This is a genomic window from Nostoc sp. DSM 114167 (assembly GCF_052692655.1).
The window spans coordinates 922,745-970,000 of sequence record NZ_CP195116.1 but is presented as its reverse complement, the minus strand read 5'-3'; the positions used below and the strand labels follow the sequence as shown (position 1 = coordinate 970,000).

Here is a 47,256-nt window from a genome sequence, read left to right as displayed (position 1 = left end):
CATAAGCTTTGCCACTGATTGCAGAAATCATCCACATCCCAGAAGATTTGCGTGATATCAAGGCGAGATACAATGGTGGACATAGCCGAGACCCTTATTTTTCTTAGATATTTTTAGTCTCGGCATTTTTTTGTGATTTTTTGGCTAATCCTCAATTAATCTTAGCGATCGCTGCCGTGAATAACCTTGTTTTGCAAATCTATACATCGCAAGCTTTTTACCTTTTTATAACCGTCGAACTCACGTTAATTTAACGCAAGTTCGATGGATGAAAAACAGCAAAAAGCTTGCTAGATATAAAACATGAGAAATTGAGCAGGTGCATTCGTGAGAGGTCAAGGTCAAATATCATTTGTCAATAGAGAATAGTACTTAAAATATTGCTAAAAATCGGGTCGGAAAGATAATTTTTGAGCAGTTGATCGCCTCATCTTAATACCTGGGTTTAGACTAGTTCGACGATAAAGCCGGTGCAAAAGTAAATTTCCAAAAAAAAATAAGCATACGAATTTAAGATGTTTCTAGGAACTAAAACCAAGGCTTTTAGGCTTTATAGAATGAGCCTTCTGAGTTTCGCACCGAGAACTAGACTAAACTCTAGCGATACACATGATTCATTCTTGCCCACTAAGTCCAGTACGATAGTTAATTTAGTTACTTCGTTTCGTCTCCATTTCCAGCATAATTTCTAATTGACAAATAGTAAGTTTAGTTTGGATTCTCACCGATGAGGCAAGTGTAGTAATGTTGCTTTCTGGTTTGAAAGCTTATAAATACAAAATTATGGAGTCTATCTATTAACAATTGCTACAACTATAAATTAGGTTAGCGATCGCCCGAAGTAATTTAGCTGGCTCCACTGGTTTGGTGATATGCTGCCCAAATCCGGCGGCAATTGCCTGTTGATAATCAACCTCACCAGCATAAGCTGTAAGGGCGATCGCAGGAATTTGTCCTCCAAGTTCTGGTGACATAGCTCTAATTTGACGAATTAGCATATAGCCGTCTACTTCTGGCATTCCAATGTCGCTTAACAGCAAATTTGGCTGGAACTGAGGCATAATTTGTAGTGCTTCCATCGCAGATGCCGCCTGGATTACTACCGCGCCAGATTGCTCCAAAATGAAAGCAATTAACTCTCGTGTATCCCGCTCATCATCCACAAGCAGAACTTTCAACCCCTTAAAACCGGGCAAATCATCAGCTTGAGAAGCAATCTGATGGCTATTTAGATCGACCTCGATTAACGGTAGCATGACTGTAAAGATCGATCCCTGTTCTTCACCCAAACTTTCTGCCTTAACTGTGCCGCCGTGTAGCTCGACAATGTGACGAACAATAGCTAATCCTAAGCCCAGTCCGCCAAATTTTCTAGTGGTTGCACCATCAGCTTGTCGAAAGTAGTCAAAGACGAATGGTAAAAAATCAGGGCTAATTCCCTTACCTGTATCGCTGACTCGCAATTTAACCTGAGAACCAACAGACTCTAAACTGATTTCTATCTCTCCACCTTGGGGTGTAAACTTAATAGCATTGGAAACTAGATTCCAGATAACTTGCTGCAAGCGACTGGAATCACCTCTGACTAAAAATTTAGAATTTGAAGTTTGGCATTTTAAATTGTTAAGTTGCTGATTAAAATCGATAGAGTCTAAATTTATTTGAGAATTGTCTAATTCAGAACCGTTCGATGGTTCGTGTGCCTTGTCGTTCGCGTAGCGTCCCACAGGGAAAGACTGAGTATCCGCGTTGAAGTCTAAAATCGTAAATCGTAAATCGATCGATTTGGCTTCAGCAGCTAGACGTACAGTTTCTATTGCTGCGGCGATCGCAGTTTCTAAATTTACAGAAGCAATATTCAAACTCAGCTTACCTTGGAGAATGCGAGAGACATCCAGTAAATCTTCGATTAATTGGGTTTGCAGCTTGGCATTGCGCTCAATGGTTTCGAGAGCGCGAGTAGTGGTTGCTTCATCATACTTTTTCGTTTGTAGTAATTTCGACCATCCCAAAATCGGGTTTAGCGGCGTGCGAAGTTCGTGGGAAAGCACCGCCAAAAACTCATCTTTGATTCGATTAGCTTGGATTAATTCTTCTTTGCGTCGCTGTAACGAAGCCATTAACTGAGCGCGTTCCAGAGCAACCGCCACCTGATCGGAGGTTGCTTGTAATAGAGTTATTTCTCCAGAAGTGAAATTGGTACGGGTGCGACTGGCAAAGCAGAGGACACCAAGCAGCTTTCCTTGAGCAATTAACGGTTGACCTGCATAGGCTGTAATTCCTAAAGCATTCAGGATGTTGGCATGAGGATGGGTAGAGCGCGGCACATTATTGACGACGATTTGACGGCGTTCTTGCACCACTAGTCCGCATATCCCTTGATTAAATTCCATATATTCAATTGCTTGAAATACTTCATCAGTAATGCCGTTCCAAGCTACTAACCGGAGTTTCTGCTTATTTTCGTGTGTCTCGATTAAATAGTGAAAGTAACAATGCAAATCCATTTGCGCCGAGAGTTTGCTAAACAAGCTGTTCATTAGATCCAAGGGGCGCTCGGTTGAAAGCAAATCACTGGTCGTTTCCGAAAGCAGTTTCAGTCTTTCACTGCGCTCTTGTAAGGCTTGTTCTGCAAGCTGACGTTCGCGAAGGGCGCGTTCGCGTTCGGTAATGTCAATTGCAACCCCTCCTACCAGGCGTTGGTTAGAGGCATCGGGAATGGGAAACTTATAAACAAAAAATTCGCCAAAGGTGCCATCTGTGCGTGGGACAGACTCAATTGTTTGAACAACCTGATTCCTTTCGGCAACTATTCTAATGTTATCGAGGAGGGATTGAGCAATTTGGACTGGGTATAAATCAAAAATGTTTTTATTAATCGCCTTATTTGTTGGCACATTGAATGTGCTGAAATAAGTTGGACTGAGGTAAACTACGCGTCCGTCTGCATTTGTAATCCATGCGGCGGCGGGAATATTGTCCATAAAAGCTTGAAATTGCTCTTGGCTCTGACTCAGTGCTTTTTTAACTTGTTTGAGATCGCTAATATCTAGAATGAATGCGACTGATTTATGCCGAGATTCTCCTAAAAGGGAGTAGCCAACTACAACTGGGACGCTGGAACCATCTTTGCGAATAAATTCCTTTTCATAAGGAGTACAGGTTCCCTTCGCTATTGCTTCGGCAATAGCTAGTTCGTCTAAATATTGATACTCAGATGGCGTGATATCAGCCCAGCTTAGTCTACCTGCTTGGATATCCTCTTGGGTATAGCCGACAATTCGCAAAAACTCGTCGTTGGCTTCAGTGATGCTACCATTCACATCACCAAAGAGAATGCCAACTATATTCGCTTTCACAAAACTCCTGAGCCGTTCCTCACTTGCTTGGATTGCTGCTTCTGCCTGTTTGCGTTTGCTGATATCTGTAGCGCTACCAACTAAACGTACTGGCTTTCCATCAGCATCCCGTTGCACCACTATCCCTCGATCTGATACATAGATATACTGATTGTTTTTGTTGCGAATTCGGTATTCGGCAGCATAGCGATCGCTATTTACCAATGCAAGTATCGCCTCTTGTACGCTTGGCAAATCTTCTGGATGGATAAGCTCACACCACCAATTACCAGTTGCTTGAGCTTCTGCGAGGGAATAGCCCAAAATTCGGGTTAACCCCTCGGTTCTTTCTACGCTATCTTGTTCTATATTCCAGTCATAAATCAGACAGTTGACCGCAGATGCTGCTAACTCAAACCGTTCGTTAGCTAACTTCAGACGCTCCTCTTTTTCGCGCAAAGTTCGTTCTACTTGTTTGCGTTTAGTGATGTCGCAAAAGAAAATGTCAAGACCATCTTCACTGGGATAGGCGTGAATTTCCACCCACAAGTCATACTTGGGTGGTAAGTAGTAGTGATACTCGAAATGGACGGGAATTTGCTCTGCCATCGCCCGTCGGTATTGACGCTCTAAATTCGTGCCCAATAATATAGGCCATTCCTCCCAGTGCGACTTACCAATGACCTCTGTCCGGGGTTTACCGTTAATTCGCTCTGCTTCGGCATTTTGGTAGATGATGCGCCAGTCCCGGTCTAGAGTAATAAATGCATCACTCATGTTTTCTAGAGTGCGTGTGTTCCGCTGATTGGCTTGCTGCAATGCTGCTTCTGCTTGTTTGCGTTCGCGTAGCGCAGCTTGCTGTTCCCTCAAATCAATAACAAAGGCAATGACCGTTTCTTGATTATCTCCCAGCATTACAGAACCGAGCAGAACCGGAATGCGATCGCCATCTTTACGAATGTATTCTTTCTCAAAAGGCTTACATATTCCTGTAGTTTTCACTTCTTCCACTAAACGTTCGCTCAAAAGAAGATACTCCGGTGGGGTAATCTCGCGCCAGTTTATTTGGTTAGCCGAGAAATCTTCTCGCGTATAGCCGATCATCTTCAGAAAAGCATCATTGGCTTCGATGATGAAGCCGTTGTTGATATCTGTTACGATTACCCCAATGATGTTGGATTTTGCCAGTCGGCTAAACCGCATTTCGCTATTTTGCAACAACTTGAGGCTTGTCTCTGCTTTGCGTCTAGCAGTTCGCAACTCTGAAGAAAGCGCAGTAATTAAGAAGGATACTAGTGAGAATGTGGTTAATCGTACCAGAACTTTGAAGCTGAGGAAATCGAAGGAGTAGACTGGATCGATCGAGAAATAGAGCGCAGTTGTCACAGATAAAGCGATCGCTAGTACTCCCAGTTTCATACCACCATACCAGGCGCTGACTGCCACAGCAGCATAAAATAATGTCAACACGCTCGGATCGAAAACTGGCAGTAATACTTTTGTCAACAGCAGTGCCGTTATGACTGCCAAAATCATCACACTAAATGCTATGAAGCGATAACGCATTATCCAAATTTTTTCAGGTACTTTCACCGCCATCCTAAAAGTCCTCCCGTTGCTCCGATTTTGGGAGATACTCATTCACTAATCTTTTATCTGCTTTGTCTATCCTTTCTAACATTTCTTCAATCAGCTTTAGTGCCATCTGTGAAGGCACTGTAGATCCGTTCTCCCAACGATTGATTGTTCGTAAGGAAACTCCTAACTTGGCTGCAAACTTTTCTTGAGAAAGATGGAGTTGCTGCCGAAGTTCGCGGATCAAATCTGAAATTTTGATTGGTTTTCTTAGTTCCATAGTAGGAAGAGTAGGACAGATGTCTCGCCATTCGTCTCCAGCTTGAGGATGAGTTTTAATAATCATCAGTCGTTATCAATCTCATCTTTTGGCGGAACATCAATATTCAGTTATTAGTATTCGTGGCTTACTGTTGGCTGTAGAAGGTATATCTAAAATAAACATTAAATTTTGCTTGATATAAGATTCGCAATAGTATTATTTAAGGCGGTTTAATTAAATTCCGATCCGCGATCGCGCACAGCTAAAAAAATGGTGGCGCGTGATATTTTCATGAATTGTATTGAGATTAATTTTTCATATTTTTTATATAACAAGTATCTATATACAAGCTCATTTTGGATTTGATAAAAGCTTTTATCTCGCTAGTTTAGCAACTACGGCAGATTGCCAAATGGTGAGTTACAGATAATCGTATGGGCACAATATGTTATGCCTTTATCCGTGTACTTCTCTGGTAAGATGGCAGTTACAAAACTAAGAAGCTATAATGCACTTCTAATAAAATTATTTTGCCTAATCCTAATTTTTAACTGTTTTGATTAATCAACGCTCGGAAAACTTATTAAACAGTCAACAGGAAAATGTACCAGGTGAAGGCTATATATTTAACTGGTTTGATTGGTTTTGTCTTTGGTATCCTCCAGGGTGGCTAATTTTATTCAATCGCCATTGGCAGCACTACCACCCAGATCCAGATGGTTGGAATTGGCTAGAATATGGATTATTTTTAATTCCTGGTGGATTTTATCTAGCGTTGCTGAGTCGTTGGTTGCGTCTGGGTTTTCGTTCACCTCGAAAAGAAGTTGGTGAATTCGATCCTAAATATCAACAAGCTTTTGGCAAAGAAATTCTGGCCCCTATCGTTAAATACTATTTTCGGGGAGAGTTACAACAAGTTGAAAACTTGCCGCCAACAGGGCCATTGATTGTGGCAATGAATCATGCCGGGATGTGTTTTCCTTGGGACTTTTTAACCTTGGCTTATTTATTAAGTGAAGCCAAAGGATGGGTAGTCCAACCGATAGCAAATCCAGTATTATTCGAGCATCCTTGGGTGATTTGGTGGCTACCACCTCAATGGTCGCAGGTTTTAGGTGGAGTGCGAGCCGAATTAGATGATTTTGAGTCTGCTATTGCCCAAGGTAAAATTCTTTTATATGCACCCGAAGGTACTCGCGGGCCTGGTAAAGGTTGGAGAAGACGCTATCAACTAGAAAAGTTTCATGTGAGTTTTATTCAGTTGAGCGATCGCTATCATATTCCCATTCTGCCAGTCGTTTGCATCGGCAGTGAATCTCTGCATCCTTGGGCTGTTAATTTCACCAAGTTACAACGATTAGTCAAACTACCATTCTTACCTTTGTCGCCTTTGATGTTTGCCTTACTTCTGTTTCCCTCAATGGGAGTTTGGGCAATGAGAACTCGTTTGCGTTACTTTATTCAACCTTTGCAACCAGTAGAATTGGACAACTACTCAAAGAAAGGGCGTGCAGTAGCTTATCAACAGGCGCAACAATTACAAGAAAAACTGCAACTCCAAATTAATCATTTTTTGGGTAAATATTAAGCTCGACTATATCCATATTTTCCGGTTTCCCCCCTTTACAAGGGGGGATTAAGGGGGGTGAAAATGTGATTAAAATCACAGCCAAACACTTTTAAAACAACCTCTAATACTACAAGCTAAATTTTGTTAATTACAACAAGTTTACGATGTGGTTAAATTAAATGAAAGCTGCTGTAAGTTTGTAGTGCATTTATGCAACCTGGGACGCTGATGGCTGTTGTGAGTGCGATCGCCACTATACTATTGACAAGCCAATAATAGAGAAAATCGTTGAAAACATTGGTAATGCTGTCTGGAGGTGTTGTTAAGAATAAAGTTATTGTTCCTACCACAGCTTGTCCGTTTGTTAGCAACACAACTTATTTTGTTACCAATGCTTATCCGTTAGTAACGACACTTATGCGTTCATTACCAATACAACCTATTTTGTTACCAATGCTTATCCGTTAGTAACGACACTTATCCGTTTGTTAGCAACACAACCTGTTTTGTTACCAATGCTTATCTATTTGTGGCAAATGCTAATGCCATCGTTTGCCGTCAACCCTTATGGAAAATTCCGAGATTTTTCTTGGATTTAGTAAAGAAGATATGGGTGCGAATAATCAGCTTCGTCTCTGAAAGGGAATTTCACAAATTATGATGCCTGTGGATTTATCCCTCGACTACAAACTTCGACAGGAATTAAAGCCGCAAAGACTGAGAAATATCAGTGATTCTCCTAAACAATTAACCAAATCTTTGAGAGTCGAAACAGACCGCTAAACCGACTCCACTGAGGAAGCGCCGAAACGATAGCCTTTGCCGTAGACTGTGTGAATCAGCGTAGTTTCTTTACCTACCTCAATCTTACGCCGCAGCAAGCGAATTAATGCCGCTATCACATTGCTACTGGGTTGTTCTGACTCTTGCCACAAATTTTGCATAATCTGGGCATGAGTCAGAAGTTGTCCAGTGTGTTCCATAAAATATTGCAACAACTGACTTTCTTTTTGCGATAGCTCAATTATTCGTCCTTGGCGATAGGCTACTTGATTTTCACAATCGAGTTCTAAATCAGCAACGGTTAAACGTCCGGTGGTGGTTTCATAAATTTGAGTACCAGAACGACGCAATAAAGCACGGACTCTTGCTAATAACTCTCGTAGTTCAAAAGGTTTAACCAAGTAATCGTCCGCACCAGCATCTAAACCTTGTACGCGGTCATCAAGAGTATCTTTAGCTGTAAGAAACAATACGGGAGTGGTTTTGCTTTGGCGGCGCAATTCCTGACAAATCTCTAACCCCGTTTTTCCTGGCAGCATCCAATCTAAAATAAGTAGGTCATAACTGCCAGTCTGTGCAAGTTCGCTGCCAGATGTCCCATCATAAACGGCATCTACGGCATAACCCTCACGAGTTAACAAGCGGCTCAAAGGTTGAGTTAGTTCAACTTCATCATCAACTAATAAAATTCTCATGCTGCTTGTGGTAAGCATATAGAGATATTCTCAATATTATTCAACTGCCAAGACGCTAAGGATACCAATCAAAAAAATGCTGACTGTTGCATTGCCAAAAGGGGAACTACTTAAAAATAGCATCCGCTTGCTACAAGCTGTCGGATTAGATTTTAGTGCTTTTTTAGATTCAGGAACTCGCCAACTTCAAATTCCTGACACTAAGGGAGTTGCAAAAGCTTTACTGGTGCGGGCGCAGGATGTACCTGTTTATGTGGAATACGGTCAAGCACAACTAGGGGTTGTTGGTTACGATGTGCTGCGAGAGAAGCAGCCGCAAGTTGCCCACTTGGTAGATTTGCAGTTTGGTCATTGTCGGATGTCAGTGGCGGTAAAAGAATCAAGTTCTTACCGATCGCCTTTAGATTTACCACCGCATGGTAGAGTTGCTTCAAAATATGTAAATTGCGCTCGTGAATATTTCCATAGCCTGGATTTACCTGTAGAAATAGTGCCATTGTATGGTTCAGTAGAGTTAGGGCCAATTACTGGTATGTCAGAAGCGATCGTAGATTTGGTTTCTACAGGGCGGACTTTGCGCGAAAATGGTTTGATTGAAATTGCTAGTCTGTATGAAAGCACGGCGCGATTGATTGCTCATCCTCTGAGTTACCGCTTGAATACGGGTAATCTGAGTGATGTGATTGGCAAGCTGCGGGAGGCCGTTTTGGTAAAGGTTTAATAAATTCATGTAATTCGTAATAACGCTTTTTTAGATGCTCGTTCCTAACTAACGCTGTACTATTTTTTGTACAGCGTCTCGTATTCAAGTGACTTGCAACATAAAAAATACTCAACTGTTATACCAATTCAATTAATGATTGCAACATATCCTTGGATAAAGACGCGATGAATCGCGTCTCTACAAATGGTCTATTTGTTGCATTCTTTTTTCAAATTGGTATAACTAACTTCTGCTGAAAAACTAGTTAATAAAAATTGTCGGTTGGGTTAAGCAAAGCGCAACCCAACACTTCCTTGACTTTGTTGGGTAACACTAAAGTTCTACCCAACCGACGATTTTCTTAACTGAACGGTATTGAGTGATATCTATAATTATTTTTGCAGACAAAGTAAGATGTTTTTGAGCTTTAAAATTTGATGCGATCGCAAAAAATAAAACTAGTATTGTTTTGAGCAAAGTTGTTAATAATAAAAAGCACTTTCCAATTATTCTTAACACGAAGTAGGTGAAAAGATGTTTCAAGCTACTCGCCGCCGTCTTGCAATTTGGTACACTGCGGTCACTGCTGTATTACTACTGCTGTTTGCCAGTGGCGTTTATTTATACGTTCGTACTACACTGATTGAGCGGATTGATGACACCCTTAACCATGTAGTGGAAATAGTGGAGCGTTGTCTCACAACCAGCGGTTGTGCATCTACACTAATATTTGAACCAATTAATACTGATGCAGATAAATTTCGCATTAACGTAGAAGCTAGTTTTGGTAATAATACCGACACTGGAGAAGATGACCACATTGATTTAGAATGGTTTAGTCCAACAGGTAAATTACTTTGGTCAACGCTATCTGAACCCCTAAATATTCCCATTCGTGTCAATCGCACTGGTGAAACTGTACGCGTAGTCAAAGCAGAAAGTGAAAATTCAAAATTCAAAATTTCTAACTCCCCACTCTTATTACGCCAAGTCACCCAACGCGTAGAAGTGAAACGACAAGTATTAGGATATCTGCGCGTTAGTCATCCCTGGTTTGAAGTTACTAAACCTAGTCGCCAGTTAATTTTTGATTTGGCATTAGGTATTGGGTTAATGGTGCTTTCTGTAGGCGCAAGTGGTTGGTTTCTTTCCGGTAAAGCGATGGAACCGGTGGGTGAATCTTATCAACGTCTTAAACAATTCACTGCTGATGCTTCCCACGAACTGAGAAGTCCGATCACTTTGATTCAAACTAACGTGCAAGTTGCGCTTGCTGACTTGGATTTAGCAGAAACAGAAACGACTACTTCTTTACAATATCGACAACAGTTAAAGGTGGTGGAACGGTTAACGCAGCGTTTAGGTAAGTTAGTCAATGACTTACTCTTTTTAGCAAGACAAGATAGCGGTATTAGCAAAGATACTTTTTCACCTTGTCCGTTGGACGCTTTGCTAATAGAGGTGGTTGAAGAACAACAATTGTTAATCCCTGAAAAAGAAATTGCCCTTTCTCTAGACTTAGTTGATTCTCCTATCTCTGAAACTAGCCCCGAATTACTGGAGAATTGGTTCACTCTTGTAGGTAATTGGGATCAATTGGTGCGGCTGTTCACAAATTTAATTGCTAACGCTTTGCATTACACTCCAGCAGGTGGACGAGTGAAAGTGGAATTGGCGCGGATAGAAGGAATAAATCGTGTTTCTGGACTACGTAACACCAATGCCCAGTTACAAGTTAAAGTAAGCGATACCGGAGTTGGAATTCCAGCCGAAGCACTACCACGTTTGTTTGACCGCTTTTATCGAGTAGACCCAGCACGTACTCATAGAACAGGCAATACAGCCACAGCTAGCGCTACAGGTTCAGGATTGGGATTAGCGATCGCTCAAGCTATTGTCGAACATCATCACGGTCATATTCAAGTTGAAAGTGCCCAAGGCATTGGTACTACCTTTACTATCACTTTGCCAATAACTCTTGAGTATTAATTTATTAATAAATTTTTATTTCTTGTGATAGATGTAAAATTTTATTCGATTCAATTTGACTTTAATTACGATCGAGAAAATAAATCCTCTCGTAGTACGCTGAATTTGACTGCGATCGAAATGTATTTAATGACAATGATTAACATTTCAAATCTTGAGAATGAAATATTTCAAAATTTTTGAGATGATTTTCGTATCTTTAGCTAGATGCGATAAATCAAGTGGTTGGTTGAATATTTAGATGTACTCAAAGACCGATTAAAACCTAATTTAATTTTCGGCTAGAGAAATTTTTTTAACAAACAAATCGAAGTTTTCTAGGAGTCAAGAATGAATATGAAGTCTCAAAATTTTCGCCAGTCTAGCAAGTTATTTGGCGCTCTTTGTGGGGGATTGCTAATTAGTCTGCCAGCAATTCCTCAAGTATTAGCACAAAATTCTCCTGTCAAGGTTAACCCAAGTCCCAGCATTTTTAGCGAACCACCCTACAACCGCTCTCAGGCTCCCGGTTCGCCAGAATCAGGTGTCACACCACCACGCCCAGTTCCTCCAACTGAGGGGCAAGTATCTCCCGTACCACCACGCCCAGTTCCTCCGGCTGAGGGGCAAGTGTCTCCTGTGCCACCACAACCAGGTGCTAGACCATCACGCCCAATTCCTGGCGATCGAACTCAACAGCCTTCACCACCTACCGTTTCCAATGACCAACAACCACAGGTAGAACCACGGCAAGCCCCCAATGCGACGATCGCACTCACTAACGGGATGGTGAATATCAAGTTAGTGAATAATACTGCGGCTAGGATAACTTTCCAAGTGATTGGCGATACCGCACCGCGATCGCTAGAAGGTAAGTCAGATGTAACGCTGCAAGCTTTAAAAGCACCAGTAACAGTAACATTTGAACGACAAGATGGCGGACAGTTAATAGTGACTCCGCAAGGTTCTTCAGAACCAGGAAGTTTGGAAGTCACATTTAAGGAAGCCACTAATGCAACACAGGGCAGAAGTGCGATGAGAATTGAACGAAACGGTTCAGTGTTCTTGAATTAGTCGGGCTAAGGCGTGAATTAACTTATACAAAATAGGGGCAATTCATGAATTGCCCCTACTTTCAATAATGCAAAAGATTTTCGGTGTCTTATTGCTACTTTCGCTGAAGCATTTGAGTTAATTGATCCCGCAATTGCACTTCTTGTCTGCTATCTTGCAATGTCCGCGCCAGTATAATTGCCCTTTCGTAAAAATTGCGGGCAGTTAGGTAATTACCTTGTTGCTTATATAACTGGGCATAAGATTCAAAAGATTTTAATTCTTCGCGTAAATTTTGCAATTCTTTAGCGAGTGCTAAACGCTCCTCTAGTAAGTCAAAAGCGCGTTCGTAACGTCCTACAGCAGTGTGAGCCGTAACTAAACCGTCAATTGCCCGTAATTGATTAGTGCGATCGCGATTGGTTTTAGCTGTCCGCATTGCTTCACCATAAGTAGCAATGGTATCTTGATAATTTCCAGATGCTAAATAAGCATCTCCTAAGTTATTCAAGGTATTTGCTTCACCGATGGCATCGCCAGTCTGACGGCGGAAAATTAAAGCATTTTCATACAGTTTAATCGCCTTGTTATAATCTCCCAACCTGGCACTTACCAAACCCAAATTACTCAAAGACAATCCTTCACCTTCAATATTTTTCACCCCGTGAGCAATTGCGAGTGCATCTTCAATTGTTTCACCAGCAGCAGCAGATTCGCCTTTTTGCAGCAGAAATGTACCGATATTATTCAGCACAAAAATCTGAGATTGAAAGTCTTTAATATCACGAGCGATCGCTAATCCTCTTCTGAAAGCATCTTCTGCCTCTTTTGAACTACCAAGCTGCACATAAGCCTTAGCAAGCAAATTGTATGTCAAACCTTGTGCTTTTAGGTCGCCAATGGAATGATATAGTTCTAATGCTCGCAAACAAGACGCAATTGTTTTGTCGGCATGTCCTGAAGCGTATTCTTGTTGACCAATACGCAGCAAACCGTCTGCTTCATCTCTTGATTGTCGCCCAACGGAATTATTTAAAGGGCGATGGAGTTGTTCGGAAATATCAACCGCACCCGCGACAGGACTCAGCAAAAAAGCAAACAGTAAAAAGCTGTGTAAAAGTACCTGGGGACAAGAAATCGCACCTACACAAATTAAGCCTACCTTTTGGCAGGGAAATACAAGCCGTTGTTTCATAAAAATTACCCGTAAAGTTGCGGGTTTAAGTAGAAGGTCTAAGAAAAAGTTTTAAGTTTTAAAATTGAAGACAAGTAATATACGCATTTCTACTTAAGTTCTGATTGAGCCAAATCTTCTCCAAAGTATATAGCGCGGATATCTGTGGGCAATTTATCCTCTAGCATACGATAGCCTTCCTGGAGAAAATTGGCTACTTCGTTAGAAGCGATCGCTTCTCCTTCAGCTTGTAGATAAGCAGCGATTCTAGTTTCACTCCAGTGGAAAGTTTGAGCCATTAACACAATTAATCGTAAAACTGGCGGTAGTTGGTCTAATGCCTGTTGTACGTAGCACCATAGCGGCGGTGAAGTCGTTTGCAGAGAATAATGAATTGCTTCTGTGGGTGGTAGTTTAATCTCATTTATACAGAAAGCTGTCATATTAATTAACCAATTCTGCATAGTCAAGGCTTCCTCACCTGATTCAGAGTCAGTTAACTTGAGTCCACCGAGTTCGTAATAAATATGTCGCCACGTAAGGGCAAACAGATAATCTGCCTGCACAGGCGATCGCGCCGAATGCCGAATTAAGGTGTAGACTATGGGGCTATAACGGCAAAAAATCACCGTAAAGTACTTTCCGGCATCTGGATAGCGCTGAAACAGAGTCAGTAGTTCATGGTCGCTGTGATGGAACAGCGACTTCACCAGTGGGTGATTAGCTTCGGGAAAATGAGGAATTTGCACAAGTCTTGGAGTTGATAATTGTTAAAATAGTTTTGGGAATTGCACTCCCCTAGTTAATCGCATAATATCTTGGTGTTGCTCAGTTTGTAGACAAGACTCAGACTAGTTGAGTATTGATAAACTAAAAACAAGGACTTAATTTTAGTCTTAATCGACAATCATAAAATCAACTCTCTTAAAGAATCCTTATTTGTTCATGGTTATAGTAGTTAGTGCGATCTCGTTCCTGCTCAGTCCCCTTACTTTAGGCTCCTTTCTGCCTTCCCTGCCCTTAGATAGCCTATTCTCCACCCAAGGCATTATGGTAATGCTGCTAGCAGCTTACGCTGGTGCTATGTGGATGTTTCTCACCAGTGCCCCAAAAGTACACACTGTAATGGTGTCAGATTTGGAGATTGCCCGACAGTTGTATGAAGGACTGCTAGATTTGCCAGCAGCTGAGGTGCCATTGCACTACTACTACAACTACGAACAAACTATAGGCGCAACTGGCATCGATCCGTTATATATGTCTACTGGGCCGAGCTTGTCTAGCAAAATGATGAATAATGCCAACGATGGGCTGTGGTATCAATTGAAGAAAAACACCCAGTTACACGTGATTACTGGTGCAAGTTTAGGTAGCAAAAATCAGCAGCGCCACGTTTGTTTTGACCACGACTGCTTGGAAATGATTTTAATGCGAGTCGAAATGCGCGGTTTGAAATTGAAAATTCGTAACCACAAACCCCTGAACTTTTTAGTCAAAGACTATGAAGGGCGAGTTATCGAAGTGGCTGAAGTAGCGAATTAGTTCTGAGATTTTAGATTATTTGAGGTTGGGTTTGGCAGAGCTTGCTACCGTAGGCATCGCTAAACCCAATATTTATTTTTAGATTTTGGATTTTAGATACTTCGACTTACCTCGACTTCGCTCGGCACAAGTAGCTCAGTACAAGTTTTGGATTTTGGTGCAAGCGTTACCGCAGGGGTAGGTAAGTAAATAGGTGTAAATAAAGTGGAAAAAATGTACACATCTCACCTATATGAAACAGATTTCTATGATTGGACGCAAAAGCAGGTTAGCTTGCTCAAAACTCAACAGTGGGAACAATTAGATACAGTTAACCTGATTGAAGAAATTGAAACTTTGGGCAGAAGAGAACGGCAAGAATTGCGAAATCGGCTAGGAATATTGCTAGGACATTTGCTGAAATGGCAATTTCAACCTGAAAAACGTAGTAATAGCTGGTTGGGTACAATTCGAGAGCAACGTGTTCAAATTAAGCTGCTTCTGCAAGATAGCCCTAGCTTAAAACCCTATCTCGATGAAGTTTTCTTCAGTGTTTATGAACTAGGTTTGGCTTTAGCGATTCGAGAAACTGAGTTGGGTGAAAATGTTTTTCTAGAAATCTGTCCCTACGCTTTAGACCAAACTTTGAATCCTAAATTCTTACCAAATTTTAATCAGGTTGATGAACAAGGCGAGTAATTGCCCCAATACTATTATTTTGTTACCGTAAACCGTGACAAATAAAAGCAGCCCAGTAATGAGGATCTGAAAAGGGAAATTGCTGAGTAGAATTTTCTATTTATTGAATTCGTCTATTCAATTTGGCATACATATTATATTCATCCTTCCATTGTTCATATTCGATAGAACCTGAAGGATATTTTTTTCTATTTCCTATCAGTTGTTTTTCCTTTGCTTCTATTTCCTGGAATATTTTATTTAGGTCTACTTTTTTCAATTCTCGTAGCTTAATTTGGGCTTGCTGTAATGCTTCAGGACGGTTTTTTCCTTCTTGTCGCTGCTGGTAGTAAAAAATGCTAAATAATGCTGTAGCTAAATCATTGACTGACCATAGAGTACTAACTACACTTCTAGCACCAGCACACAAAAAGCCTGTGGAGAGAGTAAGAATATCATCAGTTAGAGATGGAGTACCCAAATTAGTTTCACAGCAAGAGAGAAACACTTCTACAAGTTGAGGTAAACGCCAGCTTGGTGTCATTAATTGCCCCAACGTGATGCTGCTGTCGTGCGCTAATTTTAACTGTGATTCTAAAGGATTATCGAGACGAGATTGGGCATGGTGACATGAATGGAGTACTTGAACTTGTTGTGCTAAGTGTCGATAGTTTTCATAAGTGGCTTGACTGCTGCCAATTAATCTATTTTCTGGTGGAATATTGTACATTAGGGCAAGTTTTTCGCCTTCAAATCTGGCACAGGGAAGGTTATCTTCAGCATCTTCCACAGATCCATATTGTAGAGATATTTCATTAAATTTCCCTACATTGTCGCGTTGTTGACAAAATTCTAAAATTTGGCAACTTGGGGTATAACGAATAAGAAATTTATCTCCTAAATATTCCTGATATTCTCCTGTAGGCAAAGCAGCGAAGGGAATCTGATGTAGTAACAGATGAGGTACTAAGATTAACTCTTCTATTCTTTGAAGATGTTGGTAAATGAGTTCAGATATTTGCAGGCGTTCAGCTAATTCGCGGAGAATACTATTAATTTGAGTTTCCCATTTTTGGGAATCATTCATATAAGGCAATAACCAATTCTGGTTAATCCAGCCTTGTAACGTATATAACCCTTGTCCTGTGCAGGTGTGGGAAGTAATTTGGTTTTGCTGGACGATAAAAATATGGGTGTCACTGTTGGTAGTGTAGAAACTGAGGATAGCTGTATGGGGTTGGTCAATTAGCTTTTGAATTTCTGACAAGCTGAGAGGGTTAACTTGAATTTCGCCAGCTAATACGGGATCTTCGCGTCTGAGATTTTCCCAAACTTGTTGTTTTTGGGTTTCTAAAGATGCGATCGCTTCATTGTAAGCTTTCCAAACAGCGCGTGTATCGCTACGATTATTTTCAGATTTATGGCTTTGGCGTTCTTTGTCAATTATTTGTTGTAGTTCTTCATACTGTTGCAATAACTCCTCAACTGCTGGGGGAATTTCGCCACTTTGGTAGAGATTGTTACTTGCCATTAAGTCTACCAGGCGTTTGGAGCGCGATCGCTCTGAATATTCAAAAGCTTTTTCTATTTGTCCAGCTTTGATGCAAGCTTGCACCATATTTTGATAAACATCAATGGATTCTTTTAGAATTTCTTGGCGACGGGATTCAGAAGTTACCCAATTACGGCTAGTTTCTACTGCGTCAATAGCTGCTTCATAGCCTTGGATAGCTTTATCCCAATTATCATTGGAGAAAGCTGTGTTACCCAAGTTACGTCCTGTTATAAAACAATCAAGCGGAAATATGTTGTGTTGATAGACGGTTAAGGCTAACTGGAAAGATTCAATTGCTTTTGTAAAATCTCCATGCAAGTTATAAATATGACCAATATTAATATGAGTTAATGCCCAGTCTTCTGGGAAAGCTTCTTGAGTACGAATTTGTAAAGCAAATTGAAAAGCAGTGAGAGCCAGTTTTAAGTCATTTGTGTGATCTTCTTTAAAATGCTCACCATAGCAAATTCCTAAATTCATTTGTGTCATAGCCCAGGCTATAGGATGAAATTCTTTGGTACAAATTTGTAAGCTTTTTTGTAGATGAATAATAGCTAAATCCAAATTTTCTGATCTAGTACCCCAAATTCTATCCAAATAAGCAATACCTAAGTTGTTTTGAGTTATTGCCCATTCGTTAGGAAAGGCTTCTTTAGTAAAAATTTGGCAAGCTTCTTCAAAAGAAAATATAGCCAATTCTATATCTTGCTCTTTGTCTTTTTGAATACGTTCTAAGTAAGCAAGCCCTAAATTGTTTTTTAAATCAGCCCATCCTTGAGGATAATCTGTCTGGCTAAAAACTTCCAATGCTGCTTGATAACAGGCAATCGCTAACTCTATATTTTCTGCTTTGTCTCCTTTAATACGATAGCGATAGCTATTTCCTAAAATATTCTGGGCTTCAGCCCACTCCTGTGGAAAAGCTTCTTTAGTAAAAACTTGTAAAGCAGATTTGCAGGTGGCTATAGCTAATTCTAGATTCTCTACTTTGTTTCCTCGGATTCGGTCACGGTAAGCAACTGCTAGATTGTTTTGAATAGTAGCCCTTTTTTGAACAAATGCTTTTTGGGTAATGATTTCTAAAGCTGCTTGCAAAACAGTTATAGCCATTTCCAGATTCTCAGCTTTATCTCCTTGGATACGCTTGATATAGGCACCAGCTAAACTATTTTGGGTCATAGCCCATTCTGTAGGGAAGTCTTGTTTGTTAAAGACTTGCAAAGCTTCTTGCAAAGCAGTAATAGCAATTTCTATATTTTCGGCTTTATATCCTCGGATACGCTGTATATAGGCAGCGGCTAAACTATTTCGAGTCATAGCCCATTCTTGAGGAAAAGCTTCTGAAGTAAAGACAGTTTGAGCTACCTCATAGCCAGCAATGGCAATTTCTATATTTGATGCTTTACTTCCTAAAGGAAACTCAGCGAGCAGGTTACTGAAATTAAAAATGTCAGTTGCTAATATTTCTGCTGAGATTAGGTTTTCTTCTATTAACATATCTATAGCCCAAGCCTTCAACCAGCAAGAAAATTTATCATCAATTTTGTCTAGATTAGCTTGCAGAAATGGGTAAACCACTTGTGAATCAGCATGACTACTACTGACTGCTTGTAACAGCATTAGAATAAGTTCTACATAAGTTTCTGCTGATGATGGCTTACCTATAGTAGCCAAAATTGTAACAGCAACATTACGGATAAAAATGGCATTTTCTTCGTCTCCCTGATCCGCTAATATTGCAGCTATCTGCTTCATAGTGTCAACCAAATCATCATCTATCAGGTTTTTATGAACCTCTAAAATTCCCGGTTCTTGTCCCTTAGAAGATTGGAGAAGTTCATGTATTAGCTTTAAATAAGCATTAAGGCGTTTTTCTTCTATCACCAATAAATTCCTGCTTATGAGTTTAGTTTATGAATTTATTTATACCGCTCAAAAATTTTTTTAACTTCTCTAGCAATTCTTCAGCTAAATCCAACAACTCAATTTCATCAACTTCATCACTACTTCCACGATTACTTTCTCCACACGCCACATTAGCAGCCAAAACATTTTTGACAGCAAAAATCTTATCTTCTTCAGATAGACTCAAACATTTTTCCAACTCTACAGCAATTTCTTGGATTGTCCTTGAACCTAAACGCGCTCTTACTTTCACCGCCACCAAATCGTCACTTTCAAGTAGTTTTATCAAAGCTGTTCTCAGTCCATCATCCTCGCCAGAAAACTTCTCAACGGCGACACGCACATATTCCCGGACGCTCATGTTTGCCGCCAATGCTTTTTGGAAAACTACATCTGGTACATCTACCAGTAACACACCTTCGTTATCACTAGCTTGATATAAGTCATCCCCTTGTTTGACGGCTACCAGCAAATCTGCACCCAAAGTATGTAAATAGTGCAACACTGATTCCAACTCATGTTCCTTTAAGGCTGACTCCAACTTGGACACAGCCGCTTGCTTCACTCCCAGTTTTTGGGCTAGCTCTGCCTGAGTCAATCCTGCTTTATTACGTATTTCCCGCATAGCATCGGTAAGATATAAGCGCAGATACTCTAACTTTCCCACCAAAATCACTTCTGGATCGTCGCTTACCTTCTGCTGCAACCAAGCTTGAAAATTAGGTTTTTTCATCAATTTTCCCTCTGCTGCAATTCACGTAATCTTACTCTTGCAGGCTCTTTGTCTCTATCTTTAATAGCATTGTCGTATTTCTTTATAAAGGCGTGCAGCACTAAAAACCGCTGAGGAGTTGCAGCCGTTAAAATAAACCTTGGATTATGTTCGCTCTTGGTCATACGTAACTCATACAGGTCATCTTCGAGTTTTTCAAAAATGCCACTGGTGAGTGATGCGAGTCCTTTGTTACACAGGTAGCCAAGGTTAACTTGCAAACGCCTGGTTTCGGAAAGACTCAGTAATGGCTTTGGTGGATTTTCTGGTTGCTCCTCTTCAGGAATCATCCTAATGAAAAAAGCAAGCAAATCTTTGGGGATTTCCCCATTGACATCTTGATAAAGTTCCCAAGTCCAATTCACTTGCTACCTCACAGTATAATATTCCTTACAAAGAATGTCAATTGTATTATTCTTTTAAAGGAATATCATATAGATTACGAGAGTGCAATTAAGATAATAAAACATTGAGTAATAAAAATGGTGCGTTAGACAAAGCCTATATAGCGCTTCTGAGTTGAGTTCACCCCCAACCCTTCCCTACTAGCGTTGAGGAGTAAGATTCAAAGCCTAAAAGGAGAGAGGTCAAACTGTATTGCATACAAACAAAAAACGCTATAAAGTTCCATTTGCACCCAGGCTAAAATAGGTAAATCCTTTAACAGATATGATTTATGAACCAGCCGATATCTGAAAGAGTGCGCTGGACTACCGCCGATTTAGAGTTGTTTCCAAATAACGGGAATCGCTATGAAATCATTGACGGAGAATTGTTTGTGACTAAAGCGCCCCACTGGAAGCATCAAAAAACTTGTGTCAGAATTAGCACTTCCTTGGATAACTGGTCACAAACTACTAGTCTGGGAGAAGTTGTGACTGCCCCAGGAATAATTTTTGGCGACAATGATAATGTTATTCCCGATGTTGTCTGGGCTAGCAACGAGAGATTGCCTTTACTTTTAGACGAGGCGGGGCATTTGACTGGTGCGCCAGAACTGGTTGTAGAAGTACTATCTGCTGGTAGTGAAAATGAAAAGCGGGACAGAGAACTAAAACTTAAGCTTTACTCATCACGAGGTGTCAGAGAAAATTGGATTGTAGATTGGCGCAAGCAACAGGTGGAGGTGTATCGACGCGAACAAGCGAGTTTAAAATTAGTTGCTACCTTATTCAATGGTGACGAATTGAATTCACCCATATTGCCTAATTTTACTTGTGCGATCGCACAACTATTTACTTAACACCATATATTTTGAATATGTTAATTAATGCGGGAATTGAGATATGGATGCCGAGGAATTGCTCAGGCGTTATGCTGCTGGAGATAGAGATTTTACTGGAGTTGATTTGATTAACGCTAACTTAAGTAGAACCGACTTGCGTAGTATTAATCTGAGTAGAGCTTACTTGGATGGTGCAAACCTAATGGATGCCAACCTCTGTGGGGCTTGTTTGGCAGGTACTCACTTCGAGTGTACTGAAATGATTAATACTGATCTCAGACAGGCTAATCTCAGTGGTAGTCATCTGAGTGCGGATCTGAGTGGGGCTAATCTCAGTAGTGCTGACCTAAATAGGGCTGACCTGTATAGCGCCTCTCTGGAGAACGCTCTGTTGATTGATACTGATCTCTCTTATACTAAGCTGGAGGCTGCTATTTTTGAGGGGGCTAACCTTAGCTATGCTAACTTGACAGGTAGTACTGATGCTGATGTCAATAATGCTATCCTTTTCCACACCATCATGCCCGATGGAAGCATTGTGAACAATAGACCATAAGTATAAATAAGAAATTAGTGCGATCGCTGCCGTCGTTAGCTAAAGAACGAAACCCAAAATTGATGAAGAATATCCAATTAACAAATGAGGAAGTAAAGCTTAACTGTGCTGTAAAAATTCAACTTTGGGCAACAACGGGTCAGTCACAATACCCACACCGCTAAAACCCCAGCGTTTGAGCAAGTTTCCCAACTGTGTACGCGCAATAGATTCCACTGCAAAGCGATTTGCCACTTCTGCTGCGTGGGTGTTGAGATAGCTAAGGGCGTCAAAGTTTTCTTGAAAAAGCAATAAATAACCCGATGTTTCAGCATCAGGACGAGCTATAAGATAATTCCCGTCAGTTTTTGAGCGCACTAGGTAATAGACATCGGACAGCATGGAGATGAAGTTTGTTGGGGAGAAAAAAGTCCTTCAAATAAAAAACATAGAGGAATATCGCACAACTTTAATTTTCGAGTATCCCTCATTGCTTTAATATCAACAATGTAAAATAAATATTTATCCAAATTTGCCGCTGACGTAATCTCTGGTATCTTCCTGCTGAGGATTGTTGAAAATTACTTCTGTTGCATCATACTCTACCATATAGCCATTACGGGTTCCTGTTTCGGAAGTGCGAACATTAAAAAATGCTGTCTTATCAGAAACACGCGCTGCTTGCTGCATGTTATGGGTGACAATGACAATAGTATATTGCTCTTTAAGTTCGTGAATCAGTTCTTCAACACGCAAGGTAGAAATGGGGTCAAGAGCGGAGCAAGGTTCATCCATCAGGATAATTTCAGGTTGTACTGCGATCGCCCGCGCAATACATAACCGTTGTTGTTGTCCACCAGATAAAGACGAGCCACTTTGCTGTAGTTTATCTTTGACTTCATCCCACAAAGCTGCTTTTCTGAGACTGCTTTCTACCAATTCATCAAAATTACCTTTATAGCCGTTGATTTTGGCTCCAAAAGTAATATTGTCATAAATTGATTTGGGAAATGGGTTTGGTCTTTGAAATACCATCCCAATTCTCCGACGCACTTCTACAGGATCGATGTCGGATGCATACAAATTTTTATCATAAAAAAGTATTTTACCTTCTGCCCGAAATGACTCAATCAGGTCATTGAGACGGTTATAGCAGCGCAACAACGTACTTTTACCACAACCAGAAGGGCCGATAAAAGCAGTCACCTGATTTTTCGGTATATCTAGCCAAATATTCTGTAAGGCTAAAAACTTGCCGTAGTAAACGTTGAGATTTTCAGTGCGTAAAACGGTATCAGTGTCATTCACTGTCCTAGTATTGGTAGCCATAAATTAAAGAAGAGTGTTTGTTTAAGCGATGGGGATTTGCACTGTGATTGGTTGTTTACTAAACTTTTTTGCGAGTTGCCCAGCGAGCAATGATACTTGTGATTAGAACCATCAATACCAAAATCAAAGATGCTGCCCAAGCTAGAGATTGCCAATTTTTAAACGGGGAAATGGCATATTTATAAACCAAGACAGCCAGAGAAGCTGTCGGTTGAAATAAGCTATCTGGCCAAAAGTTAGAAAATAAAGCAGTAAATAGCAAAGGTGCGGTTTCTCCAGATGCTCTGGCGATCGCTAGCGTTGCCCCAGTTACAATAGCTGGTAAAGCTGCTGGTAAGACTACTTGACTTACAGTTTGAAAGTTAGTCGCTCCCAACCCTACAGAAGCTTGTCGCAAATCTTGCGATACTAACTGTAACGCTTCATCAGTAGTTCGCAGAATAATTGGCAACATCAAAATTGCCAGTGCAAACCCTCCAGCTAGAGCTGAATACGATCCTAAGTTCAACTTTACCATTGTCAAAACTACAATCCCATAGGCAAATACCCCAGCAATAATGGAGGGGACTCCGCTAAGGACGTTAGCCGCAAAACGCACCCATCTAGCTACTTTCGCCGAACTAAATTCTGTGATGTAAATTGCCCCTAAAACTCCAAAGGGGATACTTATCAAGGCAGCAATTCCTACCATCAGTAGCGTGCCTAAAATTGCATTACCAAAGCCTCCTCCTTTTTGGAGAGCTTTAGGTGGCAATTCAACAAACACGGCCAGATTCAGACTGCTAAAGCCTTTAATAATCACGTAAGAAAGCACTGCTAGCAAAGGTAAAAGTGCCAATACTCCGCAAGTAAAAGCGATTACGGTCATTACTGTATTAAACAGTGTCCTTTGAGACGTGGGAGAGCGAGTTAAACTGCGCTCTGGAAAATTAGAAGTCATAATTTAACTCAAAACTAAGCTATATTCGCTTGACTCTCAGAACGATCAACTCTGCCAGAATATTGACTACCAGTGTTAAAAAAAATAAAATTAAAGCCGCGTACATTAAAGCCGCAACTTGCAAACCACTCGCTTCTGAGAATTGATTTGCCAGTAGAGAAGAAATTGTATTGGCTGGTGCTAAAAGAGAAAGACTGATGTTGTTGGAGTTTCCTATTAACATCGTTACAGCCATTGTTTCTCCCATTGCCCGGCCAAGTCCCAGCATCACAGCACTAACTATGCCCGAAAAAGCTGCTGGAATGAGAACTTGCAAAATTGTTTCCCAGCGGGTTGCTCCCAGCCCTATAGAGGCTTGGCGCAAACTTGGAGGTACAGAAATCAAGGCATCGCGGGATAAGGCTGTGATGATGGGCAAAATCATAATTGCTAAGATGACTCCCGCCGGTAACATTCCTGGACCTGTAGGAGAAGTGCTAAAAAATGGCAGCCAGCCAAAGTAACCATTGAGCCATTTTCCCAAGTTGGTTAAGATTGGCACTAAAACGAAAATACCCCACACCCCGTAGACAACACTGGGAATAGCTGCGAGCAGTTCTACTGCGAAAACCAGTACCAGTCTCACTTTAGCGGGCAAAAAATCCTCGCTCAGTACAACAGCAGTACCAATTCCAATTGGTACTGCAATCAGCAGACCAATAAAAGAACTCAAGAGAGTTCCATAAATTTGGGGTAGCACTCCATAGCTATCATTAACCGGATTCCAAGTGGTATTGGCTAAAAAGCTGACACCAAACTGTTGAATGGCAGGCCAAGCACTAATTGCAACCTGCCACCCAATCCATAATAAAGTACCAGCAACCCCAAAAGCGAAAATTTTAGTCAGCCAGATAAAACCCAAATCTAGGGATTTTTCGGCGTCAGAGCGATTTTTCATCGCTGATGACAGATTTTGAGAATTTGTAGTCATGAATACCGACTTTCAGAATTAAATCAGAGAAAAATATGGAGGCAACCAGATTAGTAAAATTGTCGCCTCATCATCTATTTAAGCTGACTTATACAATAGTAACTCTGTGTACAAAGTTACTACTGGATAGGGGTGTTTTATTACTTACTTGCTAGCGCTATTACCACTGGCAACAGAAATTTTATATTCTGGGCTGATTTGGTCAGCAGCAGCAGCTACCTTTGTAATCACATTTGAGGGTAGAGGAACATATCCTAATGCACTAGCCTGCTTCTGTCCATCAGTTAAAGCGTATTCGATTGCAGCTTCAATCGCCTTGGCTTTTGCCGCATTGGGGTATTTCTTGTAAGCCAAAATCCAGGTGTAAGTAACGATGGGATAGGAATCAGCCCCTTCGGGATCGGAAATGAAGGAGCGAAGATTTGCGGGTAAAGGTACTGATTCAAGAGTTTTAGAAGCTGACTCCTCACTAGCTACAACAAACTTACCGCCTTTATTTTCCAAAGCAGCGAACTTGAGACTATTTTGTTTGGCATAGCCATACTCAACATAACCAATGGAACCTTGAGTTTGTTGGATTTGGGCAGTAACACCCTCGTTACCTTTAGCACCTACTCCCTTAGGCCAGTTGACGGTTTTGCCTTCACCAACTTTACTCTTCCACTCAGGGCTAATAGCGCTGAGGTGTTTTGTAAACACACCCGTAGTTCCGCTACCATCGGAACGATAAACGACTGTGATTGCCTCTTTCGGAAGCTTTGCACCTGGGTTAGCCTTGGCAATTTGGGCATCATCCCAGGATGTGATTTTGCCTAGTAGAATATCAGCGTAAACAGCTCGTGGCAGTTTAAGTTCTGGAACATCAGGCAAGTTATAAGCCAGCACGATGCTACCAGCAGTTACAGGCAGTAAAATAACACCCCTATCTGCTGGTACTTTCTGAATTTCTTCATCCTTCATCGCAACATCACTGGCACCAAAGTCTACAGTACCTTTGATAAATTGTTCAACTCCAGAACCGCTACCAACTGATGCATAGTCAACTTGCAGATTGGGATATTTTTTGTTTAAATCTGTGAACCAGGTATCGTACAGTGGTGCCGGAAAAGACGCACCAGCCCCGCTTAACTTTACGGTTCCGCCAAGGTCTAATTTAGCTGGGCTAGAAGCAGTAGTATCTGTAGCAGTGCCAGAAGGCGTATCTTTGGTGGCTGTACCATCTGGTGTTTGCTGTCCGCCACAAGCTGCTAGGCTGATTGTCAGTGCTAACACTGAAATTGAACCTGTGAGGCGATGAGTTTTTATTGCACTAAGACGTGAGAGCATCGCTATCAATTTTTTAGTAACTTTTCAGGTGAGCGTTTCTAAGATACTCCTAAAGGACAGCAATAAAGATTAACAATAGGTTAATAGAACAAAAAATGCTTGTTTTTTTTTGATGAAGAACAAACCCTTATTTTTAGTTCTGCTTGATAATTTTTATACTTTTACTGAAGTCGTTAGTTACATATGGCACTGGTTTAAGTAGCTCATACGCATTTACAAAAATTGATTATTAGAGTAAATTCTTTGGCTCAGTTGTGAAAAAATTCTAGTATGGAATAGCGCTTTTGCTTTGTATCCAATACACTTCTACCTCTCCTAAAAGGATAAAGGCTGTGAATCTTATTTCACTTCCTTGGGAAGTGGCTGTTCTTGTTAGGTCTGTATTAGACTCAACTGATAAGCACTATAAATATTAAGCACTTTGTAGCTCAATTTAGGCAATTATCTGAAAAAATAGTATAAATACCAAGCTGAATAATATAGATTTTACTATATTTACGGTCAAACACCAGAATTCAGAACACGCCTCAGTCAATAAAATTAGACAATAGACACCTAAGCTGAAATTCGTAAAACTGAAAAATTACATACCAAAAAGGCAAAAGAAAATATGCTAGTTCTTAAGATATCAGCACAAATTTCATTTCAATATTAATGAATATACTAGTTGCTGTTGGTTTTCCCTTTTGCTTTTCCTTGGTTGTCTGATAAATGTTTGCTGCTTCCAATCAATTACTATGGTCTATGATTGGCTTACTCCTGACAATGGGTGGTACCTTCTTAGAAGTTTATGGCATCACCTTACCTTGGACTTGGAGTCAGCACGGAATTCAGACTTTTTCTTTAGGTGTCACTTTTCAAATTGGCGCAGTATTGTTGGTGGGTTGTTTAGGAGGCAAAAATGCAGGTGCCCTCTCGCAAATTGCCTATTTAGTCATGGGGTTAACCTTATTACCAGTATTTGCCGATGGCGGCGGTATTGGTTATGTCAAGCTGTCTCAGTTTGGCTATCTACTAGGCTTTATTCCTGGAGCTTGGATTTGTGGCTTAGTTGCTTTTAAAGCGAGACCTCGACTAGAAACTCTTGCCTTTAGTTGTGTCTGTGGCTTATTAACTCTCCACCTATGCGGTATTACTTATTTAATTATTAGCTATTTTTTTCAGTGGAAAGGCACAGAAAATCTAACTTTGATACAAGCAATCCTTAGATATTCCTGGTTTGCACTACCAGGTCAACTAACCGTGGTCTGTGCAGTTACTGTAATAGCATATATATTGCGTCACTTAATGTTTTATTAGTTCATTGCCTTTCGTCCTTTGTCATTTGTCAAAAGCTCATGACCAATGACCAATGACTAATGACCAACGACCAACGACCAATGACTAATTCGCCATGCATTTAAAAAATCGTCTTTTCTGGATCGCTGCCTTCATTGCTTTTTTCTTAGACCAAATAACAAAGTACTGGGTAGTACAAAGCTTTAGCTTGGGACAGACACTACCACTCTTACCTGGTATCTTTCACTTTACGTATGTCACTAACACTGGTGCAGCTTTTAGTCTGTTGAGTGGGAAAGTAGAGTGGTTGCGCTGGCTATCTTTAGGAGTGAGTTTAGTATTGATAGCATTGGCGTTACTTGGCCCAACATTAAATTTGTGGGATCAGTTAGGCTATGGCTTGATTTTAGGTGGAGCTATGGGCAACGGTATCGACCGTTTTGTTTTAGGCTATGTCGTTGATTTTCTTGATTTTCGCTTGATTAACTTTGCTGTATTTAATGTGGCAGATTCATTTATTAGTATCGGTATTGTTTGCCTGTTAATTGCTTCCTTGCAAAAAACACCGACTTCAACTGGCAGATCCCATTAAACTATTAAGCCTGGGATGATTAATCCCAGGCTATTGACTTAGTGAAACCTTTGCTCAGTCTTATATGCGAAGACTTTACTTATAAGGTTTTTATCAATTTTTATTTGTCACCTAACACCAGTTATGCAAACTGGTGCAAGAGTTCACGAAAGATGCACCGACGATCGCTGATGGCAAACCATTATTTAGATTATGCCCCAGCTTTAAATTTAGTTACCTGTCGTAGGAGTTTTTGGTGAACTAGAGCCGGGAGTACTGGGAGAGCTACCGGGTTCGAGGCTGCTACCAGGAGTGCCAGGAGTGCCAGGTTGTTCTGGTGTAGTTGAGCTACCTGGTTCGGTAGTGCTGCCAGGAGTAGTAGGTGCGCTTTCAGGAGTGGTTGGGGTTCCTGATGGTGGAGTTAAGTTGCTAGGTGCGCCTTCAGGAGTGGTTGAGCTTCCTGGTGGAGTTAAGTTGCTAGGTGCGCCTTCAGGAGTGGTTGGAGTAACGCTTCCTGGTGGTGGAGTTAAGTTGCTAGGTGCGCCAGGTGCCGATGGGGTTGTGCTTCCTGGTGCTGGAGTGGTTTCGGGAGTACCAGATCCAGAAGGAGTGCTTCCTGGTGCAGTTGTGCTGTCAGGAGTGGTGGTGCTATCAGGCGTTGTTGTTTCTGCTGGTGTTGTTTCTGCTGGTACTGTAGTGCTACCAGGAGCGCTAGGGGTGAGTGCTGTACCGCCGGGACAACGTGAATTAAGTGGAAAATTCTGGCACAGAATTTTCTTACCTTCTGGTGACAGCTTGATTTCCGCTGGTGCACTAGTGGAGTCGGTACTAGATTGGGCTATGGGGGATTTACTGGATTCGGCTACAGCAATATTAGTGGTAAGTGCCAAAGATAAAGCTGTACCAATCAAGCTCAGAGATTTTCCCATCATTTCTGAAATTAACCTCAACAGAACACTCGCCCCATTAAAGCAGATAACCAAGATTTAGAAAATCCTCCTAAATGAAGATATTTAGGTTTGTTTCAAAATATGTGGATATGTAAAATTGGTAACAATTAAATTCAGTTGTTTATTACTAGCTGGTGTTTAAAAATACAAAATAAAAAATTATACTTATAGTTATTGAAGGTTTAATACTAGCCTAGATTAAGCTTATGAAAATACATAAACAGTATTTACTTCTATGAAGAAGTGATTAAAATTATAAGTAATTTAATAGTTTGAATATAAATTTAAGTATAAATTAAATCAAAAAGTCCCGTAGAGCTAATTTATGCTTTGGCTTATGAGTAAAATGATGAAAGACTAACATCTAAAATTGATTGTAATTCGCCCGATTCTTCATTAAAAACTGTGATGTGAATAGCCGATGAGTTCTCCCCAACCCCCTCACAAGCCACAAACGTTACTAGGTCAACTGACTCAAGCAGTACATACGATTCAAGCTAGGGTCGATTTTTCAAAATTGGCGCTCAAGCCTAATGCCAAAGTACCGGAACTTTGGGTGCAGGATGCGGGGGCGGATAAAGCAGAGGTATATCCACTGTTGGGCGATCGCTATATTCTCGGTCGTAGCTCGAAATCCAGCGATATCGTTATCCGTAACCCTGTTGTCAGCCAAATTCACCTCTCATTATCGCGGAATTCTACTCAGCGCACACCAGTTTTCACGATCAAAGACGAAAACTCCACCAATGGCATTTATCGTGGGAAACGTCGTGTTAGTTCTCTAGAACTGCGTCACGGCGATATTCTGACTCTGGGACCCCCAGAACTAGCGGCTTCTGTACGGTTGCAATATGTCGATCCACCAGCATGGTATGTCAAAGCTGCAAGTTGGACAGCTTATGGTGTTGGTGGTGTCAGTGCCCTGTTAACGCTGGTGATTGGCGTCGAATGGCTGAAATTTTCAGTCAGACCTCTACCGACAGCGACACGCGCCCCAGTAGTTGTTTACGCCCGTGATGGAGCCACTCCCCTGAGAGAACCTCGGACAATCTCTCATGTGGACATGAAGCGATTAGAGGAATTTGGCCCTTATTTGCCTGCTGCGGTAGTGGCTTCAGAAGATAGTCGTTATTACTGGCACTTTGGGGTTGATCCTCTGGGGATTTTACGAGCTGTGTTGATTAATAGTCGCACCGGGGATGTGCAACAAGGAGCCAGCACTGTTACCCAGCAAGTTGCCCGCAGTTTGTTCCGCGAGTATGTAGGTAGACAAGATACCCTTGGCCGAAAATTGCGGGAGGCAGTTGTCGCCCTAAAACTCGAAACATTTTACAGCAAAGATGATATTTTGCTGATGTATTTAAATCGGGTTTTTTTGGGAGGAGATACCTCTGGCTTTGAGGATGCAGCCCGATATTACTTTGAAAAGCCGGCTAAAGAATTAACTTTGGCAGAAGCAGCAACATTGGTAGGAATTTTACCAGCACCCAACGCCTTCGATTTTTGTGGGGATGGGCCAAATAAGCTAGAAGCAGCTGAATACCGAAATCGCGTAATTAAGCGGTTGCTGGAGATGGGCAAAATTAAAGCAGAGGATGCGAACCGAGCTAGACGTTCCACTGTTCAAATTAGTCCTAAAGTCTGCGAACAGCAAGCGAAAACGATCGCACCTTATTTTTACAGTTACGTCTTCTCTGAACTCGAATCAATTTTGGGGGAGGGAGCTGCAAGAGAGGGAAACTATATCATTGAAACCAAGCTCGACCCAACCATACAGAGACAAGCAGAAGCAGCGTTGAATAATTCGGTGAACAACTCTGGTAGAACTTTTAATTTTTCTCAAGGAGCATTAGTCACTCTTGACTCTAGTACAGGCAGTATCCTGGCAATGGTAGGCGGGACTGATTACAAAAAAAGTCAGTTCAATCGTGCTGTTCAAGCTAAAAGACAGCCAGGTTCCACCTTTAAAATTTTTGCTTACACCGCCGCGATTCAACAGGGAATTCCAGAATCAAAAAGTTATTCTTGCGCCCCTTTAACTTGGCAAGGCTTTACTTATAAACCCTGTCGTGCTGGTGCTGACACTAGTTTAGATATTGCCACCGGACTGGCGCTTTCAGAGAATCCCATCGCCTTGCGAGTTGCCAGAGAAATCGGGCTGGATAAAGTCGTGGCAATGGCACAGCGTTTGGGGATAAAATCAAACCTCGATCCGGTTCCCGGTTTGGTACTGGGTCAAAGCGTAGTCAATGTTTTGGAAATGACTGGTGCTTTTGGCGCTATTGGCAATCGCGGTGTGTCAAATCCTCCCCATGCCATTAACCGAATTTTAGACAGTGGTGATTGCAGCGATCGCAATGATATCAAAACCTGTCGCGTAATCTACTCCTTCGACCAAGATCCAGGTGCCAACAAACGAGTGTTGACAACTAATGTCGCCGATGAAATGACTAGTTTGATGCGTGGTGTAATCGCCAGAGGTACTGGTCGTAGTGCTGCCATTGGATTAGGGGAAGCTGGTAAAACTGGCACGACTGATAAAAACGTTGACTTATGGTTTATTGGTTTTATCCCCAGTCAGCGACTTGTAACTGGCGTTTGGCTGGGAAACGACAATAATTCCCCGACATCTGGCAGCAGTGCTCAAGCAGCTCAATTATGGGGAAATTATATGCGGAGAATTACACGGTAATTGGGCATTGGGTATGGGGCATTAAGAATTGGGAACTATCGATCGATAAATGATCGATGGACTTTTGTGAGAAGACCTGATTTTGAGGACTTAGAAGTTTATCAACTTGCCCAAAAGCTAGCTAATGAAATTTGGCGTATTGCTAAAGGATGGGAAAAGTTTACTAAAAATACACTGGGCAAACAAATTGTTCGGTCTGCTGATAGTATTTGTGCGAACATCGCAGAAGGTAGAGGCAGGTACAACGATCAAGATAATCGGCGTTTTGTCAAGATTGCGAGAGGGTCTATTGTATGAAACTATCAGTTGGTTGAGTTAGCCTACGCCAGACAGTTATTGACAAATGAACAGGTAAAGAGTAAAACCAATTCTTGATGAACTATTACCCAAGCTCACATGCTTACCTAAAAACCAAAGGAAATAGGGAATAGCAACTTAATTCTCTTGCCCCATGCCCCATGCCCAATTACTGATATCCCTTCCAAGGAGTGACTTCAAGCTTACCGTTAGGCTTGAATATCACTTGGAAATGGGCTAGAGGTTCTTTGTTATTGGGAGCAGCTACATTAGAACCATAAATGTCGTTAAACATCTTAGGAAGAGGTGTTTCTCGGAAATAATCAAAGGCGACTTGATTAAGTGGTTCATAGTCAGCAATTACACCATCTTTGTTGACCGCTACCCGATATTTCAAATCTCGCGTAAAGGTGGGAGTGCCACTCCAGTTTTGACGAACTGTATTATAAAGCTTTTGATTTAAACCTTTAGTGATATTAGAGTCAGTAATTTTTGCACCGACTACCTCTGGTGTCTTAGCATATCCTCGCCAAGGGCTAACTTGCAGCACACCATTTGTAGTAAACACTATTCGGAATTGAGCGATTGGTTCATTAGAAATGGGAGCGCGGTTAGCAGGATTATAAAGTAGGTTAGGCAGAGGAGTTTGCCCGACTTCTTGATTGGCCTCTTTATTCACCGCTTTATAACCAACGATCGCTCCATCCGCAGCTACACCCAAACGATAGATCAAATCCTGTTGCAATCCTGAACGCTTAGTCCAAGCTGGATGAACTTGGTTATACACTTGACGATTCAATGCACGCAACTGGGATGGATCGGTAATTTCTGGAACTGTATTTAAAAGTGCTTCTAAATCTTTAACTACTGGCTTTTCATTGGCTGTGGGTGGTGTCGTCGGTGTTGCAGCCTCGATGGGTGTTGCAGCCGCTGATGCTGGAGGATTAAGGTTCTTTGTTGTAGAGCTAGTTTGCTCATCTGGCTTAGGCTGCGGTGGACGAATTTGGGGAGGTGGAATCAAGTTAAATGCGATCGCTGCTACTGCTAAACTTGATACTCCTATAGCCGCAGGAACAGCCTGCTTGATTACAGCCTGACTGGCACCGCCATAGCGTCTAGTAACTGGTTGTAGTTCTAAGGATAATTCTGGTAAAGTCTGAGTATCAGCAAAAAACTGATCCACTGCTTCTACCAAATCAAACAACTGTACCGTATTCAAATCTATTTCAATCGGCGGACGTTTAGAATTATTAGAGCGATCGAACCCCTCTGGAGCATTCTCTGAATGTATGATTAACCTGTGGCGGTTGCCGTCAATTTTTTGAAACTCTACTAGCTCCGATTCCTGGTTGTGTGCTTGTGGATTGGGTACAGTACTCAGAAATTCTTGGGCGTAACCACTAACAGCCCTCACCAAACTTTCAAAAAATTCTCGCCCTCCGGTTAGGGGTTGATTGTAACCAGATAAATAGCATTCTGCATTTACCAATATTGATAATTCTGGGCGCATTTCCTGAAACTGTGCAGCCCTAGTGACATCACTTAACCCTTCTAAAAGAAGAGTACAATTAGGTAGACTGTACTTACGTTGAATATTCATTCCACTTCACCGTCAAAAAGACTAATCCAGAACCGCTGCATTCCAGCAGTACCAGTACAAAATAGTAATTGTCCTAACAAATTTATTGCTAGCGCATCTAATTTTTCATCAGAAGTTAATGCTAGTACACCAGAGCGTCGAGCATTCATCCGGCTTTTAAAATGCGCTCTAAACCGCTCTAAATAATTAGATAGCCGCAAATTCTGTTCTAATGGAATCTGTTTTTCTTCCATTTGTTGACATATCATTAATAACTGACGGATGACAACAGTTAAACGCCGTGCTATATAGCAAGCAATGACCACCAAAGCTTTTGCTTCCATAATAGTTAAAGGACGGCGTATGTGCGCTCTTCGTAGCGGGTTAGAGCTACGCATCCGCCATAAATTCACCCTGTCTTTAACAATTCCTTTAAGATCCAACTCTTGAGCAAAAGCCAGGATTGCTTCCGAACCACCAAGTTCTAAAGCTTCAATTGCCAGTAAAATCAGGTCAATTTGCAGCCTGGTTCTCCGAGGACACGTTTTGGAAGCGATCGCAGGATCTGGTAAAGTGTCCAGAATCATCGGCAGTGAATCTTGGGTTGGACTGTTGAACGGCGTTAAACTTGCTGAAACATTCATTCTATAAATACCTTGTGCGGTTCCAACAGACTAGATAAAACAAATTTAAGATCGGTAGCCAAGACTTGAGCCTTAGACTTGTGGCAGTAGCATGACTACCTGATATATACATTACTTAACTCTTTCTACTCAAAGTTTTCCCTATATTGAAATCAAAATTTTAAAACATAACTAAATTCACCTCATTTCTTAGTGAAATACCTTTTATAGCTTGGTTTAGATTCTAATTATCGTCAATGAAGAGCGAAGCTTCAGCCTTTATCCCTACTTGACCCCCAGCGTATGACATTATAGTGTACGATTTTTCAGGTATCTGAAATTGGGCATTAAGCACTTGTACTGAGCGACTCGTGCCGAGCAAAGCCGAGGTAAGTCGAAGTATTGGGCATTGGGTATTGCTGATTAATTTTTCTACCTCATTTCCCATGCCCCATTCCCCATTCCCTACTCCTTTATTCCCCATTTTATGGATTTAAAGTCTCTCGTTCGTAACATTCCAGATTTCCCGAAACCCGGAATTTTATTTCGGGATATTACTACGTTACTGCGCGATCCAGAGGGACTGCGCTACACTATTGACTTTTTAGCACAAAAATGCGATGAAGCTGGAATAACAGTTGATTATGTCATTGGTATGGAGTCGAGAGGATTCATTTTTGGTTCGCCTCTGGCTTATAAATTAGGAGCTGGTTTTATTCCCATCCGCAAAAAAGGGAAGTTACCAGCAGCCGTTCACTCAATTGAATATCAACTAGAGTATGGTACAGATTGCCTAGAAGTGCATCAAGACGCTTTACACCAAGGTAGCCGAGTTTTGATTGTCGACGACTTGATTGCCACAGGTGGGACAGCGAGTGCCACAGCTAAATTGGTGCAGAAAATTGGCTGCGAACTAGTAGGATTTGGGTTTATTATCGAGCTACGGGATTTACAAGGGCGTACACATTTACCGGACGTGCCGATTATCTCTTTAATTGAATATTAGTCATTAATCATTGGTCATTAGTCATTAGTCAGTAGAAAAACAACAGACAAAGGACAGATGACAAAGGACAAATGACAAATGACAAAAGACAAAGGACAAAATATAAATGACATCTACGAAAATTTCCTTGGAGACCGGTCGGGATTGGCTAATCAGGCTAGTCACGAGCGAAACTTTTGTTTATGTGGCAAAGCGACTATTGCAGGCACTGCTAACCTTGTTGTTGGCGTCAGCGTTGTCGTTTTTCATCATTCAACTCGCTCCCGGTGATTATGTAGATACGCTGCGGCAAAATCCGAAGATATCTCCTGAAAGAATTGAAGAAATCAAACGGCAGTTTGGTCTAGATAAGTCTTGGCCAGAGCAATTTGGGCTGTGGCTATGGCGAATCTTAACCAAAGGAGATTTTGGCACGAGTTTTATTTATCAACGTTCAGTGGCATCGCTGTTGTGGGAACGAGTACCAGCGACTTTGCTATTAGCGATCGCATCTCTAATTGTCACATGGGCGATCGCCATCCCTTTAGGGATCTTTGCCGCTGTCAAACAAAATAGACCAGCAGACCGGATTTTACAAGTGATTAGTTACGCAGGACAAGGCTTTCCTAGTTTCATCACTGCCTTAGCGCTGCTGGTTTTAGCCCAAATCACCTCACCATTTTTTCCAGTGGGTAGCATGACTAGCATCAATCACTCAGAACTATCGTGGTTTGGCAGAATCTTAGATATCGGCTGGCACATGATTTTACCCACCATCGCACTCTCAATTACGAGTTTTGCGGGTTTGCAACGCATCACTCGCGGCGAATTATTAGATGTCCTGCGTCAAGATTACATCCAAACGGCTCGTGCCAAAGGTTTACCAGAAAACCGCGTCATCTATGTTCATGCACTCCGCAACGCTATAAATCCCTTAATTACTTTATTAGGTTTTGAATTAGCTGGTTTATTAAATGGTGCCTTCATCGCCGAATTTTTCTTCAACTGGCCTGGTTTAGGGAGATTGGCTTTACAGGCTTTACAAGCTCAAGATTTATATTTATTAATGGCAAGCTTGGTTATGGGCGCAGTACTTCTGATTGTTGGCAATTTAATCGCCGACTTGATGCTCAAAGCAGCCGATCCACGCATTCGCCTAGAAAATCTTAATTAACGTGAGTTCGACAAGCCCTTTTTTGACCTCTACCAACCCCTCTTGGACACGGAGAGGGAAGCCAAAACCCTAATTTCTCTTTGCTCCTCCCTTTCCCCGTGGGAGAGGGAGGTTGGGAGGGAGAGGTACATCGAACTCACGTTTAATTAGCAGCAATTATAAAATTCAAAAAATCAAAACTTATTGGGCGTTTTCCAAAATCCTGCCAACTATAAAACAACAAAGAAATAGCCAGAGTGCGGATGTTGTTCAAGAAAGTGTTGCTTATTCCTCATCCTAGAATTTGGCTACTCTCAGTTTCAAGCTATTTCTGTACGCTGCAAAAAATTGTGAATTGCTGTTTAACTAATTATTTTACTAAGATTTAGACTTAGGTTTTCTAAGCGGGCGGCGGGAATCGAACCCGCATTAATAGCTTGGAAGGCTATAGTTTTACCACTAAACTACGCCCGCAATTTTCCAACTCTATAAACTTAACACAGCTTTTGCCAAAATTCAAGTATTTAGTTGGAATTGGCGGGTTGCATTTTGATCCTGACATACAAATTGCTCAATTCTGGTTTTGTGCCATCGTTATTGTGGGCAGCAAGAAAGTTTTCTGTTTTGAAAACTTCCCTCAATACTTGCTCGTATGTACTTTTTTCACTTTGCAGTTTTGCTGGTTCTATTTCTAGAACTACAGCCTGTTGAAAGTTGCCATTCTGATCGATTATCAAGCTAGCCAAAAGTTGTGCTGGTTCGAGTTTTGAATTCTGGATAAGAAAACTTGGGTCTAATTGTTTTGTGTTGCTTCCCTTGTATAAAGCGATAACATCGGGTAAAGCATCTTGTCGGAATCCTTTTGATTGTATCAAGCTAATCACTTCATCTCTAGATAAGGGAGCTACTATTGCTACCGATGCTCCTCCAGTCGAAGTTGCGGGAGTTTCTCTAGTTGAAGTCGCTGGAGTTTCTCTAGTCGAAGTTGCTGGAGTTTCTCTAGTCGAAGTCGCTGGAGTTTCTCTAGTCGAAGTTGCTGGAGTTTCTCTATTTTCAGGTTCTAAAACTGGTCGATTTGATGGAATACCTGTTGGTAGTTGCGTTCCCTTTCCCAGTTTAATTTCTTGACGACGCTTCCAAGGTAAATTACCGATTGGAACTGTAGGTGTCGGCGTGGCTTTAGCTATAGGTTTCGGTGTGGCTTTAGGTGTAGGTTTTGGTGTCGGTGTTGGTGTGGCCTTAGCTATAGGTTTCGGTGTGGCTTTAGGTGTAGGTTTCGGTGTCGATGTGGCTTTAGCTATAGGTTTCGGTGTTGGCGTGGGGACTATCTGCTGTCTAGAAGGTTCGCTATTAGGTTGAGAGGCGTAAATTCGGCTCTTTTTCTGGAAATTTTCAGGAGGATTTATTGCGCCAATCTCTTCATTTTTAGGCGTAGTTCGTGCTGTTTGTGATGAACGTGCTGGTACAGACTTTTGAGTAGAGGATAGTGGCTTTGACGAAACTATTTTGGCTGTTGATTTTGATTTGATTATTGATTTTGTTTTAGGAGCAATTTCTATCAATTCGATGGGAACAGCAGATTGATTTTGCTGGGGAAACCACAGACTAAATGCATTAGATGAGCGCATCAGCCAGAACACCAGCAAGTGCAGAGAGACTGAACTGACAACGACAAAAATCCACAAACCTGGTGGATCGGTGTGTCGTCTCCAGACCTTGGCTGGAATTGGAGTTTTGTCTGCAACCGATGGTGTCATATTATATAAACTGGATATGATTATGCACTTTTACTCATTGGTAATGCTTTAAAATACCAGTCTAAATTTTAGCGATTAACCATTACCTCTGGTGAAACAGCAAAAGTCAAAACTGTTTCATCTACTCCTTTAAGTTCTAGCGGACTCCCTTTAGTAATTTCTCCTTCCTGCAAATAATCTGCTACGGCAGCAGAAACTAGAATCGTACCGGGAATAGCGGCAGCTTGCAACCTTGCGGCAATATTGACACTTGGGCCAATAGCAGTATAATCGGCGCGTTCAGCGCTACCAAACATCCCCACAACAGCAGTACCTTGGTGAATACCACACCGGAACTGTACGCTATTAAGTTTGTCGCTATCGAATACACCTTGCTCTCGCCAGCGCTGGTTCAAGTCAGCCAGTGAGTGGTGCATTGCTCTTGCTGTATTAATGGCACGACGCACTTGTTCGTTAGGGGTTAGTTCTTCCGGCGCTCCATATAAAGCTAAAATAGCATCTCCCATAAATTTATCTACAGTGCCGCCATTGCTAAAGACAACTTTGGTCATTGCTTCTAAATATTCATTTAGCAGCTCTGCAACTCGTCGGGATCTGAGAGTATTTGCTAGCTGTGTAAAACCCACAATGTCGCTAAACAAAACTGTAATTAAGCGTGGTTCTGGGCGCAAATCTAACGTTAAATCTCCGGTTGCGGCTTTTTGCACCAATACAGCAGGCAAAAAGCGCTTTAGCACTGATTCTGTTAGATAAGTATTTAACTCCACAATTCGCCGTTCATTTTCTTTCAACGCTAAAAGATTGCGAACTTCCGCCAAAAGTTCCCGATCGTTGAATGGTTTTGCTAAATAAGCGTCCGCGCCATGTTCTGTACCTTCAATGCGGGTTTCTTCATCTACTTTTGCTGTCAGCAGAATGATTGGTGTTCCTTTCAACGTCTCCTCATTGCGGATCATCTGAATCATCTCAAGTCCGCTCACTAACGGCATCATTAAGTCAGTCACAATCAAGCTGGGTAGAATTTCCTTCGCTCTACTGTGCCCTTCATGACCGTTACGAGCTGTCTGTACATGATAGCCATTACGGCGGAAAATTTCAGATACATAGGTTCGCAAATCGGGGTTGTCATCTACAACTAAAATTGAGTGCTGAGTCTCATGTGCTGAGTCTTGAGTATCAACACTGGGAGAGAGGTTTATTGTAATATCTTCAATATTGTCTGTTGTTGACTCTACTAGTTCTAAATCAGCTAATTCTACGCTAGCGCGGTTTGTATTCAGTTCGGTAGGCGTTTCTAGTACTTGCTGTGCAGGTAAATGAGCATTTCCAGTCACCAGCCATAAACTAAAAGTAGTACCTTCACCATAAACTGATTCTACAGTGACTTGACCGCCATGTAATTCTACTAATTCTTTAACTAAAGCTAAACCCAAACCACTGCCTTCATAGGAGCGGTTTGCTGAACCTTCAGCTTGGCGAAAGCGCTCAAATAGGTGGGGAATTTGTTCTTTAACAATACCAATTCCAGTATCCTGCACTTGTAATATGCAGCGATCGCGCTCAGATTTTAGCCTGACACCGATCGTGCCACCTTCGGGAGTAAACTTCATGGCATTTGACAAGAGATTGTAAACCACCTTGTCAAATTTTTCCATGTCCAAGTACACTGTCGAACATTCATCTAACTGGGTGACGAGATGCAGTCTCTTTTTCTCACAGTAGGGACGAAAAGATTCCACTATTTGGCTGACAAATTCGACTAAATCGCAGGGATGGAAGCTAGGCTGCATTCTCCCCGCATTCAGGCGTTGTAAATCCAAGAGTTGATTTACCAGTCGCAGGAGGCGGCGGGAGTTACGCAGGGCGATCGCACTTTGAGAGTAAGATAATCCCTCACCAGCCGCTACTGCCGACTCTAAAGGCCCTTGAATCAAGGTAATCGGTGTGCGGAACTCATGGGAAATATTTTGAAAAAATTCAGTTTTTTGTTTGTCTAATTCCAGTAAGCGTTCAGCTTGTTGGCGAGTTTTTTGATACAAATGTGACTGCTGCACAGCGATCGCGGCTTGTGCTGCCACTGCTTTCGCCAAATCGATATCAGATGGCAACCATTGGCGTACTTTTTTACCTTCGTGCAAAGTAATACTACCGATACATTTACCATCAGCCAATAATGGCACAAACATTAGCGATCGCGCTGGCATTTTTAAAGGTAAATCAAAACCCCGCATATCTAAAGGAGAATGGCTTACATTACCAATTACCACAGGTTCATGTGTCTGTAGCATTTGTTGGAGGATGGGATTTTCCTGAATCGATGCTTGAGAATAGGGTAATCGCTGGTTTGATAAGTGATGATTGCTACTTGAATTATTATCTGGGGCTGACGCTCTTAAATTTTCTAGATATTGAAAACTATCATACAAACCCACACATTCAACAAACTTATCTTCCTCTGTCCACAAAGACAAGACGCACCCATCAACTTGTAAAGCTTGTCCCAATTGTTGGGTAATAGCCGCAAAAATATCTTGAGGATCTAAGCTAGAGCGAATCGCGCTAGTAATTGTATTAATCAAGCTCTCTCGCTTGGCAAGGGCACGTACTTGTTCGTAAGCATAAGCTTGAGACAAAGCCAAGGCTGCCTGATCTGCTACCATCAAAACTAACTGCACCTCATCATCGCTCCAGAAGCGAGGAACAGAACACTGGTGCAGTGCTAGTACTGCCATCAGTTCTTGTTGGCAGATCAATGGCACAACTAAACTAGAACAAATGTTAGCAGCAGCAAAAGCTTGCGCCCGCAGACGCAGTTCGGGAGTGTTACCGTGAATGCGCTCATCATCAATCACATCGTGAATCACTTGAACTTCGCGGGTTTCCCACACTGTCTGAGCTAAAAGAGGGAGAGGAGTTGCAGAGGATATAGCGGGTAGAGGGGAAAGACTTACTGCCACTTCTTTTTTGCTCTCCTGCACCTCTGTCTCTTCAGAAAGAGGCTTCTGATAAATAAACCCTTTATCCGCCAACTGCTCATCTTGGAAGGGACGTAGCAGACAAACATCCACCTCCAACATGTGACCCACTGTGTCTACAATTGCTTGCAAAATTTGTCTGTAGTCTAAAGCACTGCGAATCGTATTGGTAACAGTATTCAGCAGCGATTCTTGACGAAGTGTGCGGGTAAGTTCGCGGGTTCTAGCTTTGAGGACATTGTGGGTATCCAAAGCTTGGCGTACCACTGCTTTGAGTTCCTCCGCCTCCCACGGTTTAGTGACATACTTAAATACCTTACCAGCGTTGATTGCTTCCACCAAGTCTTCGACATCGGTGTAGCCAGTTAAAATTATCCGAATAATATCTGGATATTGAGTTGCTGTCAGGCTCAAAAATTCTGTACCGCTCATCATTGGCATCCGCTGATCGGAGATGATCACCGCGATCTCTCCTTCTTGAGCCAGCAGATCGAGGGCCGCAGGGCCAGAGGTTGCCCTTAGCACCTTATAATCACGATAAAAAGTGCGGTAAAGCAAGTCAAGGTTGTCTGGTTCATCATCGACAACCAAAATTTTAGGCTTACTGTTTGCTTGGGATTTCATGCACCGCTTTCCTGCTGCAACGGCAGTCGGATAAAGAATAATCTGATCAGGTAAGGATTTTTCTGAGTCAGGTAAGAGCAGAGCATTTCGACCAATAGGGCTGTTTGGCTACATGACTGCTGAGTGTGGGAGCGTTTACTCACAGTAATTCGTCTCAATTGCTTGTGCCGATTACCGTTTGGGTTGGTGCAGGGTAATTGCTTTCATTGTCAGTTTTAGTGTTATAGAGTCGACGCTTGCTTGCCAAATCTTTTTTCACCTCCTGTGAGCAATGTCTGATAATACATACAGCGCTCATAGCCAGCAGAAAAATCCAGATAAAGCTGCATATTAAGTTTTCCCTCCACAGTTGTTGTAATAACACTTGCAGGTAAATTTTATTTATGGTAGTCATGGTAGAGTCAGCAAAATTAAAACAATAAGATTTAAAGCCAAAGTATACTATTAGACAAATACCTCTTTCTAATTTAGCAATCAGAACTATCATTAAGACAAGTGGTAGTGGTTGGGGAGTTAGAGATTAGGGATTAGGGAACCTTACAGATTCTTGTCACAGTAACTGTACAGCTTACTTCTAGGACTTAGTAGTAAAGTAGTATCAGTGTGCGGTAACTGCAAAAAACAAGTTCAGTACTGTAACCAAGGGTAGTTTGAAACCAGAGTTTGCCAATAGTGTACTTACTTAACAATTTTGGAGATGCTGCTTACAGATAAGTTATGCTATTCCTCTGCCCACTCGCTGAAAGCTCTATCACTTTAGAGATGTTTTTGTGGTAATCAGTTTGAGATTCTGCTTACCTAAAAGAAGGTATGCAATGAATATACTGAGTTTAAATAGATTTATGAAGTTGTAACTCCTAAGCTCGACTTCATCCAAAATTAAGAACTCGGTTTTCTTTATCCGGCAAAAATCCTGGCTTTTTGGCAAATACTTTTCCACGTCACAGATTATCAATGAAGTTAAAAAAGTAAAACTACCGTCCCACAAAGGTTTTAGCGATTGCGATCGCGTTGAAAAAAAATGGATAAAGTCGAGCTAATACTCTTTCAAAAATGCGGATTATAAAACTCCAAACTAAAATGTAAAATTTATTTAATCTACAAGAAAAAGCGAATTAGCAATATTGGTTCAGTTAAATCTCCTCGGCAACTCTATAAGTTCTGATTTAGTTTAAATCTTGTTTTAGGATATTTGAGAAAATTTTTGTTGAATAAAATCAATACTAAACTAGCCTTGAAATATCGGTTTTTTCACCCATACCACCAACAGCCAATCAATCCAGCTTCCTGCCAATTCCAAATTCGTACAGCTACACCTGCTGATTTGATTGGTGTTGCCCAAATTATTACTGAAAGCTTTCATTCCCACAACGGTATATGGGGATGGGCTTTTCCGTTGCTACGTCTGGGTATTTACGAAGACTTAAGGCATCGGATGGCATCACCTGCACCCCGTCATCTGTGCTTAGTTGCCCTTGAAGCTACTACTGGTGAGGCTAATAACTTAGTAGGGAGTGTGGAAATGGGTGTACGCTACAGTAGTGATTCATGGAGCGAGGTTGGTGTAGGTTTTCCTTACTTATCTAATTTAGCGGTTCACCCAAAATACCGTAGACATGGTGTGGCTTCAGGATTACTTACTAGCTGTGAAAAAGTCTCTCGCGAGTGGGGATTTCAAGACTTATATCTCCATGTTTTAGAAAATAACCATCAAGCACGACAGCTTTATTTCAAGCTGGGATATCGAGTGCATAAAGTCGAATCTAATTGGAATACATTTCTTCTAAGACGCTCAAGCCAGATGTTATTGCACAAGCACCTGAGTGCTGATTCCATTCTCTGAGTTTTATTTTGGCAATTGTCAAGTTTTGTATTCCATTCCAATTAATTCAATAAATCTGTAACTCATAGCGGTAATCAAACACAAACTAAGCTAAACCACGTCTACCTTTAGAACTATAATTATTTTGACTCAGAGAAAGCTCAAAACTCAAGCCAGGAGTAGATAATATACTCTTTTTAAGAACTCTAGGTTTTCAAATGAACGGGGTTTAATTAGAAATTTAGCCAATATTATCTAAATATCCAGATAAATCCGCTTTGATTTCCAAGATTTACTTGATTTAGCAGGCAAGAGCTAACGATAAAGAAGGCTCTTTGAGTTATACTAAGTTTTTTCACGCAATCAAATAGGAGTCTTATTAAATCAAAACTCAAAGATGTTTGTTAATTTACAAAGCGAGTAAAAAGCTTTTGATAATTTTTTATCAAAAGAATATTTGATTTTAACTTGATTACGAAAAATGCCCTCGTCGCTATAAACAAATTATCTTTTTGGTAAATATTTTTAATATTAAAAAATGTTAACTTTCACGTTTGGGATTTATGCTTAACAAATTTTTTCAAGCATTCGATATAGATGAAAATGGACTATAATGGGAACATAACGCAAAATCGCGTTGAAAGAAATCATTGCTTCCTCATAATAACTTTGTAATTCATATATTCATCTTTATAAAAACTTTAAGAAAACATTAGTATGGTTTACAGACAAATCTAGTTATATCTCATAAAATATAATCACTCAATTACTGAAACAACGCCTATATATTGCTATTTTTAGTTAGATTGACAGAAAGGTCTTGATAATAAAAAAATTCAAAAACTTGATTTGATATAACAGCTAGTTCTGTTTTGAAGTGCATACTACAACAACATTCATTAAAAGTTTAAAAAACATGGATAGCGAACAGCATCGACGCTATCAGACCTCTATGGTATCAACTTATTACCCTGAAACTACTTTCCTTGACTCTGTTGTCATGTCAGACGGAACTGAGCAATCGCAAGGCTCGGATATCCTTACACGTTTGCACAGTGGAGAAGTTTTCATCGTCAATAGTCGTAGGCGAAATGGATTAATACTCTTTAAACGCTACCATGCAGAGTTTGCTGGGCCTGGGGCTGCTGTGGGTGGGGATTACGATTGTGATTGCCAAAGGGCACTGCCCATAGGTAATCTTTCTTTATTAACTCCTGAATCTAACGAAGAACGCCAGAAGGCTTACTTGATTAGACGACAGTGGATTCGATTGATCAAACAAATTACAGAAAATCCACTGCCTGGGCAGCGAGTCCAGAAGATTCTCGATCAATTTGAACAATACTTTCCACCAGAAATAGTGGCTCTTTTGCCGGATGTTGCTTTTGCTCTTTTAGTAGGTGTGCTGCCACAAACAGTTGGAGTAGTACGCCGTTTGGGCAGTGAGGTAAATAGCAGGTTTAATTACTGAGTAAATTGCTAAGATGACAAATTTGCCAAAGCAGCTTTTACTCGATTGACGGTGCGGGCGTTTTCTTCTATCGTTCCGACAGTAATTCGTAATCCTCCGCTAATGTGCCGTACAAGAGTGCCGAGTGTTCTAAGTTTCTGGTGGAAAGTTTTTAAAGCAGCTTCTTGTGAATTAAAGCCATTTGGTTTAAGACGCAGGTAAATAAAGTTGGCAGCACTTGGAGTAATTTGTAGTTTTGGTTGCTGGGATAAAATTTCGATGAGTTTAGCTCGTTCACTCAAGGTCTGGGGAATTGATTCCAGCAAGAGTGTACGATTTTGTAAACCAACTAAGGCAGCTGCTATGGAAAAACTGGGGAGATTGTAGGGTAAGCGAACTTTTTCTAAAATGGCGATCGCTTCGGGATGGGCAACGCAATAACCAATACGGAGAGATGCCAATCGGAAAGCTTTAGAAAAAGTGCGTAATATTACCCAATTAGGATGCTGTGCTAATTCACCTACTAGGGTAGTTTGACTGAATTCAAAGTAAGCTTCATCAATTACTACTAAAATATGGTGTGGCAAGCTTCTTAACCACGCTAACTCTGCCTCAGTTAAGCTGTTAGCAGTCGGCGAATTGGGATGGACTACGAAAACTACGCGAATGGGAGGATTTTGAGTTTGTTCGATCGCCGACTGTGCAGCGCTGATGTCAATTTCAAAATTTGTTTCATTTCTCCCCACCGCCACCACAGGAATGCCCAAAGTTTGCGCCAAAATTCCGTACATTGAGAAAGTAGGATTGGCGACAAGAATTGACCCTTCTCCTCTTAGACAAGTGGCGATTAATAAAGAGCGGATTAGTTCATCTGAACCATTACCAACAGAAATATTGGCAGCAGTAAATAACGATGATGAGAGGTCGGCTGACTGATTAACGTACTGTGCGATCGCATTCTTAAGTGTTTCATGTCCGCCATCAGGATAACGATTTGTTTCAATTACTTGCTGATAAGTCCACGCTAGCTTTTCTTTTAACTCAGGTGGTAAATCGTAGGGGCTTTCATTTGTATCTAACCGATCGAACTGTGTGGCGACAGAATTGGCTGTATCGCTGCTAGGATGAGGTTTATAGGCACTGAATTGGGCTAAATCTGACCGAATGAAGGGAAGCATAGTTTTAGTCATTAGTCATTGGTCATTAGTCATTGGTCATTAGTAACTAACAAAGGACAAATGACTAAGGACATTATTTATGTGTGAGTCTAATATTTTACAACTTCAAGGTAATTGGCAAAAGAGGCGAATTGCCTGCCAAATTTCTTCCATAACATTACCCAAGGCGTGGTCACTGTCTAGTTCGATTAACTGCACCCAAGGACGGGAACGCGCAAAGTCACGACTAGCTTCGACAGGAATGACTTCATCCTTTTTGCCGTGCAAAATTAGCGTGGGGATAGGATGTTGCAAAAGTTTTTCTTGGTATTGGGCAGCATCTATGACGAAATCGTAATTTAAGGAAAGCGATCGCTGCTCTCCATAGTGGTAGACCATAATATATTTTTCTTGCTGCCAACGCTGTACTTCTTCATCTCCTAGCTTGGGCAACCAATGAGATAAAAACCCAAAAGCTGGTGCTAGCAAAACTAAGCGTTGCACTTGCAAATTTTTTTGTCCCAAGTGGGCAGCGGTCAAACCACCCAAACTTGAGCCAATGAGTGTTACTGGTGTAGAATCATTGCTGAATTCTGCGGCAACTTGCGCGAGCTGACGAGTGATTGTTAATTGGGAAAAATCGCCAGCATTGAGATCGGGAATTTTCAGCCTTGTCTGAATTTGGGTAAAGCGATCGCCTATATCCCGCGCTTTGGCAGATTTAGGACTAGAAGCAAATCCGTGAAGATATATGTAGTCCAAGATTGTTAATAGTTAGGAGTTAGGAGTGAGAAGTTATAAATTTTAAGTTTTAAGTTATCAGTTTATTTTTTCAACTCACAACTCGTAACTCATAACTATTATTACCGCAATGTGACAAATTCCTCTGCGGATGAGGGATGGATACCCACAGTGGCATCAAAGTCTTTTTTAGTTGCGCCCATCTTGACTGCGATCGCCACACCTTGGATAATCTCAGCCGCACTTTCACCTACCATGTGAGCGCCTAGAACTTTGTCGGTGTTACCATCAACCACTAACTTCATCATTGTCTTCTCTTGCTTACCAGTCAAACTGTGATACATGGGGCGGAAGCGAGTACGAAAAATTTTGACTGCATCACCGAGTTTTTCCCGTGCTTCGGCTTCTGTCCAGCCGACTGTCGCAGCTTCTGGGCTAGAAAATATGGCTGTGGGTACAGTTTCGTGACTGAATTCGCGGCGATTATTCCCAAATTCGCTATCGGCAAAGGCGCGACCTTCCCCAATGGCCACGGGAGTTAAATTGATTCGGTCGGTGACATCGCCAACAGCAAAAATATTCGCTTGACTAGTTTGACTATATTCATTGACTGCGATCGCACTTGTGGTAGGGTATCCAGGTCCTTCGATAGAACTAGCGACAATATCAACCCCAGCGTTTTCTAAACCTAATCCATCTATATTGGGAGTTCGACCGGTCGCTAC

General features: G+C 41.4%; 39 protein-coding genes and 1 tRNA gene (2 of these 40 only partly in view). 17 read left to right on the top strand and 23 right to left on the bottom strand.

Annotated features, from left to right (window positions below; all coding sequences use genetic code 11):
* The 3 genes from NSTC731_RS03985 to NSTC731_RS03975 all read right to left on the bottom strand — a co-directional run.
* Positions 1–83, bottom strand: the 5' portion of a protein-coding gene (locus NSTC731_RS03985) for an IS982 family transposase (RefSeq protein ID WP_445628360.1). Its footprint begins 829 nt before the window's first position; 83 of the gene's 912 nt are visible here — the first part of the coding sequence; its start codon is at positions 81–83; the stop codon falls past the left edge of the window.
* Between the two features lie 714 nt (positions 84–797).
* Positions 798–4,937, bottom strand: coding sequence for a PAS domain S-box protein (locus NSTC731_RS03980; RefSeq protein WP_445629722.1), 4,140 nt, complete (start codon positions 4,935–4,937; stop codon positions 798–800).
* Between the two features lies 1 nt (position 4,938).
* Positions 4,939–5,259 (bottom strand): helix-turn-helix domain-containing protein, encoded by a 321-nt coding sequence (locus NSTC731_RS03975; RefSeq protein WP_445629721.1) that lies wholly within the window; start codon positions 5,257–5,259, stop codon positions 4,939–4,941.
* Positions 5,260–5,731: 472 nt separating this feature from the next.
* Between NSTC731_RS03975 and NSTC731_RS03970 the strand changes: the two genes are divergently transcribed.
* Positions 5,732–6,763, top strand: coding sequence for a 1-acyl-sn-glycerol-3-phosphate acyltransferase (locus tag NSTC731_RS03970; RefSeq protein WP_445629720.1), 1,032 nt, complete (start codon positions 5,732–5,734; stop codon positions 6,761–6,763).
* 152 nt (positions 6,764–6,915) lie between these two features.
* Here NSTC731_RS03970 and NSTC731_RS03965 read toward each other — a convergent pair whose 3' ends face one another.
* Both NSTC731_RS03965 and rppA read right to left on the bottom strand, forming a co-directional pair.
* A complete protein-coding gene (locus NSTC731_RS03965) occupies positions 6,916–7,119 on the bottom strand; it encodes a hypothetical protein (protein WP_445629719.1) in 204 nt (67 codons plus the stop codon).
* Positions 7,120–7,524: 405 nt separating this feature from the next.
* Positions 7,525–8,223, bottom strand: a complete 699-nt coding sequence (rppA, locus tag NSTC731_RS03960; protein WP_445632011.1) for a two-component system response regulator RppA — start codon at positions 8,221–8,223, stop codon at positions 7,525–7,527.
* 76 nt (positions 8,224–8,299) lie between these two features.
* On the opposite strand from rppA, the gene hisG reads away from it, so the two are divergent.
* From hisG to NSTC731_RS03945, 3 genes are all read left to right on the top strand, one after another.
* Positions 8,300–8,944 (top strand): ATP phosphoribosyltransferase, encoded by a 645-nt coding sequence (hisG, locus tag NSTC731_RS03955; RefSeq protein ID WP_445629718.1) that lies wholly within the window; start codon positions 8,300–8,302, stop codon positions 8,942–8,944.
* Between the two features lie 516 nt (positions 8,945–9,460).
* The gene (locus NSTC731_RS03950) at positions 9,461–10,915 is read left to right on the top strand and encodes a sensor histidine kinase (RefSeq protein ID WP_445629717.1); all 1,455 of its coding nucleotides are present in this window, start codon (positions 9,461–9,463) and stop codon (positions 10,913–10,915) included.
* Between the two features lie 336 nt (positions 10,916–11,251).
* Positions 11,252–11,968 (top strand): hypothetical protein, encoded by a 717-nt coding sequence (locus tag NSTC731_RS03945; protein WP_445629716.1) that lies wholly within the window; start codon positions 11,252–11,254, stop codon positions 11,966–11,968.
* 94 nt (positions 11,969–12,062) lie between these two features.
* Here NSTC731_RS03945 and NSTC731_RS03940 read toward each other — a convergent pair whose 3' ends face one another.
* Entirely contained in the window at positions 12,063–13,142 is a 1,080-nt protein-coding gene (locus NSTC731_RS03940) for a tetratricopeptide repeat protein (RefSeq protein ID WP_445629715.1), read from the bottom strand.
* Positions 13,143–13,231: 89 nt separating this feature from the next.
* On the bottom strand, positions 13,232–13,870 hold the full coding sequence (locus tag NSTC731_RS03935) for a sigma-70 family RNA polymerase sigma factor (protein ID WP_445629714.1): 639 nt from the start codon (positions 13,868–13,870) through the stop codon (positions 13,232–13,234).
* Between the two features lie 196 nt (positions 13,871–14,066).
* Here NSTC731_RS03935 and NSTC731_RS03930 point away from each other — a divergent pair, with 196 nt between their 5' ends.
* Both NSTC731_RS03930 and NSTC731_RS03925 read left to right on the top strand, forming a co-directional pair.
* Positions 14,067–14,663 carry a glyoxalase-like domain protein gene (locus tag NSTC731_RS03930; protein ID WP_445629713.1) on the top strand — a complete coding sequence of 199 codons (597 nt, stop codon included), beginning with the start codon at positions 14,067–14,069 and terminating at the stop codon, positions 14,661–14,663.
* A gap of 213 nt (positions 14,664–14,876) precedes the next feature.
* A complete protein-coding gene (locus NSTC731_RS03925) occupies positions 14,877–15,341 on the top strand; it encodes a DUF29 domain-containing protein (protein ID WP_445629712.1) in 465 nt (154 codons plus the stop codon).
* Between the two features lie 100 nt (positions 15,342–15,441).
* Here NSTC731_RS03925 and NSTC731_RS03920 read toward each other — a convergent pair whose 3' ends face one another.
* The 3 genes from NSTC731_RS03920 to NSTC731_RS03910 are packed head-to-tail and all read right to left on the bottom strand — an operon-like array spanning position 15,442 to position 19,917.
* Positions 15,442–18,759, bottom strand: a complete 3,318-nt coding sequence (locus NSTC731_RS03920; RefSeq protein WP_445629711.1) for a CHAT domain-containing protein — start codon at positions 18,757–18,759, stop codon at positions 15,442–15,444.
* 22 nt (positions 18,760–18,781) lie between these two features.
* Positions 18,782–19,513 (bottom strand): helix-turn-helix domain-containing protein, encoded by a 732-nt coding sequence (locus NSTC731_RS03915; RefSeq protein ID WP_445629710.1) that lies wholly within the window; start codon positions 19,511–19,513, stop codon positions 18,782–18,784.
* Entirely contained in the window at positions 19,513–19,917 is a 405-nt protein-coding gene (locus tag NSTC731_RS03910) for a type II toxin-antitoxin system RelE/ParE family toxin (protein WP_445629709.1), read from the bottom strand. Before NSTC731_RS03910 ends, NSTC731_RS03915 begins: the two co-directional genes overlap by 1 nt.
* 311 nt (positions 19,918–20,228) lie before the next feature.
* Between NSTC731_RS03910 and NSTC731_RS03905 the strand changes: the two genes are divergently transcribed.
* Complete coding sequence (locus NSTC731_RS03905) at positions 20,229–20,795, top strand: Uma2 family endonuclease (RefSeq protein WP_445629708.1); 567 nt, start codon at positions 20,229–20,231, stop codon at positions 20,793–20,795.
* Between the two features lie 43 nt (positions 20,796–20,838).
* Positions 20,839–21,333 carry a pentapeptide repeat-containing protein gene (locus NSTC731_RS03900; RefSeq protein ID WP_445629707.1) on the top strand — a complete coding sequence of 165 codons (495 nt, stop codon included), beginning with the start codon at positions 20,839–20,841 and terminating at the stop codon, positions 21,331–21,333.
* A gap of 99 nt (positions 21,334–21,432) precedes the next feature.
* On the opposite strand, the gene NSTC731_RS03895 is transcribed toward NSTC731_RS03900, so the two are convergent.
* The 5 genes from NSTC731_RS03895 to pstS form a co-directional block, all read right to left on the bottom strand.
* Positions 21,433–21,714, bottom strand: a complete 282-nt coding sequence (locus NSTC731_RS03895) for a hypothetical protein (RefSeq protein WP_094351110.1) — start codon at positions 21,712–21,714, stop codon at positions 21,433–21,435.
* 120 nt (positions 21,715–21,834) lie between these two features.
* Positions 21,835–22,641, bottom strand: a complete 807-nt coding sequence (gene pstB / locus NSTC731_RS03890; RefSeq protein ID WP_445629706.1) for a phosphate ABC transporter ATP-binding protein PstB — start codon at positions 22,639–22,641, stop codon at positions 21,835–21,837.
* 58 nt (positions 22,642–22,699) lie between these two features.
* A complete protein-coding gene (gene pstA, locus NSTC731_RS03885; RefSeq protein ID WP_445629705.1) occupies positions 22,700–23,581 on the bottom strand; it encodes a phosphate ABC transporter permease PstA in 882 nt (293 codons plus the stop codon).
* Positions 23,582–23,600: 19 nt separating this feature from the next.
* Positions 23,601–24,551, bottom strand: a complete 951-nt coding sequence (gene pstC / locus NSTC731_RS03880; RefSeq protein WP_445629704.1) for a phosphate ABC transporter permease subunit PstC — start codon at positions 24,549–24,551, stop codon at positions 23,601–23,603.
* Positions 24,552–24,695: 144 nt separating this feature from the next.
* Positions 24,696–25,877: a phosphate ABC transporter substrate-binding protein PstS gene (pstS, locus tag NSTC731_RS03875; protein ID WP_322694170.1), complete on the bottom strand. Its 1,182-nt coding sequence runs from the start codon at positions 25,875–25,877 to the stop codon at positions 24,696–24,698.
* Between the two features lie 711 nt (positions 25,878–26,588).
* Here pstS and NSTC731_RS03870 point away from each other — a divergent pair.
* The 5 genes from NSTC731_RS03870 to NSTC731_RS03850 all read left to right on the top strand — a co-directional run bounded on the left by NSTC731_RS03870 (position 26,589) and on the right by NSTC731_RS03850 (position 31,665).
* Positions 26,589–27,176 (top strand): biotin transporter BioY, encoded by a 588-nt coding sequence (locus tag NSTC731_RS03870; protein WP_445629703.1) that lies wholly within the window; start codon positions 26,589–26,591, stop codon positions 27,174–27,176.
* Between the two features lie 94 nt (positions 27,177–27,270).
* On the top strand, positions 27,271–27,747 hold the full coding sequence (lspA, locus tag NSTC731_RS03865) for a signal peptidase II (RefSeq protein ID WP_445629702.1): 477 nt from the start codon (positions 27,271–27,273) through the stop codon (positions 27,745–27,747).
* Between the two features lie 300 nt (positions 27,748–28,047).
* Positions 28,048–28,716, top strand: a complete 669-nt coding sequence (locus NSTC731_RS03860; RefSeq protein ID WP_445629701.1) for a hypothetical protein — start codon at positions 28,048–28,050, stop codon at positions 28,714–28,716.
* Between the two features lie 381 nt (positions 28,717–29,097).
* Positions 29,098–31,368 (top strand): transglycosylase domain-containing protein, encoded by a 2,271-nt coding sequence (locus tag NSTC731_RS03855; protein WP_445629700.1) that lies wholly within the window; start codon positions 29,098–29,100, stop codon positions 31,366–31,368.
* Positions 31,369–31,434: 66 nt separating this feature from the next.
* Complete coding sequence (locus NSTC731_RS03850; RefSeq protein WP_445629699.1) at positions 31,435–31,665, top strand: four helix bundle protein; 231 nt, start codon at positions 31,435–31,437, stop codon at positions 31,663–31,665.
* A 169-nt stretch (positions 31,666–31,834) separates the two neighbouring features.
* Here NSTC731_RS03850 and NSTC731_RS03845 read toward each other — a convergent pair whose 3' ends face one another.
* Together NSTC731_RS03845 and NSTC731_RS03840 are read right to left on the bottom strand one after the other, a co-directional pair.
* Complete coding sequence (locus NSTC731_RS03845) at positions 31,835–33,265, bottom strand: DUF4335 domain-containing protein (RefSeq protein ID WP_445629698.1); 1,431 nt, start codon at positions 33,263–33,265, stop codon at positions 31,835–31,837.
* On the bottom strand, positions 33,262–33,888 hold the full coding sequence (locus NSTC731_RS03840; protein WP_322675299.1) for a DUF3038 domain-containing protein: 627 nt from the start codon (positions 33,886–33,888) through the stop codon (positions 33,262–33,264). Before NSTC731_RS03840 ends, NSTC731_RS03845 begins: the two co-directional genes overlap by 4 nt.
* Before the next feature lie 466 nt (positions 33,889–34,354).
* Between NSTC731_RS03840 and NSTC731_RS03835 the strand changes: the two genes are divergently transcribed.
* On the top strand, positions 34,355–34,873 hold the full coding sequence (locus tag NSTC731_RS03835) for an adenine phosphoribosyltransferase (RefSeq protein WP_322694165.1): 519 nt from the start codon (positions 34,355–34,357) through the stop codon (positions 34,871–34,873).
* Positions 34,874–34,979: 106 nt separating this feature from the next.
* The gene (locus tag NSTC731_RS03830; protein ID WP_322675301.1) at positions 34,980–36,026 is read left to right on the top strand and encodes an ABC transporter permease; all 1,047 of its coding nucleotides are present in this window, start codon (positions 34,980–34,982) and stop codon (positions 36,024–36,026) included.
* Positions 36,027–36,408: 382 nt separating this feature from the next.
* On the opposite strand, the gene NSTC731_RS03825 is transcribed toward NSTC731_RS03830, so the two are convergent.
* The 3 genes from NSTC731_RS03825 to NSTC731_RS03815 all read right to left on the bottom strand — a co-directional run bounded on the left by NSTC731_RS03825 (position 36,409) and on the right by NSTC731_RS03815 (position 41,361).
* Positions 36,409–36,479: transfer RNA gene (locus NSTC731_RS03825), tRNA-Gly, on the bottom strand.
* 50 nt (positions 36,480–36,529) lie between these two features.
* Positions 36,530–37,762, bottom strand: coding sequence for a hypothetical protein (locus NSTC731_RS03820; protein ID WP_445629697.1), 1,233 nt, complete (start codon positions 37,760–37,762; stop codon positions 36,530–36,532).
* A 68-nt stretch (positions 37,763–37,830) separates the two neighbouring features.
* A complete protein-coding gene (locus NSTC731_RS03815) occupies positions 37,831–41,361 on the bottom strand; it encodes a response regulator (protein ID WP_445629696.1) in 3,531 nt (1,176 codons plus the stop codon).
* Between the two features lie 1,207 nt (positions 41,362–42,568).
* On the opposite strand from NSTC731_RS03815, the gene NSTC731_RS03810 reads away from it, so the two are divergent.
* Positions 42,569–43,204, top strand: a complete 636-nt coding sequence (locus tag NSTC731_RS03810; RefSeq protein WP_445629695.1) for a GNAT family N-acetyltransferase — start codon at positions 42,569–42,571, stop codon at positions 43,202–43,204.
* 895 nt (positions 43,205–44,099) lie between these two features.
* A complete protein-coding gene (locus NSTC731_RS03805; protein WP_194043947.1) occupies positions 44,100–44,654 on the top strand; it encodes a hypothetical protein in 555 nt (184 codons plus the stop codon).
* Between the two features lie 8 nt (positions 44,655–44,662).
* Here NSTC731_RS03805 and NSTC731_RS03800 read toward each other — a convergent pair whose 3' ends face one another.
* The 3 genes from NSTC731_RS03800 to gor form a co-directional block, all read right to left on the bottom strand.
* On the bottom strand, positions 44,663–45,811 hold the full coding sequence (locus tag NSTC731_RS03800) for a histidinol-phosphate transaminase (RefSeq protein WP_445632010.1): 1,149 nt from the start codon (positions 45,809–45,811) through the stop codon (positions 44,663–44,665).
* A gap of 105 nt (positions 45,812–45,916) precedes the next feature.
* Positions 45,917–46,555 carry a YqiA/YcfP family alpha/beta fold hydrolase gene (locus NSTC731_RS03795; RefSeq protein ID WP_445632009.1) on the bottom strand — a complete coding sequence of 213 codons (639 nt, stop codon included), beginning with the start codon at positions 46,553–46,555 and terminating at the stop codon, positions 45,917–45,919.
* Between the two features lie 98 nt (positions 46,556–46,653).
* A protein-coding gene (gene gor / locus NSTC731_RS03790) for a glutathione-disulfide reductase (RefSeq protein WP_445629694.1) crosses the window boundary here: on the bottom strand, positions 46,654–47,256 show its 3' portion. Its footprint extends 774 nt past the window's final position; only the last 603 of its 1,377 coding nucleotides appear in the window; the start codon falls outside the window, past its right edge — the gene reads right to left on this strand; its stop codon occupies positions 46,654–46,656.

What these genes read in the sequence shown, in the direction of transcription:
- NSTC731_RS03835 (WP_322694165.1), top strand. Translation starts at nt 34,355, where the DNA reads ATGGATTTAAAGTCTCTCGTTCGTAACATTCCAGATTTCCCGAAACCC.
- NSTC731_RS03975 (WP_445629721.1), bottom strand. Translation starts at nt 5,259, where the DNA reads ATGATTATTAAAACTCATCCTCAAGCTGGAGACGAATGGCGAGACATC.
- NSTC731_RS03805 (WP_194043947.1), top strand. Translation starts at nt 44,100, where the DNA reads ATGGATAGCGAACAGCATCGACGCTATCAGACCTCTATGGTATCAACT.
- pstC (WP_445629704.1), bottom strand. Translation starts at nt 24,551, where the DNA reads ATGACTACAAATTCTCAAAATCTGTCATCAGCGATGAAAAATCGCTCT.
- NSTC731_RS03930 (WP_445629713.1), top strand. Translation starts at nt 14,067, where the DNA reads ATGGTTATAGTAGTTAGTGCGATCTCGTTCCTGCTCAGTCCCCTTACT.
- NSTC731_RS03845 (WP_445629698.1), bottom strand. Translation starts at nt 33,265, where the DNA reads ATGAATATTCAACGTAAGTACAGTCTACCTAATTGTACTCTTCTTTTA.
- NSTC731_RS03980 (WP_445629722.1), bottom strand. Translation starts at nt 4,937, where the DNA reads ATGGCGGTGAAAGTACCTGAAAAAATTTGGATAATGCGTTATCGCTTC.
- NSTC731_RS03870 (WP_445629703.1), top strand. Translation starts at nt 26,589, where the DNA reads ATGTTTGCTGCTTCCAATCAATTACTATGGTCTATGATTGGCTTACTC.
- NSTC731_RS03925 (WP_445629712.1), top strand. Translation starts at nt 14,877, where the DNA reads ATGTACACATCTCACCTATATGAAACAGATTTCTATGATTGGACGCAA.
- NSTC731_RS03905 (WP_445629708.1), top strand. Translation starts at nt 20,229, where the DNA reads ATGAACCAGCCGATATCTGAAAGAGTGCGCTGGACTACCGCCGATTTA.
- pstA (WP_445629705.1), bottom strand. Translation starts at nt 23,581, where the DNA reads ATGACTTCTAATTTTCCAGAGCGCAGTTTAACTCGCTCTCCCACGTCT.
- lspA (WP_445629702.1), top strand. Translation starts at nt 27,271, where the DNA reads ATGCATTTAAAAAATCGTCTTTTCTGGATCGCTGCCTTCATTGCTTTT.
- NSTC731_RS03950 (WP_445629717.1), top strand. Translation starts at nt 9,461, where the DNA reads ATGTTTCAAGCTACTCGCCGCCGTCTTGCAATTTGGTACACTGCGGTC.
- NSTC731_RS03895 (WP_094351110.1), bottom strand. Translation starts at nt 21,714, where the DNA reads ATGCTGTCCGATGTCTATTACCTAGTGCGCTCAAAAACTGACGGGAAT.
- NSTC731_RS03900 (WP_445629707.1), top strand. Translation starts at nt 20,839, where the DNA reads ATGGATGCCGAGGAATTGCTCAGGCGTTATGCTGCTGGAGATAGAGAT.
- NSTC731_RS03800 (WP_445632010.1), bottom strand. Translation starts at nt 45,811, where the DNA reads ATGCTTCCCTTCATTCGGTCAGATTTAGCCCAATTCAGTGCCTATAAA.
- pstB (WP_445629706.1), bottom strand. Translation starts at nt 22,641, where the DNA reads ATGGCTACCAATACTAGGACAGTGAATGACACTGATACCGTTTTACGC.
- NSTC731_RS03820 (WP_445629697.1), bottom strand. Translation starts at nt 37,762, where the DNA reads ATGACACCATCGGTTGCAGACAAAACTCCAATTCCAGCCAAGGTCTGG.
- pstS (WP_322694170.1), bottom strand. Translation starts at nt 25,877, where the DNA reads ATGCTCTCACGTCTTAGTGCAATAAAAACTCATCGCCTCACAGGTTCA.
- hisG (WP_445629718.1), top strand. Translation starts at nt 8,300, where the DNA reads ATGCTGACTGTTGCATTGCCAAAAGGGGAACTACTTAAAAATAGCATC.
- NSTC731_RS03840 (WP_322675299.1), bottom strand. Translation starts at nt 33,888, where the DNA reads ATGAATGTTTCAGCAAGTTTAACGCCGTTCAACAGTCCAACCCAAGAT.
- NSTC731_RS03945 (WP_445629716.1), top strand. Translation starts at nt 11,252, where the DNA reads ATGAAGTCTCAAAATTTTCGCCAGTCTAGCAAGTTATTTGGCGCTCTT.
- NSTC731_RS03815 (WP_445629696.1), bottom strand. Translation starts at nt 41,361, where the DNA reads ATGAAATCCCAAGCAAACAGTAAGCCTAAAATTTTGGTTGTCGATGAT.
- NSTC731_RS03915 (WP_445629710.1), bottom strand. Translation starts at nt 19,513, where the DNA reads ATGAAAAAACCTAATTTTCAAGCTTGGTTGCAGCAGAAGGTAAGCGAC.
- rppA (WP_445632011.1), bottom strand. Translation starts at nt 8,223, where the DNA reads ATGAGAATTTTATTAGTTGATGATGAAGTTGAACTAACTCAACCTTTG.
- NSTC731_RS03855 (WP_445629700.1), top strand. Translation starts at nt 29,098, where the DNA reads ATGAGTTCTCCCCAACCCCCTCACAAGCCACAAACGTTACTAGGTCAA.
- NSTC731_RS03940 (WP_445629715.1), bottom strand. Translation starts at nt 13,142, where the DNA reads ATGAAACAACGGCTTGTATTTCCCTGCCAAAAGGTAGGCTTAATTTGT.
- NSTC731_RS03830 (WP_322675301.1), top strand. Translation starts at nt 34,980, where the DNA reads ATGACATCTACGAAAATTTCCTTGGAGACCGGTCGGGATTGGCTAATC.